The 56,929-nt window shown below is 71.5% G+C and carries 49 protein-coding genes and 1 pseudogene (2 of these 50 only partly in view); 21 read left to right on the forward strand and 29 right to left on the reverse strand.

Annotated elements, in window-relative coordinates; all coding sequences use genetic code 11:
• Positions 1-768: the 5' portion of an MFS transporter gene (locus ACVDFE_RS34800; RefSeq protein WP_458433447.1), read on the reverse strand. 423 nt of this gene lie to the left of the window's left edge; only the first 768 of its 1,191 coding nucleotides appear in the window; the start codon lies at positions 766-768; its stop codon lies beyond the left edge, outside the window.
• A gap of 48 nt (positions 769-816) precedes the next feature.
• Between ACVDFE_RS34800 and ACVDFE_RS34805 the strand changes: the two genes are divergently transcribed.
• From ACVDFE_RS34805 to ACVDFE_RS34820, 4 genes are all read left to right on the forward strand, one after another.
• On the forward strand, positions 817-1,260 hold the full coding sequence (locus tag ACVDFE_RS34805) for a helix-turn-helix domain-containing protein (protein WP_458433448.1): 444 nt from the start codon (positions 817-819) through the stop codon (positions 1,258-1,260).
• Positions 1,261-1,349: 89 nt separating this feature from the next.
• The gene (locus ACVDFE_RS34810; RefSeq protein WP_360398745.1) at positions 1,350-1,601 is read left to right on the forward strand and encodes a hypothetical protein; all 252 of its coding nucleotides are present in this window, start codon (positions 1,350-1,352) and stop codon (positions 1,599-1,601) included.
• On the forward strand, positions 1,594-1,863 hold the full coding sequence (locus tag ACVDFE_RS34815; RefSeq protein WP_458433449.1) for an SH3-like domain-containing protein: 270 nt from the start codon (positions 1,594-1,596) through the stop codon (positions 1,861-1,863). The genes ACVDFE_RS34810 and ACVDFE_RS34815 overlap by 8 nt, the downstream gene beginning before the upstream one ends.
• A complete protein-coding gene (locus ACVDFE_RS34820) occupies positions 1,856-2,446 on the forward strand; it encodes a nitrile hydratase subunit alpha (RefSeq protein ID WP_360398751.1) in 591 nt (196 codons plus the stop codon). Before ACVDFE_RS34815 ends, ACVDFE_RS34820 begins: the two co-directional genes overlap by 8 nt.
• Before the next feature lie 12 nt (positions 2,447-2,458).
• On the opposite strand, the gene ACVDFE_RS34825 is transcribed toward ACVDFE_RS34820, so the two are convergent.
• The 3 genes from ACVDFE_RS34825 to ACVDFE_RS34835 all read right to left on the reverse strand — a co-directional run bounded on the left by ACVDFE_RS34825 (position 2,459) and on the right by ACVDFE_RS34835 (position 5,306).
• Positions 2,459-3,007 (reverse strand): hypothetical protein, encoded by a 549-nt coding sequence (locus ACVDFE_RS34825; protein WP_360398754.1) that lies wholly within the window; start codon positions 3,005-3,007, stop codon positions 2,459-2,461.
• Between the two features lie 111 nt (positions 3,008-3,118).
• Positions 3,119-3,580, reverse strand: a complete 462-nt coding sequence (locus tag ACVDFE_RS34830; RefSeq protein ID WP_458433450.1) for a hypothetical protein — start codon at positions 3,578-3,580, stop codon at positions 3,119-3,121.
• Positions 3,581-3,638: 58 nt separating this feature from the next.
• The gene (locus ACVDFE_RS34835) at positions 3,639-5,306 is read right to left on the reverse strand and encodes a peroxidase family protein (RefSeq protein ID WP_458433451.1); all 1,668 of its coding nucleotides are present in this window, start codon (positions 5,304-5,306) and stop codon (positions 3,639-3,641) included.
• A 280-nt stretch (positions 5,307-5,586) separates the two neighbouring features.
• On the opposite strand from ACVDFE_RS34835, the gene ACVDFE_RS34840 reads away from it, so the two are divergent.
• Together ACVDFE_RS34840 and ACVDFE_RS34845 are read left to right on the forward strand one after the other, a co-directional pair.
• Positions 5,587-5,931: an STAS domain-containing protein gene (locus ACVDFE_RS34840; protein ID WP_360398763.1), complete on the forward strand. Its 345-nt coding sequence runs from the start codon at positions 5,587-5,589 to the stop codon at positions 5,929-5,931.
• A gap of 66 nt (positions 5,932-5,997) precedes the next feature.
• The gene (locus ACVDFE_RS34845) at positions 5,998-6,357 is read left to right on the forward strand and encodes an RNA-binding S4 domain-containing protein (RefSeq protein WP_458433452.1); all 360 of its coding nucleotides are present in this window, start codon (positions 5,998-6,000) and stop codon (positions 6,355-6,357) included.
• On the opposite strand, the gene ACVDFE_RS34850 is transcribed toward ACVDFE_RS34845, so the two are convergent.
• The 5 genes and pseudogenes from ACVDFE_RS34850 to ACVDFE_RS34870 form a co-directional block, all read right to left on the reverse strand.
• On the reverse strand, positions 6,346-7,224 hold the full coding sequence (locus ACVDFE_RS34850) for an NAD-dependent protein deacetylase (RefSeq protein ID WP_458433453.1): 879 nt from the start codon (positions 7,222-7,224) through the stop codon (positions 6,346-6,348). The two genes, ACVDFE_RS34845 and ACVDFE_RS34850, sit on opposite strands and share 12 nt — an antisense overlap.
• Before the next feature lies 1 nt (position 7,225).
• Complete coding sequence (locus ACVDFE_RS34855) at positions 7,226-8,923, reverse strand: cellulase family glycosylhydrolase (RefSeq protein ID WP_458433454.1); 1,698 nt, start codon at positions 8,921-8,923, stop codon at positions 7,226-7,228.
• Between the two features lie 163 nt (positions 8,924-9,086).
• Positions 9,087-9,945: pseudogene (gene bla / locus ACVDFE_RS34860) on the reverse strand (class A beta-lactamase).
• 94 nt (positions 9,946-10,039) lie between these two features.
• The gene (locus ACVDFE_RS34865; protein ID WP_458433455.1) at positions 10,040-10,870 is read right to left on the reverse strand and encodes a phosphatase PAP2 family protein; all 831 of its coding nucleotides are present in this window, start codon (positions 10,868-10,870) and stop codon (positions 10,040-10,042) included.
• 25 nt (positions 10,871-10,895) lie between these two features.
• Positions 10,896-11,558, reverse strand: coding sequence for a TetR/AcrR family transcriptional regulator (locus tag ACVDFE_RS34870; protein ID WP_360402159.1), 663 nt, complete (start codon positions 11,556-11,558; stop codon positions 10,896-10,898).
• A 73-nt stretch (positions 11,559-11,631) separates the two neighbouring features.
• Between ACVDFE_RS34870 and ACVDFE_RS34875 the strand changes: the two genes are divergently transcribed.
• On the forward strand, positions 11,632-12,189 hold the full coding sequence (locus ACVDFE_RS34875) for an ester cyclase (protein WP_458433456.1): 558 nt from the start codon (positions 11,632-11,634) through the stop codon (positions 12,187-12,189).
• 482 nt (positions 12,190-12,671) lie between these two features.
• Here ACVDFE_RS34875 and ACVDFE_RS34880 read toward each other — a convergent pair whose 3' ends face one another.
• The gene (locus ACVDFE_RS34880) at positions 12,672-13,277 is read right to left on the reverse strand and encodes a response regulator (protein WP_458433457.1); all 606 of its coding nucleotides are present in this window, start codon (positions 13,275-13,277) and stop codon (positions 12,672-12,674) included.
• On the reverse strand, positions 13,274-14,236 hold the full coding sequence (locus ACVDFE_RS34885; RefSeq protein WP_360402168.1) for a sensor histidine kinase: 963 nt from the start codon (positions 14,234-14,236) through the stop codon (positions 13,274-13,276). The genes ACVDFE_RS34880 and ACVDFE_RS34885 overlap by 4 nt, the downstream gene beginning before the upstream one ends.
• A 48-nt stretch (positions 14,237-14,284) precedes the next feature.
• Here ACVDFE_RS34885 and ACVDFE_RS34890 point away from each other — a divergent pair, with 48 nt between their 5' ends.
• Positions 14,285-14,836 (forward strand): GlcG/HbpS family heme-binding protein, encoded by a 552-nt coding sequence (locus tag ACVDFE_RS34890; protein WP_458433458.1) that lies wholly within the window; start codon positions 14,285-14,287, stop codon positions 14,834-14,836.
• 64 nt (positions 14,837-14,900) lie between these two features.
• On the opposite strand, the gene ACVDFE_RS34895 is transcribed toward ACVDFE_RS34890, so the two are convergent.
• Entirely contained in the window at positions 14,901-15,236 is a 336-nt protein-coding gene (locus ACVDFE_RS34895; protein WP_360401780.1) for a hypothetical protein, read from the reverse strand.
• Between the two features lie 119 nt (positions 15,237-15,355).
• Between ACVDFE_RS34895 and ACVDFE_RS34900 the strand changes: the two genes are divergently transcribed.
• Positions 15,356-16,207, forward strand: coding sequence for a class II glutamine amidotransferase (locus ACVDFE_RS34900; protein WP_360401777.1), 852 nt, complete (start codon positions 15,356-15,358; stop codon positions 16,205-16,207).
• Between the two features lie 196 nt (positions 16,208-16,403).
• Here ACVDFE_RS34900 and ACVDFE_RS34905 read toward each other — a convergent pair whose 3' ends face one another.
• Both ACVDFE_RS34905 and ACVDFE_RS34910 read right to left on the reverse strand, forming a co-directional pair.
• Entirely contained in the window at positions 16,404-17,324 is a 921-nt protein-coding gene (locus ACVDFE_RS34905; RefSeq protein WP_360401792.1) for a LysR family transcriptional regulator, read from the reverse strand.
• Positions 17,324-17,860 carry a LuxR C-terminal-related transcriptional regulator gene (locus ACVDFE_RS34910; RefSeq protein ID WP_360401774.1) on the reverse strand — a complete coding sequence of 179 codons (537 nt, stop codon included), beginning with the start codon at positions 17,858-17,860 and terminating at the stop codon, positions 17,324-17,326. The genes ACVDFE_RS34905 and ACVDFE_RS34910 overlap by 1 nt, the downstream gene beginning before the upstream one ends.
• Before the next feature lie 241 nt (positions 17,861-18,101).
• Here ACVDFE_RS34910 and ACVDFE_RS34915 point away from each other — a divergent pair, with 241 nt between their 5' ends.
• Entirely contained in the window at positions 18,102-21,902 is a 3,801-nt protein-coding gene (locus ACVDFE_RS34915) for a type I polyketide synthase (RefSeq protein WP_458433459.1), read from the forward strand.
• Here ACVDFE_RS34915 and ACVDFE_RS34920 read toward each other — a convergent pair.
• Together ACVDFE_RS34920 and ACVDFE_RS34925 are read right to left on the reverse strand one after the other, a co-directional pair.
• Positions 21,886-22,509 (reverse strand): TetR/AcrR family transcriptional regulator, encoded by a 624-nt coding sequence (locus ACVDFE_RS34920; RefSeq protein WP_360401768.1) that lies wholly within the window; start codon positions 22,507-22,509, stop codon positions 21,886-21,888. The genes ACVDFE_RS34915 and ACVDFE_RS34920 overlap by 17 nt on opposite strands.
• Positions 22,510-22,954: 445 nt before the next feature.
• Positions 22,955-24,646: an L-aspartate oxidase gene (locus ACVDFE_RS34925; protein ID WP_360401765.1), complete on the reverse strand. Its 1,692-nt coding sequence runs from the start codon at positions 24,644-24,646 to the stop codon at positions 22,955-22,957.
• 288 nt (positions 24,647-24,934) lie between these two features.
• Here ACVDFE_RS34925 and ACVDFE_RS34930 point away from each other — a divergent pair, with 288 nt between their 5' ends.
• Positions 24,935-25,525, forward strand: a complete 591-nt coding sequence (locus tag ACVDFE_RS34930; protein ID WP_458433460.1) for a phosphoribosylanthranilate isomerase — start codon at positions 24,935-24,937, stop codon at positions 25,523-25,525.
• A 10-nt stretch (positions 25,526-25,535) separates the two neighbouring features.
• Here ACVDFE_RS34930 and ACVDFE_RS34935 read toward each other — a convergent pair whose 3' ends face one another.
• Positions 25,536-25,898, reverse strand: a complete 363-nt coding sequence (locus ACVDFE_RS34935) for a DUF4406 domain-containing protein (RefSeq protein ID WP_458433461.1) — start codon at positions 25,896-25,898, stop codon at positions 25,536-25,538.
• Between the two features lie 48 nt (positions 25,899-25,946).
• Here ACVDFE_RS34935 and ACVDFE_RS34940 point away from each other — a divergent pair, with 48 nt between their 5' ends.
• Positions 25,947-26,687, forward strand: coding sequence for a DeoR/GlpR family DNA-binding transcription regulator (locus ACVDFE_RS34940; protein ID WP_458433462.1), 741 nt, complete (start codon positions 25,947-25,949; stop codon positions 26,685-26,687).
• On the opposite strand, the gene ACVDFE_RS34945 is transcribed toward ACVDFE_RS34940, so the two are convergent.
• Positions 26,674-27,315 (reverse strand): response regulator, encoded by a 642-nt coding sequence (locus tag ACVDFE_RS34945; RefSeq protein ID WP_458434448.1) that lies wholly within the window; start codon positions 27,313-27,315, stop codon positions 26,674-26,676. The two genes, ACVDFE_RS34940 and ACVDFE_RS34945, sit on opposite strands and share 14 nt — an antisense overlap.
• Positions 27,306-28,565, reverse strand: coding sequence for a histidine kinase (locus ACVDFE_RS34950; RefSeq protein WP_458433463.1), 1,260 nt, complete (start codon positions 28,563-28,565; stop codon positions 27,306-27,308). Before ACVDFE_RS34950 ends, ACVDFE_RS34945 begins: the two co-directional genes overlap by 10 nt.
• 85 nt (positions 28,566-28,650) lie before the next feature.
• On the opposite strand from ACVDFE_RS34950, the gene ACVDFE_RS34955 reads away from it, so the two are divergent.
• The 3 genes from ACVDFE_RS34955 (at position 28,651) to ACVDFE_RS34965 (ending at position 32,609) form a co-directional block, all read left to right on the forward strand.
• Positions 28,651-29,397, forward strand: coding sequence for an ABC transporter ATP-binding protein (locus ACVDFE_RS34955; protein ID WP_458433464.1), 747 nt, complete (start codon positions 28,651-28,653; stop codon positions 29,395-29,397).
• On the forward strand, positions 29,391-31,286 hold the full coding sequence (locus ACVDFE_RS34960; RefSeq protein ID WP_458433465.1) for an FtsX-like permease family protein: 1,896 nt from the start codon (positions 29,391-29,393) through the stop codon (positions 31,284-31,286). Before ACVDFE_RS34955 ends, ACVDFE_RS34960 begins: the two co-directional genes overlap by 7 nt.
• A 90-nt stretch (positions 31,287-31,376) precedes the next feature.
• Entirely contained in the window at positions 31,377-32,609 is a 1,233-nt protein-coding gene (locus ACVDFE_RS34965; protein WP_458433466.1) for a cytochrome P450, read from the forward strand.
• 3 nt (positions 32,610-32,612) lie between these two features.
• Here ACVDFE_RS34965 and ACVDFE_RS34970 read toward each other — a convergent pair whose 3' ends face one another.
• Genes ACVDFE_RS34970 through ACVDFE_RS34980 form a run of 3 tightly spaced genes read right to left on the reverse strand, consistent with a single transcriptional unit; the run spans position 32,613 to position 35,256 of the window.
• Positions 32,613-34,199, reverse strand: a complete 1,587-nt coding sequence (locus ACVDFE_RS34970; RefSeq protein WP_458433467.1) for a hypothetical protein — start codon at positions 34,197-34,199, stop codon at positions 32,613-32,615.
• 60 nt (positions 34,200-34,259) lie between these two features.
• On the reverse strand, positions 34,260-34,433 hold the full coding sequence (locus ACVDFE_RS34975) for a DUF397 domain-containing protein (RefSeq protein ID WP_458433468.1): 174 nt from the start codon (positions 34,431-34,433) through the stop codon (positions 34,260-34,262).
• Positions 34,408-35,256, reverse strand: a complete 849-nt coding sequence (locus ACVDFE_RS34980) for a helix-turn-helix domain-containing protein (RefSeq protein WP_360401738.1) — start codon at positions 35,254-35,256, stop codon at positions 34,408-34,410. Before ACVDFE_RS34980 ends, ACVDFE_RS34975 begins: the two co-directional genes overlap by 26 nt.
• 224 nt (positions 35,257-35,480) lie before the next feature.
• On the opposite strand from ACVDFE_RS34980, the gene ACVDFE_RS34985 reads away from it, so the two are divergent.
• Positions 35,481-36,143, forward strand: coding sequence for a hypothetical protein (locus tag ACVDFE_RS34985; RefSeq protein WP_360401735.1), 663 nt, complete (start codon positions 35,481-35,483; stop codon positions 36,141-36,143).
• Here the strand turns inward: ACVDFE_RS34985 and ACVDFE_RS34990 are convergent.
• Entirely contained in the window at positions 36,112-36,510 is a 399-nt protein-coding gene (locus tag ACVDFE_RS34990) for a hypothetical protein (protein ID WP_458433469.1), read from the reverse strand. The two genes, ACVDFE_RS34985 and ACVDFE_RS34990, sit on opposite strands and share 32 nt — an antisense overlap.
• Positions 36,507-38,165, reverse strand: coding sequence for a hypothetical protein (locus ACVDFE_RS34995; RefSeq protein ID WP_458433470.1), 1,659 nt, complete (start codon positions 38,163-38,165; stop codon positions 36,507-36,509). Before ACVDFE_RS34995 ends, ACVDFE_RS34990 begins: the two co-directional genes overlap by 4 nt.
• Positions 38,166-38,397: 232 nt before the next feature.
• Here ACVDFE_RS34995 and ACVDFE_RS35000 point away from each other — a divergent pair, with 232 nt between their 5' ends.
• Positions 38,398-41,634: a hypothetical protein gene (locus ACVDFE_RS35000; RefSeq protein ID WP_458433471.1), complete on the forward strand. Its 3,237-nt coding sequence runs from the start codon at positions 38,398-38,400 to the stop codon at positions 41,632-41,634.
• 24 nt (positions 41,635-41,658) lie between these two features.
• Here the strand turns inward: ACVDFE_RS35000 and ACVDFE_RS35005 are convergent, their stop codons facing one another.
• Entirely contained in the window at positions 41,659-45,822 is a 4,164-nt protein-coding gene (locus tag ACVDFE_RS35005; RefSeq protein ID WP_458433472.1) for an AAA domain-containing protein, read from the reverse strand.
• 35 nt (positions 45,823-45,857) lie between these two features.
• On the opposite strand from ACVDFE_RS35005, the gene ACVDFE_RS35010 reads away from it, so the two are divergent.
• Positions 45,858-46,211: a hypothetical protein gene (locus tag ACVDFE_RS35010; RefSeq protein WP_458433473.1), complete on the forward strand. Its 354-nt coding sequence runs from the start codon at positions 45,858-45,860 to the stop codon at positions 46,209-46,211.
• A gap of 759 nt (positions 46,212-46,970) precedes the next feature.
• Here the strand turns inward: ACVDFE_RS35010 and ACVDFE_RS35015 are convergent.
• The gene (locus ACVDFE_RS35015) at positions 46,971-47,291 is read right to left on the reverse strand and encodes a hypothetical protein (protein ID WP_458433474.1); all 321 of its coding nucleotides are present in this window, start codon (positions 47,289-47,291) and stop codon (positions 46,971-46,973) included.
• Positions 47,292-47,356: 65 nt separating this feature from the next.
• Positions 47,357-48,010, reverse strand: a complete 654-nt coding sequence (locus ACVDFE_RS35020; protein WP_458433475.1) for a Crp/Fnr family transcriptional regulator — start codon at positions 48,008-48,010, stop codon at positions 47,357-47,359.
• 126 nt (positions 48,011-48,136) lie between these two features.
• On the opposite strand from ACVDFE_RS35020, the gene ACVDFE_RS35025 reads away from it, so the two are divergent.
• Positions 48,137-50,248, forward strand: coding sequence for a VMAP-C domain-containing protein (locus tag ACVDFE_RS35025; protein ID WP_458433476.1), 2,112 nt, complete (start codon positions 48,137-48,139; stop codon positions 50,246-50,248).
• Positions 50,249-50,432: 184 nt separating this feature from the next.
• Here ACVDFE_RS35025 and ACVDFE_RS35030 read toward each other — a convergent pair whose 3' ends face one another.
• Positions 50,433-50,711, reverse strand: coding sequence for a hypothetical protein (locus ACVDFE_RS35030; RefSeq protein ID WP_458433477.1), 279 nt, complete (start codon positions 50,709-50,711; stop codon positions 50,433-50,435).
• Between the two features lie 50 nt (positions 50,712-50,761).
• Here ACVDFE_RS35030 and ACVDFE_RS35035 point away from each other — a divergent pair, with 50 nt between their 5' ends.
• Together ACVDFE_RS35035 and fxsT are read left to right on the forward strand one after the other, a co-directional pair.
• Positions 50,762-51,283: a hypothetical protein gene (locus ACVDFE_RS35035; RefSeq protein ID WP_458433478.1), complete on the forward strand. Its 522-nt coding sequence runs from the start codon at positions 50,762-50,764 to the stop codon at positions 51,281-51,283.
• A complete protein-coding gene (gene fxsT, locus ACVDFE_RS35040; RefSeq protein ID WP_458433479.1) occupies positions 51,280-55,500 on the forward strand; it encodes an FxSxx-COOH system tetratricopeptide repeat protein in 4,221 nt (1,406 codons plus the stop codon). Before ACVDFE_RS35035 ends, fxsT begins: the two co-directional genes overlap by 4 nt.
• Before the next feature lie 4 nt (positions 55,501-55,504).
• Here the strand turns inward: fxsT and ACVDFE_RS35045 are convergent, their stop codons facing one another.
• Positions 55,505-56,929, reverse strand: the 3' portion of a protein-coding gene (locus ACVDFE_RS35045; protein WP_458433480.1) for an HEXXH motif domain-containing protein. It continues 279 nt past the right edge of the window; the window shows 1,425 of its 1,704 coding nt (coding positions 280-1,704); its start codon lies beyond the right edge, outside the window; the stop codon is at positions 55,505-55,507.

Raw genomic sequence — 56,929 nt, forward strand, 5'->3', positions numbered from 1 at the left:
CCCGGCGAGGAACCCGATCCCCAGCGCCGACAACACCACCCCGACCTGCGCCGCACCTCCCAGCTCCCGCACCCCGAACGGCACCAGCACCGCCGACAACGACGCGTTCGCCGCGAGGAACACCCCGCTCAACGGCAACAGCACCCGCGCCACCGGCACCCCGGCGAGCACCCTGATCCCCTCCCGCAGCCCAGGCTTCGCCACCCCTGCCACCGACCGCGCCCTCGTCAGCGCGATCGCACCCGCCGACACCAGGTAACTGGCGACGTCGACGACCACCAACGCCTCGAACCCGGCCCACACCAGCAACACCCCACCCAACGGCGGCCCCGCCAACCGCACGACGCCGTCGGTGGCGGCGTTCCACGAGTTGGCACTCGTCAGCCGCTCCCCCACCCCGACCACCGCCGGCACGAAGGCCTGCGCCGCAGGCCGAAAGGCCACCGCCCCGGCACTTTCCACGACCACCGCCACGTAGATCGCGGCCGGCGTGCCCACCACCATCCCCGCAACCGCACCGGCCCGCACAAGATCGGCCACGACCATGACCCGCCGCCGATCCCACCGGTCGACCGCCACTCCGGCCCACATGCCGAGCAGCAACGCCGGCAGGTGCTCCGCCGCCAACGCCAGCCCGGTCGCGACCACCGACCCGGTCACCGCGTACACGTGCGCCGGCACCGCCACCACCAACAGCCACGACCCGAGCAGGCTCACCGCACGCCCACCCCACAACAGCCGGAAATCCCGAAGCCCCCAGGCGCTCATACTCACAAGATAGAGACAGCCCTGGAGTGTTCTGTCAAGATAGGCAGTGTGAACGCTTCTTCCGCGGACTCGTCGGACTCTCCGGGCTCTCTGGGCTCAACCCTGCGCGCCCTTCGCCAGGCCACCGGCCGCACGGTCGCGTCGGTGGCCGCCGACGCCGGCCTCTCGGTGCCCTACATCGCGAACCTGGAGAACGACCGCGGCAACCCCACAGCCGGCGCGCTGACCCGGCTGGCCACGGCGCTGGGCACCACGCTGCGGATCGAGTTCGGCGCCCCGGCCCGGGCAGCTCCGGGGCCGGCCGCGCTGCCGCCGTCACTGGTCCGGCTGCGGCGCACCGAGCGGTTCCGGCGGGCGGTGGCCGAGCTCGACGCCGATCCGGGTGACGTGATCACGGCGTTGGCGGGGCTTGCGCGGGTGGTGGACGGCGGTGAGCAGGACTGGTGGCGGGTGCTGGATGCGCTGGTGCTGATTGCGCGCCATCCGGCGTGAGCGGGTGTCACCTCACGCGACACAGCTCCCACTTCCCCAACACAGCCCCAACAGCGCAGAATCGCCCCCAAGCCCAGGAGGGAGCACAGATGCCGAGGCTCAACGACGTCGGCGGCCAGACCACGTTCGGCCCCGTCGAGGAGGAACTGGACGAACCGCCGTTCCACCACGACTGGGAGGCCCACGTGCTCGCCATGAACCGGTCGCTGATCGGGCGCGGCATCTACAACCTCGACGAGTTCCGGGACGCGGTCGAGCGGACGATGTCGCACGAGTCGTCCTACTACGAGAACTGGTTCCGGGCGATCGGGACGTTGCTGCGGGAGAAGGGCCATGTCTGAGCGGTACGGGATGGGCGCGCGCGTCCGCACGTCCACAGTGGACCCGGACCACCACACGCGGCTGCCGCACTACGCGCGCGGCAAGCGGGGGACGGTGGTCGGCAGTGAAGGTGCGCACCCGTTGGCCGATGACCGGGCGCGGGGGTTGGACGTGCCGCCGCAGCCGGTGTACGCGGTGCGGTTCACGGCGCGGGAGTTGTTCGGGCACGGCGATCACACGGTGACGCTGTCCTTGTGGGAGGACTACCTCAGCGATGACTGACCATCACGACGACGCCCCGATCGCGGCGCAGGTGCGCGAGCTCGAAGCGCTGCTGGAGGAGAAGGGGTTGCTGGACGCGCGGGAGCTCGACCGCGCGTTGGAGGCGTTCACGGCGAACGCCTCGCCGGCCAACGGGTTCCGGGTGGTCGCCAGGGCGTGGGTCGACGAGGACTTCAAGGCGAGGCTGCTCGACGACGCCAACGCCGCCCTGCCGGCGATCGGCCTGTCCATGAGCAGTGGTCTTCAGGTGCAGGCGCTCAAGGTCGTCGAGAACACGCCGGACGTGCACAACGTGGTCGTCTGCACGCTGTGCTCGTGCTACCCGATCGCGCTGCTCGGGCCGTCGCCCACCTGGTACAAGAGCCCGGCCTACCGCTCGCGAGTCGTCACGCACCCGCGTGAGGTGCTCGCGCAGTTCGGGTTCGTCCCGCCCGACGACGTCGAGATCCGGGTGTGGGACGCGACCGCCGAGACGCGGTACCTCGTGCTGCCTCGGCGCCCTGCGGGTACCGAGCACCTCGGCGAGGACGAACTGCGGGCGCTGGTCACGCGCAACGGCCTGATCGGCACCGCAGCCGTCTGAAGCAGTCAGGGACTAGTGCGACACGGGCTCGACGCAGCTGCCCTCACCGGTGGTGCCCTGCACGAACAACCGGATCACGCCCGCCGACAGGTCGCCGTTCAGGCACGTGACCCGTTGTCCCGCCCTCGTCTCCATCGAGAAGAACACCAGCGTCGGCCGCTGTTCGACGTGGGGCCGGTGCTCGGCGAGCGCCTTGCGGACGGGAGCGGCGGACAGGTCTCCGGCTGCGCAGATCGGTTCGAGTGCCGGGAGGACCCGTTTGATCAGGTCGCGGCCGGCCTGCACCCCGTCGGCGGGCAGCGACTTGCGCTGCTTCCACCTGTTGTTCTCCGCGTTGTGCGGTGCGACGTCGGGGCCGACACCCGCGGTCGGCCCGTCGAGGGGCGCGGCGGGCGGCTGCTCGACGACCGGTTCCGGGATCTGCTCCTCGACCTTGCACGGCCCGGTCACCGCCACGGTCAGGCCGGGCGGGTCCGGCGGTGGTGTCGGCACGACCTCCACCGTCGGCGCGCACGCGGCGCAGCACAGCAGTCCGACCAGTGCCCCCAGCACTTTGCCCATGACCGCAGACTCTTGCACAAAACGCCGGCGCGCGCGTCCGATCGCCGCAAAGCAGTCCCCCGGCCCGCAACGCGAGGAGCCGCCCGGCCCCTGCGGCCGAGCGGCTCCGCGTCACCGCACCCGCGAGTGCGATGAGGCGATGACCACCGCGGCGGCGATGGTCACCAGGTTCTTGAGGACGTACTGGGCCTCGAACGTCGGCTGCACCGGTCCCGCCCACATCTCCGCGGGGAAGAGCACCAGCGGTGTCGACACCACGACGACGTGACCGACGAGCAGTGCCGCGCTCACGAGGGGAACGCGGAAGCTCAGCAGCACCAGCGCGATCGCGATCTCCGTGAGGGCGGCCGTCACCCTCGCGAGGTCCCCGTGGACGATCCCGAACGTCAGTGCGGACACCGTGCGTTCAACGAGGTCCTGTGCGGGACTGCCACCGGGGAAGAGCTTCAGCACGCCGAACCAGAGGTACACGATCCCCAGTCCGATGCGCAGCAGCGGTGTGCCGGCCTCACCCGCGAACCGGGTGAGCCTTTCCTCCGCGCTGTGCCGGCGGGTCATTCCTGGACGCAACATCGATCTCCCTCTCCTGTCTGGCTGCCACCACCCGGCCAGACAGGAGGAACGAGGGGGATCAGGCGCCGGACGGCCCGGCGACCGGGTCGCCCAGCGGGTTCAGCAGGTCCACCTTGCCCTCGAACGCGAACAGCAGCAGGTCGACCATCCGGAACGTCGAGCTGTCCGGTCCGAGCGTGGGCCGCCAGTACGGCGAGCGCACGATCGAGATCCGGCTGCCCTCGATGGCCCGGTGGAACACCTCGGCGGTGATGCGGCCTCCGACGGGTCCCAGCCGCCCGCTGTTCAGCTCCGCCTCGCGCAGCACGTAGAACCACAGCGGCGTCGCCTCGACGAGCTCCGCCTTCTGCTCGTCGGTCAGCGCGTCGAGCGACACGCCTCCCGGTCCGCCGGTCAGGAGCTGCTCGGCGGTGAGCGGTTCGACGCCCATGAGCCCGGCCATCTGCTGGCCGCTCGCGAGGTCCATCATGCCGGCGCGGGTCAGGTTCCGGAACGCGAGGTTGCGCTCGACGTCCCGGAACTGCGTGCCGCGGCCGCCGAACGTGCCCGCCGGCAGTGCGGTGAGCGGGTTGACCAGCAGCGTGTCGATCTCCTTCGCGACGTTGCCGCCACCGATCTCCGCGGGCGGCACCAGGTCGTCGCGTCCGGCCTCGGCGAAGTCGTAGAGCCGCCGGAAGTCCGCGATCCAGTTGCTGGGCAACGTGAAGATCGGGCCCCGGTTGACGTCGTCGAGGTCGGCGGGCGTCTGCGAGCTCGGGTCGAAGTTGCCCGCCACGCCGGTGAACGTGAACAGCGCGAACAGCGTCGCGATCCCGCCGGGACCGGTCGAGTTGAACACCCGGTTCCACTGGTAGGCGCCGCGGATCATGCTGTGCCCCAGCCGGTACGACGCGACCGAGAACTCGATCGGCATCGTCGGCGTGTTGTCGCGGCCGTGGCAGCGGCCGGGCACCTCGAAGAACCGGCGGCCGTTGGTGAAGACGTCGTCCACGATCGCCGGGTCGACGATGCGCGGCAGGAAGTCCGTCTTCAGCATGTACTGGTAGTGCCGCACCACCAGCTCCTTGGCCGCGCGGAACAACCGCTCCCCGGTCAGGCCGGTGAGCGCGAGCTCGTCGACCACCCGGTTGTGGAAGCGGATGAACGCCAGGTGCGTCTGCGCCACCACCAGGTTCTCGTCGTTGCGCGCGTCCGGGATCAGCGGCAGCCGCCGGTCCGCCGCCGTGCCCGCGTCCCCGCCGCGGCGCGGCAGGTCGAAGCCCTCGAACGGCACGTTGGTGCCCTCGTCCGGGAACGGCACCGGCGTCGTGGTGCCGACCTTGAGCTTCACCCCGTCCTCGGCGTAGAACACCCGGTCGTCGCGGTCACGCGGCCCCCGCCCGTAGACCGAGTCGAGGTCGAGCGCTGGCGAGCGGCCCTGCAACAGCTCGTCCAGGTTGACCTCGCTGCCCAGCTGCGCCTCGGTGCGGTCCATCGTGAGGTCGTGGTCCACGAACTGCCCGAGGTAGGTGAACCCCGCCGGCACGGCCGGGTCCTCCGAGTCGGGCTGCGCCACGGCCGGGCCGGGCGCCATCGCGGTCGCGAGCGCCACCCGCAGCTCCTCGCTCGTCCCGGTGCCCTTGGGCCCCAGGCGCGAGAACCGGAACCGCCGCAGCTCCTCCGTCGTGGAGGGCCGGCGGGTGGTGGCCTCGCCGTTCTCGCCGAATTCCAGCACACCTTCGCCCACGACGAAGAAACTGTCGCGCGAATGCCTTTTCATGTGTCCCCCTGTGTTCCCCTGATCCAGGCGACCTGTTCTCCCCAACAAGCACCTGCCCCAACGCCAGTCTCCAGACGGTGGAAAACACCGTCGAAGCTTTCGAGGAAAACCAAAATGTCGTCACGCAGCGGATACGAGGCGGTCGGAATGATTTTTTTCGAAAAGATCTTCAGACGCCGCGCCGGGCGACCTGGAATCTTTTCAGTGAATGGGGATTGGGAGCCCGCGGCACGGGGTACCCACCAGAATGCTCTCTGTCACGACCACGGCGTCGTCCGGTGTCTCCACGCTGCTCACGGTGGCCGGGGTGCTCGACAAGAACGGCGCGGAACGCCTGCTGTCCCGGCTCGACCGGCTCCTCGACCAGGGGCACCGGCGGCTGGTGCTGGACCTCGGCGGCGTCGAGTTCTGCGACTCCAGCGGGGTGAGCGCGCTCGTCCGCGGGCACGCGCGGGCGTCCTCGGCGGCGGGCGGGCTGCGGATCTCGGAGGCCTCGCCGCAGGTGCTGAAGGTGCTGGAGATCTCCGGTCTGGCGCGGATGTTCGGACTTCAGTCCACTGTGGACGAACAGGCGGCGGCCGTCCGGTCCTGACCGCCCGGCTGGCGGGCCGGGAGCGGACCGCGCACATCGGATCGGCCGGGATGCCATGATGGCGGGGTGGAGTCCACGCGCATCGACCGCTGGCTGTGGGCGGTCCGGCTGACGAAGACCCGTCCCGACGCCGCCGCCGCGTGCCGTGGCGGGCACGTGCGCATCAACGACAAGCCGGCCAAGCCCTCCACGGTCGTCGTGCCCGGTGACGAGGTGCGGGCCCGCGTGGGCGACCGGACGAAGATCGTCGAGGTCGTGCGGGTGATCCAGAAACGGGTCGGTGCCGCGGATGCCTCGACGTGCTTCATCGACCGCACGCCGCCTCCGCCGAAGGACGTGCCGGTGGTGGCGCAGCGCGAACGCGGTGCCGGGCGGCCGACGAAGCGCGAACGCCGGGTGCTCGACCGCTTCCGGTCACAGGGCTAGGCGCTCCACCGCGTCGGCGAGCTCGGTGAGCGCTGAGCCCAGCGGCAGGTCGACCCGCACGGTGGCGTACCGGTCGCCGCGGGTCTCGCCGCGGTTGATGATCGCGACCGGCAGCCCGGCCTCGGCTGCGCGGCGGACGAACCGCAGGCCCGACATCACGGTCAGCGAGGAACCCAGCACCAGCAACGACTTCGCGCCGGCGACGAGGTCGTAGCACTGCTCGACGCGCGGGCGCGGGACGTTCTCGCCGAAGAACACGACGTCCGGCTTGAGCACACCGCCGCACGCCGGGCAGTCGACGACCGCGAAGCCGCGCACCTGCTCCTCGGGCAGGAACACGTCGCCGTCGGGGTTGATCTCGGTCGTGGTGGCGGCGAAGTCCGGGTTCGCCTCGCGCAGCCGCCGGTCGAGCTCGGCGCGCGGCGACAGCAGGCCGCAGCCCAGGCAGACCACCCGGTCCAGGCCGCCGTGCAGCTCGACGACGTCGCGGGTGCCCGCCGCCTGGTGCAGGCCGTCGACGTTCTGGGTGATCACGCCGGACAGCCGCTCGTCCAGCCGGGTCACGGCGTGGTGGCCCGCGTTGGGGTGGGCGCGGGCGATGGTGCGCCAGCCGACGTGGCTGCGCGCCCAGTAGCGCTGGCGGCCCGCGGCGCTGGTGGTGAACTCCTCGTAGGTCATCGGGGTGTGCCGGCGCAGGGAGCCGCCCTCGCCGCGGTAGTCGGGGATGCCGGACTCGGTCGACAGGCCCGCGCCGCTGAGCACCAGGACCCCGCCGCGTTCGACGAGACCCACGACCTCGGTGAGGTCGGAGGTGCGCGGCAACGGAGGGCCCGAAGGCGACCAGGTCAGCGTGGGCCGTGTCCGCACGTCACCAGCTTACGTGCCACTGGCGGAGCTCGGCCTCCGCTGCGGCCACGTTGCCCGCCGACGGGGCCGTGACCAGTGCGAACTGCCGTCCGGGGCCGCCGGTGAGGAGCAGCTCGTCCCCGTTCACCGCGGCGTTCGCGGAGCTGACCACGAGCGGCGAGCGCAGCGACTCCGGCAGGTGCACCTCCGTCGGTGCGGGGCCGCCGGTCGAGTCCCAGACCAGGACCGCGAACGGCGCCGAGCCGACCAGCGCGCGCACGGCGGGCAACGGGATCTGCTGCCAGGTCTGGTGCACGCGGTCCTCGTAGGTGAACGCGAGCGTGGTGCCCGCGACGGCCTGCGGGTAGACGCGGTCCACGACCGCGCGGTCGACGGTGAACACCGGGGTGCCGGCCGCGTCGAGCCTGATCGCCGAGAAGTGCTCGTCGTTCATGGCGTCGCCCTCGGTCTTGACCTTGTCCGGGTTGTCGTTCATCAGCTCGTGGTGGCGGTCGTAGCCGGTGTCCCAGTGCCACTGGCTGCCCGAGACCACGGTGCCGCGCGGCGCCGACCACCACTGCGCGCCCGCCGCGGTGGAGTCGAGGGCCTGGTACATCGCCTTGAGCACCGAGGCGTTCTTGTCGGAGGTGAAGCCGGCGACCGGGTGCCCGAACTCCGACACGATGGCCGTGGTGCCGAGAGCCTGCGCGCGGGAGCGGATGGTGTTGAACGCCGAAACGTACTGACCGTCCGACGCCTTGCCGGGCATGAGGACGCCGGACTGCGCTTTGCCGTCGTAGAAGTGCGAGTTGAACACGAACCGCTCACCGAGGGCGGGCACGAGCGTGAGACCGCCGGGTTCGGCGAAGAAGTCGACGTTCTGGTTCCAGAACACGAGCGGTTCGACGAACGCCGCCTTGTGCGCCCAGCCCTCGGCGTCCATCTCCGCGCGGAACCGCCGGTAGAACGGCATCAGGAGGTCGCGCTCCCACGTCTGCGAGGTCTGGCCCTGGTCGTACCGGCCGGCGTACGGCTCGTTGAGCGGGTCGACGCCGGCGACGAGCTTGAACTCGGCGGCGGGCAACGCTTCCCGCACGTGTCGCAGCGCCTCGCCCGCGGCTGCGATGAACGAGTCCTGCACGCCGTTGCGGTTGTGCCAGAAGTCGTGGGTGGCGGCGGTGACCGCGGTGTTGTTCTTCATGTTCTGCCCCCAGTGGAAGCAGAGGCCGCACGACTCCTGCGGGTACCCGCTCGCGGCCCACGCCGGTGCGCCGTCGCCGGTGTACCAGCTGCCGGGGTTGAACAGGTACCGCGAGTACAGGTCCTGGTGGAAGTCGAGGTAGACCCGGAGGCCCTGGCCGGTGAACGCGCGCAGCTGCTCGGTCATCCGCTGCAGGTAGCCGTGGTCGATCCGGCCGCGCTGCGGTTCGACCCACGCCCAGGTGAGCAGGAACCGCACGGCGTTCGCCCCGGTCAGCCGCTTCATCAGCTCGGCGGACCGGCGCGCGTCCGCGGTGGTGGCGAACGGCAGGCCGCGGTGCTCGGCGAGCTTGGCCGTGCCGGAGACGTTGAAGCCGCGCAACACCACCTCGCGGCCGTGCTCGTCGCGCAGGACCCCGCCGGAGACGCGCAGCTCGGTGCCGTCGAACGACTCCGCGCGCACGGGCGTGACCAGGGAGGAGAACAGGAACAGCACAGCCAGGAGAACCGATCGCCGCATCGCCGCCGCCTTTGCCGAACATGAACGAGGTTCATGTTGGACCGTAGCGGATGCGGTCGGACCGGACCAGCGGCCGATCAGCCCTCTGAGCAGCACTCTGAGCAGCGGGGTGGCGCGGAACGAACGGCTCCGCGCCACCCCGGCTGCACCGAAACGTCGCCGATCAGCTGAACGCGTCCGCGACCAGCCCCGCCACCTGGGCCACCAGCGGCTCGTCCGCCCCGGCCTTCGGGTCCTCCGGCTTGGTGACCAGCACGGCGATCACGATCGGCGCGCGGCCGGGCGGCCAGGCGATGCCGACGTCGTTGGTGGTGCCGTAGCTGCCGGTGCCGGTCTTGTCGCCGAGCCGCCACTCACCGGGCAGGCCGGCCCGGATGCGGTTGGCGCCGGTGGTGTTGGCGAGCAGCCAGTCGGTCAGCTGGCGGGCGTCCGGCCGTTCGAGCGCGTGGCCGACGGTCAGGCGGGCGTAGGACTGGCCGATCGCCCGCGGCGAGGTCGTGTCGAGCTCCTGCCACGGTTCGGCGGAGTTGCAGCTCGGGCTCCCAGCGGTCCAGGCGCGTGACCGGGTCGCCGATCGAACGGCAGAACCGGGTGACGGCGCTCGGGCCGCCCAGCTCGCGCAGCAGGAGGTTGGCCGCGGCGTTGTCGCTGTAGGTGATGGTGGCCTCGCACAGGGCCCTGACGGTCATGCCGTTCGCGAGGTTCTCCGGCTTGCCGGTGATGGGCCCGTAGCCGGACTTCTCGACCTCCGCGGAGGTGTAGCGGACGACCTTCCCGAGCAGCGCGCCGTCCTGGTCGCGCCGCAGCACCGCCCCCGCGACGAGCGTCTTGAACACCGAGCAGATCGGGAAGCGCTCGTTCGACCGGTGCAGGACCGTCCTGCCGGTTCCCGTGTCGCTCGCGAAGACGCCCAGCCGGGCACCGTGCTGCCGTTCCAGGTCCCGCAGCCGGCCGGTGATCGGTGAGGCCTGCGCCTGCGCGGGCACCGCGACGGCCAGTGCGGCCCCCGCCCCCAACGCCAGCGCTACCCGACGGTTGACTCCCAACGCATTGTCCCCTTTCCACGTAACCCCTCGCCCACCAGGACGCGCTGGAGATCAACTGGTTGCCCGGCGGTCAGCAGACGCGCCGCCAGCAGGCCAGGAACGTGAGCGCCGCCGCGACCGACCCGGCCGACGCGAGCGACCCCGCGCCCAGGTAGATCACCCACTCGTCCGCGCCGAGCCCCTCCCTGGCCAGCGGTACCGCCCACAGGAACACGCCGAGCACGAGCGACACCAGGCCGCCCAGCGCCCAGAACACGACCAGCACCACGCGTGGTTTCTTGCTGGGCCCCTCGTACCGTTCGAGCGCTCCCCTTCTGGCGAGCCACCAGGACGCCAGCGCCGCGACCGCCAGCGCGATGGCGTCCGCGGCCAGCGTGTCGCTGAGCCGGTGCCACTTCGCGACCAGCGTGTACTGCCCGATGCCGACCGCCCACGGCAGGACGAAGAACAGCATCACGCCCCGCCACCGGTACGGCACCACGATCACCGCCGCGAACAGCACCGTCATGGCGATCGTCGTGTGCCCGCTGGGCAGGCTGTTGTGCGCGTAGTCGCCGGTGACCTGCACCAGCGCCGGCCGCGGCAGCACGAACCGCTTGAGCACCTGCACCACGGCCTGCCCGGCGACGATCACCCCGACGGCGGCGACGGCCAGGTCCCAGCGCTTGCGCAGGACCCCGACGAGCGCCACGGCCACGACGGCCGCCGCGAGCGAGTAGACGGTGATGTCCCCCAGCGCCTGCCAGGCGGCGTCCGTTTCGGACACGTCGTCCTGGTCGGCGCCGCGCAGGGCGGCGTTCTCGATGGTCTGACCGGCTCTGGTCAGCACGGCGAGCACGTAGACGACCGCCGCCACCACGAAACCTGAGACCGCCACCACCGGCCAGCGTCGAGAGTTCACGCGCAGGAGTCTGCTGCTGTTCTGATCAACTCGCCTGTCGAAGATCGGCGATGCGGTCGAGCACGGCCGTGACGGCGAGCATCACGCCGTAGTCGAACTCGGCGCGCCGGTCGAACCGCGCGAGCTGCGGGGCGAGCGCCGCCACGGCGGGCAGACCGGAGCCGGCGAGCACCTCCGCGCGGGAGCCGTCCGGGTCGCCGAACGCCGGGGCCGCTGCCACCTCGCGCAGCAGGGTGCCGACCAGCGTCGCGAGCAGCATCCGCAGCAGGTGGACGGCCTCCGCGGCCGGTGCGCCTGCGTCGAGCAGCACGGTCAGCACCGCGTCCACCGGGGCGAGGCCCTCCAGCGAGCCGAGCTGGCGGGTCAGCACGAGGGGCGCGGCCTGCGGGTGCTCCAGGGCCCGCGTGCGGAAGCTGTCGGCGATGGCGTGCAGGTCGTGGCGGGGGTCGCCGGTGCGTGCGGGCAGTGCGAGACCGGCCAGCAGGTGCTCGGCGACCGCGTCGAGGAGGTCGTCCTTGCCGGCCACGTGGTTGTAGAGGCTCTTCGGGTCGACCCCGAGGACGCGCGCGACCGACCGCATGCCCACGGCCGCCGTCCCCTCCGCGTCCAGGACCTGCAACGTCGCCGCCACGACCGCCGCGCGCGACAGCACGGCGGCGCCCTTGGGCGGCCTGCCCCGACGGGTCATGCCCACCACCCCTTGCTCGAACCCACGCCGTGGACCTACTTTAACCCACACCGTGGGTAAATGGAGGAGAGACATGCGATCGCGGTTCGACATGCCCGGTGAAGAGGTCCTGAAGGCGCGCGAGAAGCTCGTGCTCGACCACTTCCACGACGAGGTGGTGCACGACTGGGACGCGACCCTCTCGACGTTCCCGCACCCGCACTACGAGCTCATCGCGCAGATGGTCGTGCACGACGGCGACGAGGACGTGCGGCGGTACTACGCCGACACGCGCACGGCGTTCCCCGACCAGGACCACGAGCTGATCGCGTTGCGGCACAGCCACGACGCGGTGATCGTCGAGTTCTGGCTGCTGGGCACGCACCTCGGGCCGCTGGGCAAGATCCCGCCGACGGGCGGGAGGCACCGCACGCGCATGACGGCGTACTTCGTGTTCGACGAGGACGAGAACCTGGTCACCGAACGCGTCTACTTCGACCAGCTGACCGTCCTCAAACAGGTGATCAGCGGCATCGACCGGCGCTCACCGCGCGGGCTCGCGAAGCTGCTCAAGGTGGTAAGGGGCATGCTCGCGATGTCCGGCGGCAAACCCGACCCGCGCCTCACCGCCACCACCCCACCCGCACTCTGACCACCTGCTTCTGCCGGCATCTGCAAGTACCGAGCCTTTTCCACCTTGTTTCCGCTGGTGGTGAAGTGTGACGGGCGAGGCTGCCGCACGCGGGCTCGAGTCGGTGGTGGTGGGTCGTGGCGATCGGGAGCCATCGTTTCCGTGGCGTTCACGACCTTGATGGTCGCGCTCTCACGGGCGACCGCCGGCCGGTTGGCGGTAGTTAGGGTGATCTGACGACGTTGTCATCCTCCTGTAACTACAACCAACTCAGTGCGGTGGCAGCGTGAGAACGTTTCCGCACGCAGACGACGCGCAGCGCTTTCGCGACAGCGCCCCGACCCGCTAAAACAGGTTGGAAAAGGCTCACTACCAACAGCGCCTCCGCCCTCTGCGGTGCCCAGGCCAGGTTCGGTCAGCGGCGAACAGGTTGGTGGTAGTCAGCGGCGATTTGATCATGAGTTGGTGGTACTTGCAGATGCCTGGGCAAACAGGGGTGGAGGCTAGAGGCGGATCAGTTTGCGTTCCACGGCGGTCGTCACGGCCGCCGTGCGCGTCTCCACGCCGAGCTTGTCGAAGATCCGCACCAGGTGGGTCTTCACGGTGGCCTCGCTGATGAACAACGCCCTGGCGATCTCCCGGTTCGACAGGCCCTTGGCCAGGTGCTCCAGGATCTGCACCTCACGGCGGCTGAGCTTCGGCGCCGGACGGCGGACCTGGCTCAGCAGCCGTTGCGCGATGTCGGGCGACAGCACGGTCTGGCCGCTCGCCGCGGTGCGCACGGCGGCGGCGAGGTCCTCTGGCGCGCAGTCCTTGAGCAGGTAGCCGATCGCGCCGGCCTCAACAGCGCGCACGATGTCGGCGTCCGAGTCGTAGGTCGTGAGCACCACGACCTGCGGCGGCGACGGCAGCGCGCGAATCCTCGTGGTGGCCTCGACACCGTCGATGCCCTTGCCCAGCTGGAGGTCCATCAGCACGACCTCCACAGTGGACGCGAGCTCGACGGCACGTTCACCGGTCGGTGCCTCCACCACCTCGAAGTCGCGCGACAGCAGTCCGACCAGTCCGAACCGGACCACCGGGTGGTCGTCGACCACCAGCACCCTCACGGCGTCGGCACCGTCACGGCCACGGCGGTTCCCTCCCCCGGCGCGCTCTCCACGGACACCGTGCCACCCAGCTCGGTGATGCGCCCGCGGATCGAGGCCAGGCCGTAGCCGCGGCCCTCCACCGGCACGACCGCGGCCGGGTCGAACCCGCGGCCGTCGTCCACCACGTCCAGCGTCACCGCGTCCCCCAGGTACGACAGCGTGATCGCCACCCGCGCGGCACGGGCGTGCTCGGCGGCGTTGGCCACGGCACCCTGCGCGACCCGCAGCAGCGCCACCTCGGTCTGCACGCTCAACGGGTACGGCTCACCGTCGACCTCGACGTGCGGGCACAGCCGGTGCAGCGCGTCGACCAGCGTGCCGCGGATCGGCGCGAGGTCGCGGACGAACCGGCGCGCCTCGGCGAGGCTGTCCCTGGCGACGGTGGCCGCGCGGTCGTGCTCTCCCAGCTCCAGCAGCAGGGTGATGCTGGAGAACCCCTGCGCCAGCGTGTCGTGGATCTCGCGGGCGACCCGCTGGCGTTCCTGCAGCGCCCCCGCCTCGCGCAGCAGCCGCGCCCGGTCGAAGAACACCGCCGCCGTCAGCACCGCCACCCCGATCGGCCCGAGCACGAGGCTGAGGTCGAACGCCGCCGCCAGCCGGATCTGCGCCAGCACCACCGCGCACGTCAGCACGCCCGCGATCGGCAGCGCGACCCGCGGCCGCAGCTGCCGCAGGCACTGGAAGAACAGCGGGATCGCGCACCACCCGAAGCTCGGCGCGACCCACACGAGCACCAGCCACACCGCGAGCACGACCGGCAACGCCCGCGTCCACCGCACCCCCGCCGGGTACGCGAGCCCCAGCGCCGCGGTCAGGCCGAGCACCAGCACGCCGGCGCCGTGGTACGTCGCGTACCGCGCCGCCGACGCCGTCAACAGCACGTAGAAGCCCGCGTGCATCGCCCGGTGCAGCCACACGTCGGCGACTGTAGGCGAGCGGTGCCGGTGCGCGGGTCAACCGATGGGTTGAACGCCGGTTCAACCGTCACCACCAGGTTCCCGCTGCTCCCGTTCGCGATCGTGGAGCACATGGACATCAAGAAGATCGCAGTCGCCACCCTCGTCGTGCTGACCGTCGGCGGCGGCTACGCGGCCGCCGACCAGCGCACCACGACCCGCACCGAGAAGGTGCTGACCATCGACGCCGCCGTCCGCGCCGCCCAGGCCACCCTCGACGCGGCCGAGAAGGAGAACCAGCGGGTCACGGTCGCCGTCGTCGACCGCGGCGGCGACCTGGTCGTGCTGCTCGCGGGCGACGGTGCCGGCCCGCAGACCGAGGAGTCAGCGCGGCGCAAGGCGTTCACCGCGGTGTCGTTCGGCGCGCCGACCTCGGAGCTCGCCGGTCGCGTGACCGGGCAGGGCGCGACGCTGCGGGACATCCCGGGGACGCTGTTCCTGGGCGGCGGGGTGCCGGTGGCCGTGGACGGCACGCCGGTCGCGGGCATCGGGGTCGGCGGGGCGCCCAGCGGTGACCTGGACGAGAAGTTCGCACGGGCGGGACTTGCGACGCTGCGCTGACAGGGGGCGTCAGGGGTGCTGGCGGGGCCGCCAGTCCCGGCGCGTGCCGTGCCGAGCGGCCCGGTCAGTCCTGGTGTTCCCGTGCGTGGCGGGCCACGTGCCGCCCCGGTTCCGGCCGCTTCGCCATCAGCAGCACCACGACGGCGGTGATGAGCCCGAGCGTGGCCAGCACGGCGGCCACGGCGCGGGCACCGGGGTGGTCGAGGACCAGCGTGCAGATCGTCAGCGCCAGCACCACGGCGGCGATCGGGCCGATGACGGCGATGTGGCCGGCGGGCTCGGTGCGGTCCTCGCGCTGGTCCAGCGGGGCGAGCGGCGGGAGCTGGGCGACGGGCTCGAAGGGCGCCATCGTCTCGACCGTCTCGAAGTGCCCGCGGGAGGGCAGGTGAGGAGGCGTCACGTACGCACCTTTGGTCGGGGGCCGAAAACCATCGTGCCCGACGCGGGCACGCCGGGGCAAACCTCGCACCGGCACCCGGCGCCGTGGTCCCATGTGCGGCGGAACGACAGGAGGTCGACATGTGCCGGTGGCTCGCCTACTCCGGTTCACCGGTGTTGCTGGAGGACATCCTCTACCGGCCGGAGAACTCGCTCGTCATGCAGAGCAAGCACGCCCGGCTCGGCGCGACGGCGGTGAACGGCGACGGGTTCGGCATCGGCTGGTACGGCGCGGTCACCGGCACGCCGGGGCTGTTCCTCAGCACCGAGCCGGCGTGGAACGACCGCAACCTGCGCGAGCTGGCGGCGCAGATCACCGCGGACCGGGTGTTCGCGCACGTCCGGGCGTCGACGGGGGCCGCGGTGCAGCGCACGAACTGTCACCCGTTCCGGTACAAGAACTGGCTGTGGATGCACAACGGGCTCATCGCGAAGTTCCCGCTGGTGCGCCGCGAGCTCGCGCTGGCCGTGACGCCGGAGCTGTACCCGCTGATCGAGGGGTCGACGGACTCGGAGGTCATGTTCTACCTGGCCGTCGGGTTCGGCCTGGAGCAGGACCCGACGGGCGCGGTGGCGCGGATGGTGGCGTTCGTCGAGGACGTCGGCCACCGCAACGGGGTCGAGTTCCCGGTCCAGATGACGGTCGCGACCACGGACGGCACGACCACGTGGGCGTTCCGCTACTCCAGCCGCGGCAGGTCGCGCAGCCTCTTCCACAGCGCGGACCTGTCGACGTTGCGCGACCAGTACCCGGACAACCCGGCGTTGCACGACCTCGCGGACGGGTCGCGGCTGATCGTGTCCGAACCGCTGGGCGACCTGCGCGGGGCGTGGCTGGAGGTGCCGGAGTCGACGTGCGTCGTCGTCCGGGCCGGGGTGGAGGAGTTCTTCCCGTTCCGGCCGGAGGCCTCGGCGCTGGTGCCGCGCGGCTGAGCCGGAGCAGGACCGCGCCGAGACCGTCAGTCACGCGACAACGGCTGCGCGCACAGACGTCCTGCCGTCCCACCACCGCCGGCCCAGCGGTGAGCGCACGTGTCACCGCCGGGCCCGCCGGTCACCCGATCAGAAATCCCTGTTCCTCGATCGCACGGTCATACGACCACCGTTCCTCCTGTTCTCGAACGAACGATCAGCAGCGCTGCACGGTCGCGAGCGCCGCCGCCGCACCGAGTGCCCTGAGCACCGCCGCGAGGTGCGGTGCTTCTTCACTTCCCCGTCGCACGGCCGCGAACACGTGCCGGGTGGGTTGTTCCGCGTCGAGCACCCTGATCACCACGTCCTCGGGCGGTGCAGCGGTGATCAGCCGGGGCACCAGAGCGAGGCCCAGCCCGAGTCCCACCGCACCCAGCGTCGTGTCCCAGTCGGCGATCTCGTGCACGATCTCCGGCGTGAACCCGGCGGTGACGCACGCGGCGAACGAGATGTCGCGGCACGTGCCGGGGGTGGGGAAGATCCACGCCTCGCCGGACAGGTCCGCCAGCCGCACCACCGGCGCGTCCGCCAGCGGGTGGCCCACCGGCAGCGCCACGTCGAACCGCTCGGCGAACAGCGCGAGCCGGTGGAACCGCCGGTCGGTCGCCGCCGGGCTCTCCTTGGACTCCACGCTCAGCACGACGTCGACGTCCCCGCGCACCAGCTGGTCGAACGAGTGCGGCGGATCGGACTCCACCAGCCGCACCACCACCCCGGGCAGGGTGTCGCGCAGCTCGCGCACCGCGGGCAGCACGAGCCCGGACAACGTGGCCGCGAACCCCGCGACCCGCACCTCGGCCACCGAGCCCTCCGAGTAGGCCGCGAGGTCGGCCTGCACCCGTTCCAGCTCGGCGAAGATCTCGTTGGCGCGCCTGAGCAGCACGCGGGCGGCGTCGGTGAGGCGCACCCGGCGGCCCGCGGGCTCGACCAGCCGGACCCCCGCCTCCTTCGACAGCGACACGAGCTGCTGGGACACGGCCGACGGCGTGAGGTGCAACGCCTGGGCCACCGCGGCGACGGTGCCCCGCTCGTCGAGTTCGCGCAGCATCCGCAGCTTGCGGACGTCCAGGTCTGCCATCACGCGGCCAGCGCGCCGGCTAGCTGGGCCCTGCGGTGGATCCCGAGCTTGCGGTAGATGCTCGTGATGTGCAGCTCCACCGCGCGGACCGACACCCGGAACCTGGAAGCGATCTCACGGTTGGTCCGGCCGTCCACGATGAGCGTGGCGATGCGCTGCTCGTGCGCTGTCAGCGCGCGGCTCCCCATCGAGGATCCGGATGGGCGGGAAGCCATAGGAATTCCCGATTGCTGCGGCTCCGCCTCCTTTCCGGACGGACCGGGAAGGCCGTCGAGGAACCCGCGCCATTCACGAATCCTGATACCGCGCAACAACTTTCCGCGAACGTACGGATCGGCGGCCACCAAACGGCGGACAGTGACGTCGTCCTCGGCCTCGCACAGCAGCAACCCACCGGACTCGTCGGCGTACGGGCCGCCCCCCAGCAGGACCCCGCGCCCCGCCAGCTCTTCCCAGTACCGCCGGTGAGCGGGCCGAACGCCGGCTAACCGCTCGTGTTCCGGCCCGAACACCATCTCGACGACAAAGCGCGCCATGCCGATCCCCCCTGCCGAAGCGTTGACCGCACCAGTGAGTACGTCAGTACAAACTTGAACGCAAGACCTAGTTTGAGTGTAGGTGCCCCGGTTCCATCCTGCGAGACCGAGCTTCACCGCATTGCCCGAGTACACCGGCAATTGCGTACTTTCACTACCAGGAGGCGCGACGCAGCGGCTAAACTTGACTCCGGGTACATAGTTGTACTGGGAACCACTTTGAACCCAACTCGGGGGAAACTTGACACGCCGCAACGCCTCCAGCACCTCGGGAACCACTACCGGACCCGGTGCTCGGACCGGATCGGCGGGTGCCCCTGCACGGGACCGCGCGGTCGCCGTCGCCGGGATGGCCTGCCGCTTACCCGGCGCCGGGTCGGTCGGTGCCTTCTGGGACCTGCTGCTCGGCAACACCGACGCGATCACCGAGATCCCGCGCGACCGGTTCGACGTCGACGACCACTACTCACCGGAACCCGCTCCGGGTAGGACGATCTCGCGCCACGGCGGGTTCCTCGCAGATGTCCGCGGTTTCGACGCGGAGTTCTTCGGCATCTCCCCGCGCGAGGCCCGCGCCATGGACCCGCAGCAACGCCTGCTGCTGGAGGTCGCCTGGGAGGCCCTGGAGGACGCCGGAATCCGGCCGTCCGGGCTCGCCGGGCGCCGGGTCGGCGTCTTCGTCGGGCAGGCGACCGCCGAGTACGGCAAGGCCAGCCGCAGTGCCGGCAACCACGACGTGCGCCACGCGGCCGGCGGTGAGCTGCGCGCGGTGACGTCCGGCCGGCTGTCCTACGCGCTGGACCTGCGCGGGCCGTCGATCACGGTCGACACGGCCTGCTCGTCCTCGCTGGTGGCCGTGCACAACGCCCGGCAGGCGCTGCTCGCGGGCGAGTGCGACCTCGCGGTCGCGGCCGGGGTCAACGTGATCCTGCTGCCCGACGACGCGATCGCCTACTCGCAGGCCGCGATGCTCGCACCCGACGGCCGGTGCAAGTTCGGGTCGGTGAACGCGAACGGCTTCGTGCGCAGCGAGGGCGTCGGCGCGGTCGTGCTGGAACGCCACGCCGACGCCGTCGAGCACGGCGACCGGGTGCGTGCCCTGCTGCTCGGGAGCGCGATCAGCAACGACGGCAGGGGCAGCGGCCTGCTGCTGCAACCGGCGGTGCGCGGTCAGGTCGAGATGCTCCAGGCGGCGTACCGCGACGCCGGCCTCGATCCGTCCACTGTGGACTACATCGAGGCGCACGGCACCGGCACGAGCGTCGGCGACCGGGTCGAGCTGACGGCGCTGGCCGAGGTCGCGGGCACCGGCAGGGAGCACCCGCTGCTGCTGGGGTCGGTGAAGAGCAACATCGGCCACACCGAGGCCACCGCGGGCATCGCCGGGCTGATCAAGGCCGTGCTGGTCGCCGAGCACCGGACCGTGCCCGCCTCGCTGCACGCGCAGGTGCAGGCCGAGCAGCTCACCGGTGCCCCGATGCGGGTCGTCACCCGCAACCAGCCGCTGACCGCCGAGCACCCGGTGGTCGGCGTCAGCTCCTTCGGCATCTCCGGCACCAACGTGCACGCGGTGCTGACCTCGCCACCGCCGGGGGAGCCCGCGGCGGAACCCGACGGCCGTCCCCGCGTGCTCACGCTGTCCGCGAAGAGCGGGGCCGCGTTGCGCGAGTCCGCGCAGGCGCACCTGGCGCACCTGCGGGAGACCGACGCGGTGCGGGACGTCTGCCACACCGCGTCCGTGCGGCGCGACCACCACGAGCACCGGCTCGCGGTCTCCGGCGTGAGCACCGCCGAGCTGCTGGCCGGGCTGCGGGCGTTCCTCGCGGGCGCCGAGGCGAAGGGCGCGGTGGCGGGCCGGGCGGCCGACCGGCCGAAGGTCGTGTTCCTGTTCCCCGGCCAGGGGTCGCAGTGGCGCGGCATGGGCCGGGAGCTGCACGCGGTCTCCCCCGCGTTCCGGGAGGCGCTGCTGGAGTGCGACGCGGCCGTGCGCGAGGAGGCCGGCTGGTCGGTCGTGGACGTGCTGCTCGGCGACGCGCCGTGGCCGGAGGCGCTGTCGGTGCTGCAACCCGTGCTGTGGGCGGTGCAGGTGGCGCTGGCAGCGCACTGGCGGTCGTGGGGCGTCGAACCGGACGTCGTGGTGGGGCACAGCATGGGCGAGGTGGCCGCGGCCCAGGTGTCCGGCGCGCTCACGGTGCGCGCCGCGGCGGCGGTGATCTGCCGGCGCAGCGCGGCGATGCAGGAGACCGCGGGCAGCGGCGCGATGCTGTGGGCCGAGCTGTCAGCCGAACGCGCGGAGGGCCTGGTCGACCGGTACCGCGGCGAGGTGTGCGTGGCGGCGGACAACTCGCCCGGCACGTGCGTGCTGGCCGGGCCCGCGGAGTTGATGGCGGGTGTGGCGGAGGACCTGGACGCGTTCGGCATCGCCTGCCGGCCGGTGCGCGACGTCGACGTGGCGTCGCATTCGCCGTTGATGGACAAGGTCGCGACGGCGCTGCGCGAGCAGCTGGAGGACCTGCGCCCGAACGCACCGCAGGTCGACTTCCGGTCCACCGTGGAGCACGGCAGGCGCGAGCTCGACGCCGCGTACTGGGCGGACAACGTGCGGCGCACGGTGCGGCTCAACGACACCGTGCGCCGGGTGCTCGCCGACGCCCGCACCGCCGTGGTGCTGGAGGTCAGCCCGCACCCGGTGCTGCTGACCGCCGTCGCGGAGATCGGGGAGGCGGCGGGCTGGACCGGCACGGGCGTGCCGACGCTGCTGCGCGACGAGCCCGAGCTGCGCGCGGTCACGGCGGCGCTGGGCGCGCTGCACGTCGCGGGCGTGCCGGTCGACTGGGCGAGCCGCCAGGGCGACGGCCGGTGCGTGCCGCTGCCCGCCTACCCGTGGCAGCACCAGGACTACTGGTTCGAGTCGTTCACCGCCGACACCGAGGTCGTCCGCGAGGTCGACGTGGCCTCCCTCGGCGTGGCGGAGGCGTTGCGGGGCCTGCGGTTCCGCGGTCTCACACCGCTGCCGGCGGCCGTGCTGTTCGAGGCCGTGCTGTCGGTCGTGCGCGGCACCGGCACCACGCACACGTTGCGCAACATCCGCTTCCACGAGCTGTGCACGGTCGATCCCGACGCGCTGCCGTCCCTGACGGTCACGGTGCGGCCGGAACGCGGTGGCGTGCGGGCGTTCACCGTGCACACCGACGAGGGCGTGCGGTGCGTGAGCGGTGAGGTGGAACGCGGGGGCGCGGTCGCCTCGTCCGGGCTGGACTGGGCGCTGGCGCGGTGCCGGGAGTACGTGCGCGACAGCGACTTCCGCGACCTCGCCGCCCGGCAGGGGTACGAGTTCGAGGGGCCGTTCCGCACGCTGCGGCAGGCGTGGCGCGGGCAGGACGCGGCGGTCGCCAGGTTCACGCCGGGAACGGCGGCGGGGCCGGTGGTGCTGGAGACCGGCATGCAGGCCGTGCTGCTGGCACTGGGCACCGCGGTCGTGCCGCTGGGCGTCGAACGGGTGCGGGTCACCGGCCGGGCGAGCGGCGAGTTCTGGGCGGTCGCCCGCAAGCGGCGCGGCAAGCCGGTCGTCGACGTGCGGTTGTTCGACGCCGAGCACGAGTGCTTCGCCGAGCTGAGCGGCGTCACCGTGCGCACCGGCACCGCCGGGCCGTTCGCGGGGCTGGTGAACGGTGTGGCGGGCCTGCTGCGCACGGCCCGCACCCGGCGGCCGCGACCCGAGCCGGCCCGGGAACCGGTCCCGGTCGCCGCCACCGTCCCCGCCGTCCCGGCCGTCCCCGCCGTCCCCGCCGTCGCGGACGAACCGGCCGGGCAGACGGTGGACGCGGTGCTGGAGCACGTGGCGGCGGTGCTGGGCACGACACCGGACCGGGTGGACACCCGGCGGGCGTTGCGCGACCTGGGCCTCGACTCCCTGATGGCCGCGCAGCTCGCCGCACGCCTGAAGAAGGCGTTCGGGCGGACCGTGCCCGCCGCCCTGCTGCTGGGGCCGGAGGAGGTGGGCGCGCTCGCCGACCGCCTGCTGGCTAGCGGTCCGGCCTGACCAGCACGCCGTGCATCAGCACCCGCAGGGTCGTGACGAGCTCGTTCGCCAGCGTCGTCGGCTGCTTGCCGCGGCCGACGTACCGGTAGAGCGTGCCCAGGTAGACGTCCCGCAGCATGTTGCCGACGAGGATCGGGTCGACGTGGTCCCCCACGTCACCCGCGTCCTTGCCGGCGCTGACGATCTCGGCGAACAACGGCGTCGCGTACGGCTCCTCGAAGATGGGGTGGCCGCACCGCACCCAGGCCGCGAGCATGACCTGCGTGGTGCGCCACTCCAGCTTGTTGATCCGCGCGAGCGCGCGCATGCAGTTCTCCAGCGAGGACAGCACGTCGTTGCCGCCGCCCGCGATGGCACCGAGCTCCGCCCGCAGCGTCTCCCTGCGCCGCGTGCCCCACGCGGCGATGACCTCCTCCTTCTTCTCGAAGTAGTTGAAGAAGGTGCCCCGCGCGACATCGGCCCGTTCGGTGATGTCCTCGATCGAGGTCTCGTCGTAGCCCTGCTCGGTGAACAGGTCGAGCGCCGCCGTGTACAGCCGCTCGTACATGGCCCGCTTGTGCCGCTCACGCCTCCCGACGGCCTGAGTCGGCTCCGCGGGCTCGGCCACGCGTCGCGTCCCCGCCATACGTGAACCCCCGTCTAAGTGTGTACCGCAGTACAGGCTAGCGGTACGCCGCGCCCGGAAGTACCGCCCGATGGTGCGATCACACTCTGCTACGAATGCGTGCTCCAGTGGTGGATGCCGGTACCGCGAGTGTCGCAATGCCGCCCAACGTACGCACCGCCAGGAGTGTGTTGCCACCACGTCCGGCGCCTTTCCCGGTCACCTGTGCTCGGCGACCAGGTGAACGCAGAAGATCACGCGCACCGCCGTGAGCGCCAGGGGCGGTGTCCCGCCAGGGCCGTCGCGCCTCTCGCGGTGGAACGGGTCTCGGGGTCGTCCACCGGTTCCGTGCTCGCTGGAACGAGCCTCTTCGTCCTCTTCACACTTTTCGCCGTCGAGGTGGCCGTGCCCGGACCGGGCGAGAGCCCCCGCTCCCGCCCGGTGGCGATCACTCCACCAGCTTGCCCGCCGTGTCGACCTCGCGCATCAGCGCCGCGATCTCCTCGGGCACCGGCGGGATCTCCTCCCGCTCCACCCGTCCCGGCCCCGACCACACCAGGTTGACCTGCAACGCGGGGTCGAGCTCCGGGTGGTCGGACCGGTTGTGGCAGCCGCGGGTCTCCCGGCGTTCCAGCGCGCACTCCAGGGTCGCGCGGGCCGCCAGCGCCGAGGCCTTGAGGTCGAACGCGTGCGCCAGGTCCTGGTGGCCGGCGAGGTCCGGGTGCACGCCGACCTGCTCGATGCGCGCCTCCAGCTCGTCGAGCTCCGCCAACCCCTTGCGCAGCCCGGCTTCGTCGCGCACCACGCCCGCGTGCTCGGTCATCGTGTTGCGCAGCGACCGTTGCAACGCGCGGACGTTCTCCGGGCCGTCGGCGGCCAGCAGCGCGTCCACCTCGGCCCGTGCCTCGGCCAGTGCGGCGTGCGAACGGTGTTGTGCCGTCAGGGAAGCCGAGTACTCGGCGGCGGCCTCGCCGACGATCCGGCCGTAGACCAGCAGCTCGATGAGCGAGTTGCCACCCAGCCGGTTCGCGCCGTGCAGACCGCTCGACGCCTCACCGATGGCGAACAGGCCGTCCACACCGGTCGAGTGGTCCGACGGCGACACCCACACCCCGCCCATGGAGTAGTGGGCGGTCGGCGCGATCTCGACCGGTTCGCGGGTGATGTCCTTCATCTGCAGCTCCAGCAACGTCTGGTAGACGCGCGGGAGGCGCCGCATGATCTGCTCGCGCGGCAGGTGGGACACGTCGAGCCACACACCGCCGTTCGGGGTGCCGCGGCCCTCCTTGATCTCCGTGTACGCGGCGAGCGCCACCCGGTCGCGGGTGGACAGTTCCCTCCGGGCCGGGTCGTAGCGGTCCATGAACCGCTCGCCCAGCGCGTTCGTGAGGATTCCGCCCTCGCCGCGCGCCGCCTCGGACACCAGCGTGCCGGCCGCGTTCTCCGGTTCCAGCAGGCCGGACGGGTGGAACTGCACGAGCTCGGGGTCGCGGATGCGGCCGCCGGCGAGCACGGCCAGCCGGAACGAGTCGCCGGTGTTCTCGTCACGGCGCGACGACGTGCGCCGCCAGATGCGGGTGTGGCCACCGGCGGCGAGGATCACGACGTCGGCGTGGAAGACGTACCGCGTGCCGTCGGTCAGGTCGAACCCGTAGGCGCCGAAGACCACGTTGTCCCGCACCAGGATGCGGGTGACGTAACACGAGTCGAGGACGGGGACGCCCAGCTGCGCGGCCCGGTTGACGAGCGTGCGCTGGATCTCCAGCCCGGTGTAGTCGCCGGCGAACGACGTGCGCCGGAACGTGTGCGCGCCGAAGAACCGCTGCGAGATGCGCCCGTCGTCCTCGCGCGCGAACGGCATGCCCCAGCGTTCCAGGTCGGCGATGCCGCGCGGGGCCTGTTCGGCGACGACCCGGACGATCTCCGGGTTGGCGAGCAGGTAGCTCTCCTTGACGGTGTCCGCTGCGTGCTGCTGCCAGGTGTCGGCCTCGTCCATCGTGCCGAGCGCCGCGTTGATGCCGCCCGCGGCGAGCGCGGTGTGCGCGTCGGACTTCGGCCGCTTCCCGACGACCGTCACGTCCACGCCGCGTTCGGCGAGCTCGATGGCGGCGCGCAGCCCCGCGCCCCCGGTTCCGATCACCAACACCGATGTGGCGACTTGCTTTTCTGTCATCACGGCCTCCGTTGCCCGTTGGTTCCATTAACCAGGACCGGACAGCGCATGCGCTTGTGACTGTTAGCCGCGCGACACCGCGAGCCGCGTCACGTGTGCCGCCCTGAGCAGCTCGCCAACTCAACATCAACAGGCACTTCTCCACTGCCAACAGCGCCGCCGGCCGTTCGTGGTCCGGCCGGTGGCGGGGTGAGTTGGTGGTACTTGCAGATGCCTGAGCAACAGGGGGCGAGAGCATAGGATTGGGGTGTGTTCGTGAAGCTCTGTGGTCTGCGCACCGAAGCCGATGTCGACGTCGCGGTCGCGACGGGGGCCGACGCGGTCGGGTTCGTGCTGACCGCCAGCCCCCGCCGCATCGACGTGGACCTGGCCCGCCGTCTGGTGGCCGCGGTGCCGGACCACGTGCTGACCGTGGCCGTCGTGCGCGGCATCCCCGCCGGCGAGGCGGGTGAGCTGGCTCTGCGGACCGGCGTGCGCGCGTTGCAGCTGCACGGCGACTACCCGAAGGAGTCGTTCGACGAGCTGAGCGGCCACCCGTTCACGCTCGTGCGGGCGACCGCACTGGGCCCGGACACGGACGTGCGCACCGGCGCGTTCGGCGAGCAGCTGCTGCTGATCGACTCCCCGGTCGCGGGCTCCGGCGAGCAGTGGGACGTCACCCGCCTCGCGGACCGCCGCCCGGAGGGCACCTGGGTGCTGGCGGGCGGCCTGTCGCCGGAGACCGTCGCCGACGCGGTCGCGGTGGCACGGCCGTGGGGTGTGGACGTGTCGAGCGGCATCGAGTCCAGCCGCGGGGTCAAGGACCACGGCCGCATGCGCGAGTTCGTCGCCGCCGCCCGCGCCTGAACGCGGCGCGTCAGGCCGCGCGGTAGCCGGGGATGTCCTCGACCCGGTGGTAGACCGGCAGACCGCGTTCCCGGGCGATCCGCACGTCCTGGTCGGCGCCGGTCGACGCACCGGGCAGCCGCAGCACCGCGTCGCACTTCTCGAGCAGGCGCTGCGCCGTCGGGTACATGATCCCCTCGGCCACCGGATCGGCCGGGGAGCTGCCGCCCGCGCCGCGCAGCACCGGCAGCGCCACCCATTCACCGATCATCGGCACGTGGCCGCTGCGGAAGATCGGCCACGCGGCCTCCTCCAGGCGTTCGAGGTTGCGCGCCATCAGGTCCGGATCGTCCCCGGTGCCGGAGCGGTAGGGGCCGGCGATCAGGATCAGCATGCCCCGACCATAATGTGCAAGACTCGGCAAAAACAAGGAGAAACGTGCATGCTTGCCGCTCAACGCCGTGACCTGCTGCTCGAACGCCTGCGCACCGACGGCCGGATCGTCGCCAAGGAACTCGCCGCGGAGGTCGGCCTGTCCGAGGACACGATCCGCCGCGACCTGCGCGACCTCGCGGCGGCCGGGCTGTGCCAGCGCGTCTACGGCGGCGCGTTGCCCGCCTCGCCCGCGGTCGCCGACTACACCGCGCGGCAGGAGGTGTCGGTGCCCGGCAAGCAGCGGGTCGCCGCGGCGGCAGCGGCGCTGGTCGAACCGGGCAGCACCGTGATCATCGACGGTGGCACGACCGCACTGGCCGTCGTGCGGGCGTTGCCGTCGGACTTGCGCGCCACGGTCGTCACGCACAGCCCGACGGTCGCGAGTGCGTTGGAGCACCACGAGAACGTGGACGTCTACGTGATCGGTGGCCGGCTGTTCAAGCATTCGATGGTCGCGTGCGGCGCCGCCGCGGTGGAGGCCGCCCAGGGCGTGCACGCCGACCTGTTCCTGCTGGGCGTCACCGGTGTGCACCCGGAGGCAGGGCTGACGACCGGGGACGCGGACGAGGCGGCGATGAAACGCGCGCTGGCCCACCGGGCGGCGGACACCTACGTGCTGGCGAGCGCGGAGAAGATCGGTGCGGCGTCGCGGTTCTCGGTGCTGCCGCTGGAGGAGGTCGCCGGGGTCGTCACCGACGCGGACGACGACGTCGTGCGCGCCCTGCCCGTGCCGGTCATCCGCTCCTGACGGTGCGCAGGTAGGTCAGCACGGCCATGACCCGCCGGTTGACGTCGTCGTCCGGCGGCAGGCCGAGCTTCGCGAGGATGTTGCCGACGTGCTTGCCCACCCCGGCGTCCGACAACGTGAGCCGGCGGGCGATGGCGGCGTTGGAGTGCCCTTCGGCGAGCAGCCCGAGCACCTCGGTCTCGCGGGCGGACAGCGCCGCGAGCGGGGAGCGCCGGACGAGTCCGCGCACCACCTCGGGGTCGATGACCGTGCCGCCCGCGACGACGTGCCGCAGCTTCGCGACGAACTCCTCGACGTCGGCCACCCGGTCCTTGAGCAGGTAGCCGACGCGGTCGCCGCTGTCGATGAGGTCGGCGGCGTGCCGGTGCTCGACGTACTGGCTGAGCACCACGACCGGCAGCCCGGGGTGGTCGCGGCGCAACGCGAGCGCGGCCCGCAGTCCCTCGTCGGTGAAGTCCGGCGGCATGCGGATGTCGGTCAGCACCAGGTCCGGGCCGTGCTCGGTCACGGCGGCCCGCAGCGCCTCCGCGTCCCCGACCGCCGCCACCACCTCGAACCCGAACCGGCCCAGCAGACCGGTGAGCCCTTCGCGCAGCAGCACGCCGTCCTCGGCGAGGACTACTCGGATCGGCACGGGATCTCCACGCGCAGTCGGGTCGGGCCACCGGTCGGGCTGGACAGCAGCATTCTCCCGCCCACCACCGCGACCCGGTCGGCCAGCCCGGTCAGACCGGTGCCGCCGGCCGGGTCGGCACCGCCGTGCCCGTTGTCGACGACCTCGACGACGAGCGCGGACCCCTCCTGCCGTGCCTGGACTTGCGCCTCGGTCGCCTGCGCGTGCTTGGCCACGTTCGTGAGCGCTTCGGACACCACGAAGTACGCCGCCGACTCGACGGCTGCGGGCAGGCGGGTGAGGTCCGCGCTGACGGTGACGGGCAGCGGCATCCGGTCGGCGAGGTCGTCCAGCGCGGCTGCCAGGCCGTGGTCGGTGAGCACCTGCGGGTGGATGTCGCGGATGAGCTCGCGCAGCTCCGCCATCAGCTCCTTGGCCTGCTCGTGCGCCGCCGCGACGTTCTCGTTGCCCGGCAGGTCGACGCGGGCCAGCCCGAGCTGGATCGTGAGGCTGACCAGCCGCTGCTGCGCGCCGTCGTGCAGGTCGCGTTCGATGCGGCGCCGCTCGGCCTCGAACGCGTCGACCAGCCGTGCCCGCGAGGCCGACACCTCGACCAGCTCGGCACGCAGGTCGCCGCGACCGCCGAGCAGCTCCCGCGCCAGCTGGGCCTGCACACCGGTGATCCCGGCCGCGAGGTAGGTGAGCGCCACCAGCCCGGCCAGCCCGACCGCGGTGCACGCCCACGCCTCCGCGGCCGTGCCGACCTCCCAGAACAGCACGGCCACCGGCCCGTCCACGACCAGGGCCGGCATCAGCGCGAACGCCACCACCAGCAGGAACAGCACGAAGAAGGCCGAGGACACCACCGGCACGACCGTCGCCAGCAGGCACGTGTGGGCGACCTCCCGCCACATCGCCGCCTCGCCGTAGCGGTGCAGGCCCGCCGCGCGGTCGCCGGTCGTGATCGGCCTGGTGTCGACGAGCCGCACCCGCGCCCGTTCCACCTTCGCGAGCTGCGTCGCCAGCACCGGGACAACGGTCGCGGCCAGCACGCCGAGCGCCGCCGACAACACCGCGGCGGGACTCGGCCCCTTGGTCGCGATCGGTTGCCACAGCAGCACGACGAGCGCGAGCGGTGCGCCCGCGACCAACGCCACCGGCAGGTTCGTGACCAGGTACCACAGCGACCGCCACGGCCAGCCGCCCAGCAGGAACCCGCGGCCGGTCACCGCGTCGAGCACCGTCACCGGCGCGCCCTCCCCCATGCGTCCAGGGTAGGCCCAGCCCTACCTCGATCCGGGCGCTGGACGTAGTGCAGGGACCCGGCCCCGCACGGTTGGCTCTGTCACCGTGAGCTACGGGGGAACCACACCGTTCGCGGTCGAGCTGCGCGCGGTGACCAAGCAGTACGGGGCCAAGTCCGCCACGGTGCGCGCGCTCGACGGGGTCAGCCTCGGCTTCCCGTCCGGCACCTGGACGGCGGTCATGGGGCCGTCCGGGTCGGGCAAGTCGACGCTGCTGCACTGCGCCACCGGCCTGGACCGCGTGACGACCGGCCAGGTGCTGCTGACCGGCGCCGACATCACCAGGGCACCGGAGGCGTACCTGACGACGTTGCGGCGCCGGTCGATCGGCTTCGTCTTCCAGCACTTCAACCTGGTCGCCTCGCTGACGGCCGCGCAGAACGTGGCGCTGCCGTTGAAGCTCGCCGGCTCCCGTGCGTCCACACAGGACATCGCGGAGGCGCTGGGCCGGGTCGGTCTCGCCGACCGGCAGCACCACCGCCCGCGCGAGCTGTCCGGCGGTCAGCAGCAGCGCGTCGCCATCGCCCGCGCGATGATCACCCGCCCGGCCGTGCTGTTCGCCGACGAACCCACCGGCGCACTGGACTCGCGGTCCGCGCGCACGGTGCTGGGCCTGCTGAAGGACCTCGTCACCGCCGGTCAGACGATCATCATGGTCACCCACGACCCCGCCGCCGCGGCCTCGGCCGACTCGGTCGTCTTCCTCTCCGACGGCCGGGTGGTCGACCGGCTCGACCGGCCCACCACCCACGCGGTGGCGGAACGCCTGGCGCGCCTGGAGGAGTCGTGCTGACCCTGTCGCTGAGCACGTTGCGCGAACGCTGGCCGTTGTTCGTCGGCGCCGTGCTGACCGTGGCGCTGGGCGTCGCGCTCGTGCAGGCGGCCCTGCTGGTCATGGCCGCCACCGGGCGCGGCTGGGTGCCGCCGGGCGTCACCGAGGAGGAGGCGCTGCGGATCAACGAGGGGTACGTCGGCGCCGCCACGCTGCTCGGGATGACCGTGCCGCTCGCCGCGTTCCTCGCGGTGTTCATCGTCGGGTCGACGTTCGCGTTCACCGTCGCCCAGCGCAGCCGCGACCTCGCACTGCTGAGCGTGCTGGGAGCGAACCGGCGTCAGCTGCGCCGCCTGCTGCTGTGCGAGGCGTTGTTCCTCGGCGTCTTCGGCACGCTGGTCGGCGTCGTCCTCGCGTTCCCCGCCACGCTGGCGCAGTCGGCCGTGCTGCACGGCTTCGGCTTCCTGCCCGACGGCTTCGAGGCGCCGTTCGGCCCGTGGGTGCTGGGCGCGTCGGTGCCGATCGGCGTGGGCGTGGCGGTCCTCGGCGTGCTGTCGGCGTCCCGCGGCGCCGCGCGGGTCCAGCCGCTCGACGCCTTGCGCGACACCGGTTCCGCAGCACGGGTGATGACGCCGGGAAGGTGGGTCACCGGCCTGCTGTGCGCTGCCGCCACGGCCGGGTTCATCGCGCTGACCCGCTCCGGCGACCTGCTGGTGGCGCTCGGAATGTCGTTGCTGATCTCGATGACCGGCTCAGTCGCCCTGAGCAGGCTGAGCCCGCTGCTGGTGCCCCTGGTGGGCCGGCTGTTCATCCTTCCCGGAAGCACTCTCGCCGAGCTGGCACGGGCGAACCTGCGCGACGGCGTCCGCCGCAGCGCCTCGACCGCCGCACCGCTGATCGTCCTCGTCGCGCTGGTCCTGGGCATCGACGGTTCCCTCGGGTCGCTGGCGAAGCTCACCGGCGTCGAACAGGAGCGGTCCGTCCGCGCCGACCTGGTCGTCGACTCGACCGGCGCCCAGTCCGCCCGCCTCGCCGCACTCCCCGGCGTCGCCGTGGCCGCCCCGCAGACCCTCCTCCCGGTGTCGATCACGGCCCTGAGCGCCGAGTCCCCCGACGACCCGCCCCGCCCGCAGACCTACGACGACCTCGTGTTCGCCGTCGACCCGGTGACCTACCTGGAGACCCACGTGGCCCAGCCCCGCTCCGGCGACCTCGCCGCACTGACCGGCCCGACGGTCGCCGGCGGTTCCGCGGTGTGGGGCGACCGACTGGTCGGTGAGACGGTCACCCTGCGGCACAACGGCCAGGAGACCACCCTTCGCTTCGTCGCACGCCTGCCGGAGACCCTGGCGCTGGGCGAGGAGTTCCTGGTCTCCCGCGACGCAATCCCGGCGGACCTGCTCGCCACCTCCCCCACGCAGACGTTCCTGCGCCTCACCCCCGGCACCGACCCCGCCACCGTCCGCTCCGCCATCGCCGCCGGGGACCTCGGCACCGTCCGCACCGTCGCCGAGTGGGCCGGCGCCGCCGCGAAGGCCCAGCAGAGCGGCAACCTCGTCATCATGGCCGTCCTCATGGGACTGTCCGGTCTGTACGCGGCCATCGCCGCCGTCAACGCCGTGGTCATCGCCGGTGCCGAACGCCGCGCCGAGTTCGCGGTCCTGCGCCTGTCCGGCCTCACCCGCCGGCAGGTCACCACGGCCGCGTTGATCGAGTCGACCGTGGTCACCGTGGTCGGTCTGCTGCTCGGTGCCCTGGTGGCGGCGGGGGCGTTGATCGGGGTGGCCGGTGGGACGGGTGGCGTCGTGGCCGTGCCGTGGGGGTTGTTCGGCGTGCTCTCGGCGGGCGCGCTGGTGGTCACCGCGGTCGCTTGCGCGCTCACGACCTGGAAGGTCTCCTCAACCTCGTGAACCAGCGCCTACCCTGGGCGTCGTTCCCGTGCGAAGGAGGCGACCATCAAAACGGTCATCCGCTGGGGCTTGAACCACGGCGTGCCGAGGGTGGCGTTGCGCCTGGCCGCGCGCAAGGGCGACCTCCAGGGCCGCATCACGGTCGAGGCGAACAACGGCAACGACCTCACGGGGTTGTTCGACGAGATCAGGGCACACGGCCCCTTGGCGCCCACCGGCATCGGACACGTCACGACCAGCCACGCCGCCGTGCGCGAGGTGCTGGGCAGTGACGCCTTCCAGGCCAGCCGCCCCCGTTACGGCAACGGTGTGCTGGGCAGGATCGCGGACTGGGCGGCCACCGACGTGCTGCACCCGGTGCAGCCGCCGTCGTTGCTGGTCACCGAGCCGCCCGCGCACACCCGCTACCGCAAGCTCGTCACGCGCGTGTTCACCGTGCGCGCGGTCGAGCAGCTGCGGCACCGCACGCAGGAGATCGCGGACCAGCTCCTCGACGGCCTCGACCCGAGTGACCCGGTGGACCTGATCCAGACCTACTGCGGCCTGCTGCCGGTCACGGTGATCTCCGAGATCCTCGGCGTGCCGCAGGAAGACCGCGCGAGGGTGCTGGCGTTCGGCGCCTCCGCGGCACCGAGCCTCGACCTGGGCCTGTCGTGGCGGGTGTTCCGCGACGTCGAGACGACGCTGGCCGAGTTCGACGCCTGGCTCAGCCGCCACATCGACGCCCTGCGCGCCAGGCCCGGCACCGACCTGCTCAGCCGCCTGGTCACCGCGAGCGACGACGGCGTGGGCCTCACCGAACGCGAGCTCAAGTCCACGGCGGGCCTGGTGCTGGCGGCGGGGTTCGAGACGACGGTGAACCTGCTCGGCAACGGCATCTCGCTGCTGGCCAGGCACCCCGGGCAGCTGGAGGTGCTGCGCGCGCGGCCGGAGCTGTGGGCGAACACCGTCGACGAGGTGCTGCGCCACGACCCGCCGGTGCTGCTGACCGGCCGGACCTGCGTGAAGGACACCGAGGTCCTCGGCGTGCCGGTCCGCCGCGGGCAGCTCGTCGCGACCGTGCTGGCCGGTGCGAACCGCGACCCGGACGTGTTCACCGACCCGCACACCTTCGACGTGACCCGCGCCAACGCGCGCGACCACGTGTCGTTCGGAGCGGGCCGCCACTACTGCCTCGGGGCGGCGCTCGCGCGGATGGAGGGCGAGATCGGGCTGCGGGCGATGTTCCGGCGGTTCCCGGGGCTGCGGCTGGAGCAGGGCGCCGGTCGGCGACCGACGCGCATCCTGCGCGGGTTCGAACGACTGCCGGTCAGCCTGGGCTGAGCGTCACGAGACCAGGGACAGACCGGGGCGCACCCCGGCCACCGGCTCGGCGGGCACCGCGGCCGGCACCACGACCTCGTCCCCGCCGATCTCCCGCGTGATCCACGCCCCCGACTCGACCATCACCTTCAACGTCCGCACGTCGAGCGCCTGGATGCGCCCCAGGTACCACTCGTCGGAGGCCAGCGAGCCCATCCGGTCGCCCATGCGCGCCTTGACGTCCTTGACGCGCTGGAAGAGTTCGGCGACCAGCGGCTCGCGGTCGAACGGGCCGGTCAGGCCGTCGCGGATGCGGTCCTCGATGCCGCGCGGCACGCCGTCGGCGTCGGGCATCAGCATCGTGGTCCAGGCGCGGGACTTCTCGCGGTACTGGAGCTGCTGCATGATCCCCTCGTGCTGGGCGAAGTCGGCGGCGCGGAAACCGCGGCCCTTCCAGCGCTGGAACAGGTTCACCGCGAGCGACTGGGCGCTCTTCAGGCCCGTGTTGAGGCCGCGGCCGGGCCAGAAGTGCAGGGAGTTGGCGGCGTCGCCGAGCAGGAAGCCGTACGTGGACGGCGAGAGCTGCGCGGTGAACTTCGACATCTGCTGCATGCCCAGGGTGAACGACGTGATGCCCACGACGTCGGCCACGCCGGCGCCGAAGAACCGCAGGCCGTCAAGAATCCGGGGCCACAGGTAGGAGAGCTTGTCCACGGACGGCTTGAACACCGAGCGGTGCCGGTCGCACACGAAGCGACCGCCCTCGGGGCGCATCGTGCAGCCGAACCTGCCGATGCACGCGATGGGGCCGTTGGCGCCCAGCGCGACGATCTCCGAGGCCTCCTCCGCGGTGAGGCGCATGTTGATGAAGCCGCCGCCCATCGAGTTGAACAGGAACCGGTTCTGCGCCACCGTCAACGGCACGGTGTGCTCGTCGGGCACCTTCGACGACACCACGCGGATGCCCAGCACGCGCTCGTCCAGCGGCGAACCGTCCACACTGAACAGTTCGCGTGACGGCGTGCCGAAGTGCGGCTTCAGGGCCTCGCGGGTCGCGGAACGGGCGCCGTCGGCGATGGCGAGCACGTGCAGGCCGTCCCACTTCGAGGGAACGGTGTAGGCCTGCGGCAGCAGCTCGATGCCGAGGTCCTGGGCCAGGTCCAGCAGCGCGTCCTCGATCCAGCGGATCTTGATGTTGCGCGGACGGCCCTTCGACGCGGGTGAGTCGGGGCCGAGCGGCCACATCTCGGAGAAGCGGCCGTCGGCGAACAACCGCTGCCGCACCTCGGCGGGCAGGGCGGCCCAGACGTTGCTCTGCAGCGTCACGACCTGCTCGCGGCGGTTGTTGCCGTCGGAGGCGTCCTTCCACACGACGCGGCCCGCGTGGCGCTTCCAGCGGCGGTCGTGCACGCGCAGCGAGACCTGGTCGCCGAGCATCGTCTTCAGCGAGCACGCGAACGCCAGCCCGACCGGGCCGCCGCCCGCGACGTCGACGCGCATCGGGGCGGTGCGCCGCGGCAGGCGCACGAGCTGTGCGCCCTGACGCGGCAGCATCACCGTCGGGCCGGCCGTCTGGCCGAACAGGACCGTCTTCTCGTCGTCGCGTGCCATCGAACCGCTCCCCCTGCTCACCTGGTGACGGCGATGACACGTGGTGAGACGGGGAACGGTTCAACGAGTTTCGAGAAAGTTCTTCCACGCGCCGGGAGCGAACGTCAGGACGGCGCCCCCCGGGTTCTTCGAGTCGCGCACGAGGGCGTCGCCGGACAGCGCGACCTCGACGCAGTTGCCATCCTCGGTACCGTCGCTGTAGCTGCTCTTACGCCAACGGCGTTCCTCGGTCATCGAAGTCCCCTCGCGGTCGGCCGACGTACTCCGCCAGCTTGCTCCGCGATTGTTCCTCATCCAAGGCGACCTCAGCCAAACGGTCGAACAGCAACCGGGTGCGCACGATCGCCGCCGGGTCCTGCACGAACACCTTCGCCAGATCCGTCTCGGTGAACGCGACCGGCATGGCCTTGTCGTACTCCCACAGCACGCACCCCGACGACGTCACCGCCGCACCGGCCGGCACGATCCTGATCATTCGCACGGCGAACAGCAGCTGGAGGTACTGCTCCTCCATGACCTGACCGTTCCCCACCTGCAATTCCAGCGCATGCTCATGGATGTAGAACAAGCAAGTCGGCCGATCGTGTCGCCGCAGCAACGACTGGCGGTCCGTCCGCACCTGCACCAGGGCCGGAATCCGCTCCTCCGGGACGAACCCGGTCATCCGGTACAGCCCGTCGGCGTACTCCGGCGTCTGGACGAGTCCGGGCACTGACCGCATGTCGTAGCTGGTGATCGTCGTGGCTGTCGTTTCCGCCAGCGCGAGCGTGCGCATGTTGTCGGAGACCTGCACGACGTACTCGTCGAACGCGGTTCGGTAGCGCCGTTTGAAGTCCTCGAAGAAGTCGACGTCCTTGCCGCACATCGTCAGGTACTGCACGAGGTCGATCTCGCTGGCGCGGTACTTGCCGTGCTCGATGGTGGACACCTTGCTGGGGTCCCAGCCGAGCCGGACGGCGAGCGCGGCGCCGCTCAGGTTCGTGGAGGTCTCCCGCAACCGGCGCAGCTCGTCGCCCAGGTCGCGGCTGTACGCCGTGGATGGTGTGGTGGTGGCCATAGGCTGACGCTAGGGGTTGCTCGAAGAGCACGTACCGGCTCATTCGGGTGAAAATGATCAGCGGCCGATGTTGTGCGGTGGACCGGCTGCGAACGGCCGTGACCGCAGCGTCACGTGGCCATCGTCACGACAGCGCCATTCGGACGAACTTGGGCCTTCACGGGTAACTCCGGCTCGGTCGCCGAACGATAGCCAGGCGTCCCCCGCTGCCGAAAGTGGTGCCCATGGAGCCGGACCTCGACGGCCTGTTCGAGATCGCCGTTGACGCCCTTGACGAACCCGAACGCGGCCAGGTGCTGGCCTGGCTCGCGGGCGCCGTCATCGGATCAGGACACACCCAACGTCTCGCGCGCGGCGCGCGTGACGTCGTCCTGCTGCTGCCCGACCGCCTGGTGGTGGTGCGGCCAGACCCGTTCCAGTCGTGGTCGTACCCGCGCGAGCTGGTGGTGAGCGCGCTGTTCGCGGCCGACCACGCCCAGTTCGAGGTGGCCGACGACCAGGTGGAGGTCGACTGGGAGTTCTGGATCGACAAGCAGCTCACCGCGTCCGCGCCGTTCATCGAGGCGGTCGAGGCGTGGCTGGTGCAGGAGAAACCGCCGGGCAAGGGCGGACTCGCGCTCGGTCTGCTGATCATGACCCTGGTCGTCGGCGGCCTGTACTTCGCGGGCGGTGCCTCCGGGCCGTCCGACGGGCCGCTGAACGCGCGGTCGACGTGCAACGAGTTCCTGTTCGCCGGTGCCGACCAGCAGCTCGCGATCCTGACGAAGCTGTTCAAGGACGCGGGCAAGGAGGACGACGCGAAGAACCCCGAGGTGCTGCGCGAGTCCGGGCACCGCTGCGAGCAGAACGGCACGGCTACCTTGGACTCGCTCGTCGGCAACCGCTGACCACCGCGGCCGCCACCAGCACACCGGCCGCGATGAACCCGTTGTAGTTGTACACGCGCAGGGAGTCGTAGTCGTCCTGGGTGAGGAACGCCGTCCCCTGCTCCGCGGGGTGGTCCAGCCACAGGAACACGAGCAGCCCCGCGCACCCGGCCAGCACGACGGCGTCCCGCCGCCACCCGGCCACCACCGCCGCGACGACCACCACGGCGACCAGCTCGTACCGGGTGCAGAGCCGCAGCTCGTCGAGCAGCGGCAGCAGCCACCCCGGGTCCTGCCCGAACGGCACGGCGACCGGTTCGGCGAACCGGTCGGCCAGGCCGATGGCGACCGCGAGCACCGCGGCCACCACCGCGACGACCCTGCTCATCCGCCGGTCCGGTGCGGCAGCAGGCCCGGCCGTGGCGCGTCCCGCGCCAAGCCCGGCAACAGGCTCCAGTACTCGTCGTCGTTGTCGGCGCAGTCCACGCGGAGCGTCCGCGTGTACGCCGGACACGTCCCATCCGGTTGCCGTGTCAGGTGCGAGGCCAGCGCGAGCATGCCCAGCGAGTGGTCCGAACGCGGCATGTAGCGGTCGCCGATCGACGCCCCGGCCATCGCGATCAGCACGAACATCCCCGCCAGCGCGGCGATCCGCAGCGAACGCGCACCGAGCCACGGTCGCAGCTTCGGCAGGCCCTCCAGGCGTTGCACGCCGAAGTACAGCGCGAAACCGCACAGCAGCAACATCGTGTAGAGCAGCTCGGCGGTGCTGCGCGGGTAGAGCTGCACGGCGTCGCGTTCGTACATCGTCGAGGCGTAGTAGAACCGGACCAGCCACGCGCCGGCGAAGAGGCTCGTCAGCAGGATCACGGCGGTCCGGTTGCGCCCCACCGCGATCGCCGCGGCCACACCGACGAGCGCGATGATCGTGAACACGCCCACGCCGCCCAGCTCACCGGGCGGCGGCCACGGACCCGGTTCCGCGCCGGGCATGTCGCCGCGGGTCATCGCGATGTAGGTCGGTTCGGTGTGGACGTCGAAGTAGAAGTAGCGGTCCGTCATGCCGCTCGACGAGGACAGGATGGTGGACAGGTGGAGGTATGACACCGCGACGAACGTCACCGTCGTCACCGCCAGCAGCGTGAGACCGCGCCACAGGCCCGTGCGCCACGGGAACACCACCAGTGCCGCCACGACCGCACCGGGTGCCGACCACACGAACCAGCCCGAGTAGACGAGGAACACCACACCGACCACGGCGCCGACCCCGATGCCGCGCACCACGAGCGCGCGGTACGTGAACTGGTCGGCCCTGCGCAGGCGGTGCAGCAGGAACAACATCACCGGCACCAGCACGACGAGCATCAGGTTCGCGTAGACCTTGTACGGCTCGATGAGCACCATGCCCGGCACCACGCCCAGCACCAGCGCCCACATCGGCCGCAGCACCAGCCGCCAGGCCAGGTACGCGACCGGGCCGAACAGCGCGGTCCCGGTGATCTGCAGCACCTTGAGCGCGTGCTCGGGCGTGCTGCCGGTGAGCTCGCTGAACCACGCCATCGCGTGGATGAAGCCCGGTGGGTAGGTGTACGGCATCCCACCGGTCTCGATCAGCGACCGCGCCCACCCGACCACCACGCCCGCGTCGCCGTAGACCGCGAACAGGCCGAAGGTGGTGCCGCGCAACGCGACCACCACCGCACCCGCCACCAGCGCGCTGAACAACCCCGCCGCGGCGGCGGCAGCGAGCCGTTCGACGACGTGCGCGTACCGCTTCCGCGCGGCGACGACCACCGCGACGAGCACGGCCAGCGCGATCACCGCGAACCCCAGCTGCAGACCCGCCAGACCGCTGACCTGGCCCACCCGGTCCACCGGGTCGACCTCCACCCCGCGCGCCCACAGCAGCAGCACCCCGGCCGCACCGAGCGAGGTGAGCACCTCGCCGCCGATCAGCGACCACCTCCGCCGTCTCCACGTCCGGACCGGGTCGGCGTCGACCAGGTCGGGCACCGCGGACGGCACTAGCTCAAGAGACAACATCCCCCACGTCACTTCCTCGCCTGAGCGCTGTGCAGCGCTTCCCCCAGAAGGAAGAGAACGGGCCAACCCCAGGTACACCGACCGCACCGTCACAGGAGTTCCCAGGCTCCCGGCGCGGTCAGGCGGTGCCACGCTCCTCCGGTCCGAGGGTAGCCGCTGTGGCAGCACGCGTGCGCACGCCCTGGGCAAATCCGGTCGCGCCGGGTCGGTGGCGACCGGAGAATCACCCGCTGTGACCACTACCGCCGCCGCCCTGCTCACCGCGATCGACCCGCTGCCCGCACCCGCGCGGCAACGGCACATCGCCACGACCGCGCTCTCGCTGGCCGGCACCGCCGAGCTCGACGCCGTGCTGCGGGACCTGGCGGGGCGGGGCACGTTCGAGCGGCGGCTGGCGGTGCAGCTGGCGGCCATCGCGGGGCACCGCGAGCACGTCCGGCGGGAGCTCGCGGCACCGCAGACGGCGGTGCAGTGGACGGCGCTGCGGGCGGCGGTCCGGCTGGGCCTGCCCGCGGAGGTGTTCCTCGAACGCCTGCCGGAGATGGCGGCCGCGACCCGGCGGCGGCTCTACCGGCTGGTGCGCCGGGAGCAGGCGACGGCGCTGGCCGACGCGCTGCTGCCGGTCGTGTGGGAGCGGCACGGCGACGACGAGGCCGCGGCGCTGCTCGTGGCCTGCTCGGCGCCGCCGTTGCGGGAGCTGGAGCACGCGGCGGCGAACTGGTCGGCGATCGGCAAGCGGCACCCGGCGGCGTTGCTCGACCTGGTCGAGGCGGAGCTGGCCGCGGCACCGGTGTCGGCGTGGAAGCAGATCTGGTCCCACCGCGAGGTCGCCGTGCGCAGTGCGGCGGAAAAGCTGCCCATGCGCGTGCTGGACCTGGTCGAACGGGTGGCGCCGCACGTGTGGTCGGTGCGGCTGCCGTCGGTGCTGGCCCGCGTCGCGCCGGAGCGGGTCGCCGGTCTGCTCGCCCAGGACTCCGCGCACCAGCCCGCCAGCGGCCGTTTCTGGCGGCGCCTCGCCGGTGTCGACGAGCGGGCGCTGGTCGCCGTCGCACGCCGGCTGCACCCCTCCGGGCTGCGGCACCTGCTGCACGCGCTGCCGCCGTCGCGCCGGGCGTCCGTCTACGAGGGAGCCGTGGGCGAGCGGCCGGACGTGCCGTTCGCGGTGCTGGACGAGCTGCCGGTGGCCGACCGCGCGGTGCAGGCACGACGGTTGCTCGGGCTGCGGCGGGTCGCGGACTCGCCGTCCCAGCGGCTGGCGGTGACCGCGCGGCTGCCGTGGGAGGAGGCGCGGGAACCGTTGCTGGCGGCCACGAAGCGCGCCACGGCGGACGAACGCGCCGAGGCCTACCCGCTCTACGTCCAGGCCGCGGCGGCGAGCAAGGACCCCGACGCGTTCGCCGCGATGCTCGCGACCCTCACCCGGCTGCCGAACGAGCAGGACCCGGTGCGCGCCCCGGCGCTCCTGGCGCTGGCGAAGGTGCCGGCGTGGCTGTTCCGCGCGTCCGAGGCACCGTTGCTGGCCAAGCTGCTCCTCGACGCGACCCGTGCGCGGGACAGCTCGTGGAGCACCTGGCACGCGGTGCAGGAGCTCGCGACCGCACTGGTCCGGCAGGGCGCCGTGACGAGCGAGCCGGTGCTCGTGGAGACCGGCCTCGACGGCCTGAACCTGGTGGGAGAGCACAACTCCCACGTCCACCTGCCGGGCCTGCACCGGTCGCTGCCGCGCGGCGCCGAGCACCAGGTGTTCGCGGCCCTGCGGCCCAGGATGACCGCCGACGCGGGACGCGACCAGTACTCGCTCGTGCTCGCGCTGGCGGCGGGCCTCGAGCGCAGGGCGTGGCACCTGCCCGAACTGCAGGACCTCGTCGGACGGGCGCGGTTCGCGGCGCAGGAAAACGTTGCGCGCCAGGCGATCGTCCTGTGGCTGGCACCGACGGCCACCCGTGACGACCGGGTCGGGCAGGTGCTGTCCGACGACATCTCGTCGATCGTGCTCGGCGAGGTCCAGCGGGCCGTGTCGACGCGGCGCACGGACCTCCTCGACCTGGTGGTCGGCCGGCGCGTGCGCGGCCGGTTCTGGAACTCCGACGTCACCTTCGTCCCGCACTACACCCGGTGCTTCCACCTCTGGATGCCCCGGCAGATCGCGGAGCACGCGGCCCAGCTCGCGTCGATCGCGCGGTCGACCGGCCACGCGGTCCTCGCGCGGGTGAACGCCACCACCGCGCTCGGCCAGGTGCCCGGCACCGCCGCGACCCTGCGCACCCTGTTGCGCGACAACGAGGTCCGGGTGGCCGAGGCGGCGCTGAGCGCACTGGCGTGGACCGACGAACCGGCCGACGTGCTCCCGGACCTGCTGGCGCTGGCCGACACCGACCGCGCCCGCGTCGCCGTGTACGCCGCAACCCGTTGCGCACGCTTCACCCCACCCACCCGCTTGCGCGCGCTGCTCGCACCGGTGTTGCGCGGCAAGAAGGTGACGTCGCGCAAGGAGGCCGTCCGTCTGCTCGCCGAACACCAGGTGCCCGGCACACTCCCCGAGCTGGCGGCGATCTGGCCGGACACCCACCGCGACATCAAGCGCGCCATCGTCTCGGCGTGCCGCTACTTCCTCGACGACGAGGCCGCCTGGGACCTGCTGTCGGCAGCGGCCGAAGGCGAGGCCCCCGTGGCGCTGTCGGTGCTGGACCTGCCACCGCAGGACGTCGCCGACCGCCACCGCACCCGTTACGCGTCACTGGTCCGCGCGATCGCCGTGCGCCCCGAACCGGAAGCCGCCCGGCGGGCACTGGCCACCCTGCCGCTGTGGTCGCGCTGGGACACCGGCGGCACGGACCTGCTCGCCGACCTCACCACCGACCTCACCCGCACCGCGACCTGGCAGCAGGCCCTCACCGCCCTGGTCGCCGCCTGCGAGGACGACCTCACCCCGTTGCGCACGGCAGTGACCCGCCTGCTGTCCACACTGGACACCCACAACGCCGAACCGGACCGCGACCTCCCCGCACGCCAACGCATCCGCGCAGTCGTCCGCCTCCTCGCCGACGACCGCACCTCCCCCACCCACCGCGCCTTCGAACGCCTGCTGGCCCACGACCTGGCCACCCGCATGCCGCGCGAAGCGATCCGCCTGGCCGCGAGCGCCGTCGACTGGCAGGTCGACGACGTCCTCGACCAGGTGCTGTTCACCGCCTCCCTGGCCACCCGCCCGACGCTCGCACTGGACGCCCGCACCGAACTTCAGCGCTGGCTGCGCCACAACGCCGCCAAGACCACCCCCGCACAGCTCCGCACCCTGGCCACCGCCCTGCTCGCCCCGGCGCCCTTGGTGGCCCTCGGTTTCGCCGACGTGGCCGGCGAAACCGAGGGCTGGCCGGAGTTCTGGCGCACCCTGCTGCGTGAGCTGCGCGCCCACCCCGACCCGGACGTCCGGGAGGCGGCCCTGGCACTGGTCACAACCCGCGAGTAGCCACTCTGCCGTGACTGCCCGGGTTCAGGACCGCTGCGCGCGCACAGCGGTCAGCCGGCTCCTGACGTTGTCGGTGAGCCGCTTCAACCCGAGCAGTTCGAGCACGGCGCGCTGCAACGCCTCCTCGCCGAGCTCGCCGTCGCGCGCGACGACGTGGTCGAACAGGGCAGCCAGCTCGGCGGGGGGCACCTCGTCGAGCGAACGCGGCCCCAGCTGTCGCGTGCACACCTCCGGTTGCCCTGGCAACCGGTACGTGCGCGGCTTGACACCGCTTTCGCCGAGCGGGTTGTCCTCGATCAGCTCTCCCGTGCGCACCGCCTGGGCGATCGCCTTGTTCAGCTCGGCCGCCACCGTCTTCGTGACCCGGACCGCACCGGAAGCGCGGACGTAGGCGGTGTGCAGACGACTGCCGAGGACCGGTCCCTCCGCTTCGACGAGCCGGACAACACCGCTGACCACGTCCTGCCGGGACGCGTCGCCGACCTGGACGACGGTGCCTTCGAACTGCCCGTAGTCGGCGAGGAGGAACGGCGCCTCGGGAACGACCTGCTGGACCTGTTCCACAACGGCCGGCTGAACATGCTCCACTTCGGGCTGAACAGGTTCCCGCACCACCGGTTCGGCGACCACGACCGCCGCAGGTGGCGCCACCGCGTCCACCGGTGAGGCCACCGCGACCGCCGGTGGGGCCACCGCGACGGGCGGGAGGTCGTCCTCCTTCGTCCAGCCGGACGGGTGGACGTCCAGCTGCTGCAACGCCTCCCACAGCCGGGCCAGCACGGCCGGCCGGTCCACGTAGAACTCGGACTCGCGGATGCGGAAGAACGTCCAGCCGCACCGCTCCAGGTCGCGTTGCCGGGCGAGGTCGCGCTCGTAGGCGTCGGGTCCGTGCCACGCGTCGCCGTCGCACTCGACCGCCAGCCGCGCCTTGGCACCGACGACCACGAGGTCGATGCGGTACCCCTCGGCCGGGAACTGCGGCACGACGCTGTACCCGCGGTCGACGAGGCGGTTGAACACCCGCTGCTCGAACAGCGAGTCGAACGGCGCGACCCTGCGGTCGTCGGGCACGACCGACCGCCGCTCGTCACCGGCGCCGCCGGCGCGCCCGGACAGGGCGTAGCAGTAGTCCAGCAGCTGGAACCGCATGTCGTCCGGGTTGCCGAGGTCGGACAGGCGCAGCGAGTGGAACACCCACATCTGGTCCTTGGCCCGCGACGCGGCCACGTTGTAGCGCTGGACGTACATGTCCTGCGTCAGCGAGGAGATCCGCACACCGGGCTCCGGTGCCTTCACCATCGACAGGAACATCACGTCGCGCTCGGAGCCCTGGAAGTCGGCCGAGTCGCCGCACCGCAGATCGCGGGCCTTCCACTCCTCCGGCGGAATCCGCTCCAGCAGGCGCTTCTCGATCCGCTTCGCCTGAGCGCGGCCGAGCAGCGACACGACACCGAACGTCAGGCCGTCGTACCGCGGGTCGGCGATGCACTTCTCGATCTGGTCGACGACGGCGTCGGCCTCGGCGGGGTTGACCTTGTCGGTCACCCCGCGCTCGTGGCCGTTGGCCAGGAACACCGGTTTGATCGGTTCCAGCCGGTCCGCTCCGTACTGGCGCACCGGCACCAGCCGGATGCCGTCCGGCTCGTACGCGACCCGGTTGGAGAACCCGATGATCTCGGGCACGCACCGCCGGTGCTCGACGAGGGTGATCATGCCCTCGAACCGCATCTTCGCCTCGTCGAAGAGGCTGCGCCTGGGCTCCTGCCACGAGGCGCGGTGCGGGTCGTCCCAGAGGTACTGCTCGGCGAGGTCGCGCAGCTGCTGCTGGTCGGTGCCGACGGCCGACGGCGAGACCTGCTTGTCGTCGCCGATCACCACGATCTTCGGTGCGAGGTACTGCAGGAACGTGGCTTCGAGCCCGGCCTGCGAAGCCTCGTCCACGACGACCACGTCGAACATGTCCGGTTGAACGCGGAACTGCTCGGCGATCCGGTAGACCGGCATGATCCACACCGGTACCGCCGGCCGGCAGCGTCCCATGGCCGCCCTGATGTCGGCCCGGCGCTGGTTCGCGTAGACACCGGTGCCCTTGCCCAGCAGCTTGACCAGCTGCGCGTACTGGAGCAGGTCTGCGCGCGCCTTGCCGGACAACCGCTGCGGGGACACGGCGTGGCCCCACGCCCGTTCCGCCGCCAGCTGTTCGACCCGGCGGCGCACCTGCTCCTCGACGTCCAGCACCTCGGTCTGGAGGGCGTTCACGTCCTCGTCGCCGCGGTTGAGGACCCACGCCCTCGCGACGGCCCACGACCAGGCGGCGTCCCACTCCGACAGCTTCTCCACCCACGCTGGGTCGCGCGGATCGATCGAGACGGCCTGATGCACCCGCGGCAGCGACCGGGCGAGCACGCCCGCGACCTCGTCACGACGACGCGTCAGCCCGGCGACCTCGGTCAGCCGCACCAGCCGGTGGTGGGCGACGGCGTACGACTCGTGGTCACGTGCCTCCGCTGCCTGGGCGAGGTGTTTCACGCACGGTGCCGCGTCGGCCCACTGCGCGACGTCGGAGACGGTCCGCACGACCTCCAGCAGCGGCAGCGTCGCGGCGGTTCGCGCATCCGAGGCGGCAGCCGCGTCGACGAGTCGCGCGTAGGTCTGGACAGCACCGAGGTCGGTCCAGTTCGGCCGCGGCAGGCCCAGCCCCGCGAGACCGCGTTCCTCCGCTTCGAGCGCCTCTCCCAACGCGAGCACGCGGCGCAGCTGTTCCAGCTCGGTCACGTGCCACTGGAGGCGTTCGCTCAACGTGTCCTCGGCGGGCACGTGCACCGAGTCGGGCCATGCCCGGTCGAGCGCTTCCAGCACACGGCTGGCGTCGGCCCACATGAGGAACACGTCGAGGTGTGCCGCGCTGGTGGGCGGCACACCGTTGACCCGCACCGCCTGGAACAACGGCTGCGCCTGCTTCACGGCCCTGGGCGCGAAGGCACCGGTCTTGGGCGAGCCGTCCGGGTTGACCTTGAGCGTGCCGCCGTCCCCGACGTGCGCGCGGAGCGAACCGGCCAGCGCCACGAGCGCACCCATGTCGGCCACGCCGACCCGCACGTCGGTGAGCGGACCCAACCGGTCGACCAGGGGGCGGACGCGGTCGACCAGCTGGGAGACCTGGTGTCCGCGCGACCTCCAGAGGTTGGCGCGCCCCGACAGCACCTCCGCCAGCGCGTCGTTCATCCACGCCTCGCGCCGCCGGGACAGGTCCTCGGCCTCGCGCGCGAACCCGTTGAGCCGCTGCCGGAGCACGGTCCGGGTGGCCTGGTCGAGCTTCCGGACGCCGTCGAACGCGTCGTGCCGCGTGAGGTTGCCGTGGCCTTCCTCCGCCGCGATCGCCCGCTGTTCGGCGGACACCAGGCCGAAGAACTCCTCCGGGGTGGGCATTGCGGCGAGGTCCAGCAGCTTGAGCCGCGACTCCGGCTCGTCCGCGTTCAGCGCGTCGTCCACGAGACTGCGGTGCCACGCCACGACATCGCTCGCCGGCAGGGGTGACGGGGACTCTTCGCCGACCTCCGCGAGGTCCGCCAGCCAGCCGAACCGCTCCCGCTCGGACTCCAGCCGCTGCGCGATGGCGGCCAGCGTGCCGCGGTAACCCGCGACGTCGTGTTCGGTGACCTCCTTCGTGCGGGCGTCGAGAAGTTGCCGGTACAGGCCGGCTCGGCGCAGGCGGAGCGCCTCGATCGCCGCGGTGTGCTCGTCGACCGCCCGCCGAGCCGCTTCGGCGTCGTACTCGCTGGCGACGTGGCTGATCCGCTCGACGGCGACCTTCAGGTCCGCCAGGTCGGAACGCGAGGAACCCACGACGGAGACGGCAAGGGGTGCGATGGCCTCGGGGAGCTTCGCCCGCACCTCCTTCAACGCGCGGTCGGTGTGCGCGGTCACGAGCACACGCTTCCCCTGGGCGAGCAGGTGCGAGAGGAGCGCGGCGACGGTGTGCGTCTTGCCCGTTCCCGGCGGGCCCTGGACGAGCACCTGGGCCTTCGCGTCGACCTGGGTCAGCACGCGCAGCTGGCGGTCGTTGACCGGAAGCGGGAGGAACGGCTCGGTGTCGAGCTCGACCAGCGCACCGGCCTCCGGTGAGCTGCACGGAGGCCGGCCGGTGGTCGGGGTCGACGAGCGGCAGCAGCCCGTCCGGCACGACACCGGACTCACCGATCTGACCGGCCACCGAGTCGAGGATGTCGACGATCCCCTGCCGCGACCGCCGGCGCAGGATCACCGCGGGGGCGAACGCCGCCACCGCGTGCGCACCGGGCTTCTGCGGCTCGTCCTCGTCGAGGTACGTGGCTTCGGCGTCGAGGGCGTGCACCAGCCGGCGCAGGACCCCGCCCACCTCCTCGCGGCACAGCACCGCCGCGGTGACCTCGCCGGCCTCGTTCCTGATCTGCACGACGTGCTGGGGGTTGGCCACCCGGCCGGGATCGACCATGTCGAGCTCGACGTTCAGCCCCTCGGCGGTCTCCGCGTGGTGGAGGGTGAGCCGGCCGGTCTCGTCGTCGAAGCGGATCACCGCGGGCACCGTGGCGAGGTGACGGCGCACGGCGTGGTGACCCCGAGGTGCCCACGACAAGCACCCGACGCCGATCACCAGCTCGAGCTCCTCGGCGTGCCCGGCCGCGGTCACGTAGGCGGTGAACAGCTCGTTGTAGACGTCGCGCGCCGGCCGGTCGTTCTTCTCCTGCTCGGCCCAGGTGGTCCAGAGGGCCGCCCAGTCGGCGTGTGCCTCCCGGATGCCCGGCGCGTCGTCCAGGGTGGTGTGCCGCGGTTCCTCGCCGATCTCCTCGCGCAACCGGGGTGCCGCACCGGGGTCGTCCCACTCCCCGTCCAGCCAGGGCCTCAGCTCGTCGTCCGGCTCAGGCGGGTCCTGGTGCGCGACGCGGTCGACGGTGAGCAGGGCACCCCCGGCCTCGAACTCCGCGTCGTGGTGCGCCGAGCGCACAGCGGGGTGCTCGGGCAACCGCCCGAACCACAGCACCGAGTCGTAGCTGTCGGTCGTGCGCGCTGGGTTGGACTTCAGCTGCTGACTGCGGGCGAGGAACTGGAACAGCCGCACCGCCCGGTCAACCGTCCTGTCCTGCTGACCTGGTGCGGCCCCACCGTTAGCCACGCCGTTCCCCTTCCTCGCCACCGAACAGACGAAGTGCACATCGTCGATCAGGAGCGAGGTGATACAGCCGAAACCACACCGTTACGAAACGGGTTCCACCCGCGGCTCGCAAAACCGGTGCACAGCAACGACTTCTGGCCCTGCGGACCGGTGTGGCCGCGCCCCCGCCGCGGCCACACCGGTCTCAGAGCCGCACCAGGTGCGACACCCGCACCGGCTCGCGGTCCTCGGCGGGCAGCTCCTCCGGCAGCCACGCCCGCAGCGCCCGGCCGAACTTCAGCAGCGTCCGCCAGCTGTCCCACAACGCGAGGAGCATCCCCGCCAGCACCACCGACGCCGCGACGGCGAGCACGCCGTCGTCCCGGATCAGCACCACCACCGCGACGACCGCCCACAGCTCCACGACCGTGTACACGATCAGCAGCAGAACCTGCTCGGTGTGCTTGCGACGGGCCCGCAACACCTGCGTGCGGGAGTCGGGGTCGGGCAGTGACTGGCGCTTCATGACGACTCCTGGACTCGATGAACTCGTGCCACCGAGCAAACCGCCGACGCGCGGAGAAGTCTGCGTCAGATGCCGCACAGGGTGCGCAATTCTTCCTCGCGAAGAATTCTTATGCCATTGCGCCGAGTGGTGATGATTCCCTCGTCGCGGAGAACTTTCAAGGTCCTGACGAGCGTCTCGCGGGACATTCCCACAATGCCCGCGAGCTCGCGCTGGCTGAGCGGGACGGTCGCGATCATGTCGTCCGCCTCCCTGTGCGCGAGGTTGAGCAGCACCGCGCCGACGCGGTACAGCGACGGGCCGGTGCGCAGGTCCTGCTGGTCGCTCATGGCGCGTTGGCGCGACACCACGACGCGCAGCAGCGCCCACGCGATGGCAGGGCGCGCGTGGCACAGGTCCTCGAGGGCCTGGCCTCTGATCATCAAGCCGCACACGCGGTCCACGGCGACCATCGCGGCCGTGCGGCTGCCCCCGTCGATCGCGGAGAACTCGCCGACGATCTCACCGGGACCGCGGACGGCCAGCACGCTCTCCTCACCCGTGATGGCGAATCGGCTCACCTTCACCCGTCCGCGGGACACGACCAACACGTTGCGCGACTGGTCACCCTGATGGCAGATCACCGAACCGGAGGCAAATTCGACTTCCGTCGCCACCCTCTGCAACGCTGCGCGATCAGCAGTGGACAGCACGCCCCAAAAAGAACGATCGATCCCCATCAGCCCATCATTCCGGCAACTGCTCTGCACTCGATGCCCCGATTGATCTAAATTAAAGCCAGACCAAGGCAATACAGTGATCACGTCCGGATAATGAATGGCCACCTATGTCGGTTGGGAGCCCCCGTGGAGCAGACACCACGCGCCGAGCCACGGGCGGTCTTGGCCGTGGACATGGAGCGGTTCGGCGATCGGAGCCGGACCGACCTCCACCGGCGTGTGGCGCACGATGGTCTGTACAAGGCGTTGTACACCGCGTTGAGCGAGAGCAGCATCGATGAGCCCAGCTGGTACAAGGAAGATCGCGGCGATGGGGCGATGTTCCTGTTCACACCGGACGTGCCGAAGAAGCGCCTCCCCGACCTGCTGCTGAACCGGCTGATCGCGAACCTGCTGCGCCACAACGCGACCGTCACCAAGGAGGCGCAGATCCGGTTGCGGATCTCGCTGCACTACGGCGAGGTCACGATCAACCCCGAAGGGGTGGTGGGCGACTGCGTCAACCTGGCGTTCCGGCTGCTCGAGGCCGCTCAGCTCAAGGAGGAGCTCGCTGAGTCGTCCAGCGTGCTCGCGGTGATCGTGTCGGAGCCGTTCTACCAGGAAGTGCTGCGCAACGAACCCGCGGCGGAGCCGAGCGCGTACCGGCAGATCAACGTCGCGGTGAAGGAGACGACCACCTCGGCCTGGATGCGACTGTCCGCCGAGTCGGTGCAAGTAGCGCCCCAACCGTCGGCAACGACCACGCCAGCCGAGGTCAAAGATCACCCGATCGTGGGGGACGGTGACCAGATCGGCCTGCTCGCCGAGCTCATCACCCGAATGCCGCTGATGGCCGGCTTGGACGACCGCCGGCTGTGCCTGGAACTGGTGAACACGTCCCTGGAGCCCGAACCGCTGAGCGTCACCGAGTTCCCCGACGTCCGGCGGCACGTCTTCGCGATCGTGCTGGCCTGCGCGCACCGGCCCCGTGCCGTGCGAGCACTGTTGCGGGCGCTGCGCCACCTGCAACCGGATGCGCCGGAGCTGGAACGGATCAGCGAGGTGGTCAGCGGCATGGCGCCGTTGGACCTCTTCTCCGACGACGACCGCAGGACGCTCACCGAGCTGCTGCGCGGCACCGACTTCCCCCGGCTGGCCGAGTGCTACCGCGCAGCCGCGGGCAGCCAGGCCGCGCCGCTGCCGTCCGGTCGGCAGGACGCGGTCGACGTGCTGACCCGCCTCGAACGGATGAACGCCCGGCCCGATGGCCTGCCGCCGGCGTTGGTGCTGCTCGAACACCTCGCGCTGCACGCGGGCGACGTGCTGTCCCAGCGGCTCTGGCGGTTCTCGGAAGACCAGGCGAAGGACATGGGGCTGCACGCCGAGCAGATCGCGTTGCGCGGGTCGATCTCCACCGAGACCACGGACGCGGTGGCGCCCGCCGAGGCGGCGCTGGTGCTGCGCCTGCAACCGCACGGTGTGCTGCCCGACCAGTACCTGCTCTCGGAGTGGCGGCAGACTCAGGCGCACTGGTCACCTCAGCGCGGCGGCGACCACCCCGGCAGTCTCGCCGAGCTGCGCGTGCGCGCCGGTGAGCTGGTCGCGGGTGCCGAGGGCTGGGCGGAGAACGCGAGCTCCATCTCCATCGAGTTCATCCTGCCCAAAGAACTGCTCAACCTGCCCGTCGACCAGTGGCTCGTCCCGTCCGACGAGATCACCATGCCCATCGGCATCGACTACCCGGTCACCCTGCGGTCACTGGAACGCAGCAGGGACAAGGAGAAACGCCGGCGGTGGAGGCGGCGATACGCACAACTGCAAGCACACCTCCAAGCAGGGGACAGCCCCATCGACGACGCAGTGCACCGCAGCCAGCTCGACGGACCACGACATCGGCACCTGCAGAAGCTCGCCGCGAAGCTCGCGCTCGCCGAGGACGTCGTGCTGCTCGTGCTCGCCGATCCGCCGGCCCGGCCCGACAGCGCCGGCCGGCAGGAGGTCGCGATCGCCTTCAAGAGCGGTGTGCCGGCGTTGCTCTGGCACCGGGAGGACTGCGCGAGCAAGGCGTTCCAGACCGCCGTCGACGACCTCCTGGCCGACGGTGGTCTCAGCAAGCTGCCGGAGAACGTGAAGAAGCTGCGCGGTCAGGCCCTGTACTCCGACGACTGCGACACGCACCCCGGCTCACACATCAGCATCCTGCTCGACGACCCGAACCGCCAGGTCGAGCCCCTGCCGCAGGAGGTGACGGCGCCGTGAACAGCGATGCGCTCTGGCACATCTACACCGGAACCGGACAACCGCGCACCGACGTCGACCTGCGCACCGACCTGCCGGAACCACCGCCGTGGCGGTCGTTCCGCGGCGGTCCCCCGCTGTCCGCACCGGACGGCGACGAGCACGACGCCACGAGGCGGATCGGTGCTCCCGGTGCCGACACGACCTACCCCGCTGACCGGCACGAGATCGACATGGTCAACGCCGCGCTGTTGCTGCGCAGGCCGTTGCTCGTCACCGGCGGTCCCGGAACGGGCAAGACGTCGCTGGCGTTCCGGGTGGCGCGCGAGCTGTCGCTGGGCCCGGTCCTGACGTGGCCGATCACGTCCAGCAGCAAGCTGCGGCAGGACGGGTTGTACGAGTACGACGCGATCGGGCGCGTGCATGCCAACAGCGCCAGGGAAAGCGGCGTCACCGACGAGCCGACCGACATCGGCAACTTCATCCACCTGGGACCCCTGGGCACCGCTCTGCTGCCCTGGGAAGCTCCCGCGGGTGCTGGTGATCGACGAGATCGACAAGGCCGACCTGTCGTTGCCCAACGACCTGCTCGCCACGCTGGAGGACGGCGAGTACCTGGTGCGGGAGCTCGCCAGGGTCGCCCGGCGGACGCCGAAGGTCGTCGTGCACACGGCGGATCCGGGCGGCAGCGCGGAGATCGTCGAGGGACGCGTGGTGTGCCGCGCGTTCCCGTTCATCGTCTTCACCAGCAACCGGGAACGCGAGTTCCCGCCCGCGTTCCTGCGCCGCACCCTCCGCCTGGAGATGCAGCCGCCGACCGAGGAACAGCTCGCGAGCATGGTCGCGGCGCACTTCAGCGACGCGTCCAGCACCTCGGCAGCGTTGATCAGGAAGTTTCTGCTCCGCAGCGAGTCCGAGGGCGGTCTGGCCATCGACCAGCTCCTCAACACCGTCCAGCTCGCCACGACGTCGACCGGCCTCACCTCCGACCGCGCGTCCTGGGAACGGCTGCGCGACGCCCTGTGGCACCGCCTCTCCACGACGGGGTTCGAATGAGCGCCGAGGAGCGGGACCTCACCGCGCGGGACATAGCGGATGCGCTGTGGCTCGCCAGTCACGTGTGGCGCGTGAGCGGAGAAGCTGCGGAATCCTCCACCATCGCAACGGAACCGGCCGTGCACCACAAAGCCGTCCCCGTGCTGCTGCCGCCGCCCGCACGCCCGCCGGACGTCGAACGGGAGTCGCGGCCCGTCCCGCCACCGCTCGACGTTCCCGAGGTGGAACGGTCCGAACAGGACACTTCGCGGTTCGTCACCGCGGCCGTGGAGGCCGGTGCGATCCCGCCCGCCACCGAACCCCTGCAGCAGAGCCGTGCCATCTCCCGCGCCCTGCGTCCGCTGGCCGCTCTCGTGCCTTCGGAGCGCGAGGTGGAGATCGACGAGGACGCCACCGCCGTGCGGGTCGCGGAGACCGGCATGTGGCTGCCGGCGTTCCGCCCCACCCTGGTTCACCCGTTCGAGGTCGTCCTCGTCGTCGACACGGCGTCTCTGGAGATCTGGCACCGGGAGATCGCCGACTTCCGCGCCGTTCTCGAGACGCAGGGCGCCTTCCAGGACGTGCGGTTGTTCTTCGCGGACTTCAGCGTGGAGAGCGCGATCGAGCTGGTGCTGCGCGGCGGTGCTCCCGACGGCCCCGTGCGCAGCCCGGCGGAGCTGCTCGACCCGACCGGTCGCCGCCTCGTGCTCGTGATGACCGACGGCGTCGGCCGGGCGTGGCACACCGGTGCCGCCGACCGCGTCATCGGCTACTGGGGCCGTTCGGTGCACGTGAGCTGCATCCACCTCCTCCCCCACGACCTCTGGAGCTGGACCGGCATCACGACCACCCGCGTACAGCTGCACCTGCCGGCCGCGGGCGCACCCAACAGCCGCATCCGCTACCGCCTCGCCGACCCGTCCGACGAACGCCCGCCCGACACGGCGCTGCCGGTGCCGGTCCTCGAACTGCGCCCGGACTGGCTGGACCACTGGACGCGGCTGGTGACCTCGACCGGCCCTCCCGTCCGCCTGACGACGTTCTTCGCCGATCCCGGCGCCAAGGAGAGCAGCGTCGAGGCCGACCCCCTGCTCGACCTGAGCCCGGCCGAACGCGTCAGCCGGTTCCGCACCTGCGCGTCCCCACCGGCGTTCTCCCTCGCCGGACTGCTCGCCGCCACCCCGGTGCCGTTGCAGCTGCCGGTCATGACGGTGGTGCGCAAGACCGTGCGGCCGGACACGACGCTCTCGCACCTCGCGGAGGTGCTGCTCGGCGGTCTCATCGAGCGCGAAACCGATTCATCCGGTACTTATGAGTTCCGTGACGGACTTCGCCAGGAATTGTTGTCGACCTGCTCGCGAGCGGACACCGCGCGCGTTCTGCGGACGGTGGCCGACTTCCTGGGTCCGAATGCCGAGGCCACCCGCGGTCTCAAGGAGGCGCTCGACGACCCAGGGGCGGACATTTCGGCCGCGACACCCGAATCACTGCCCCACCTGCGCTTGCAGCACATCATCTTCCGCGCCATGTCCGGGCCTTACGCACGGCGTTCGGCCCGCATCAAAAACGTCATCAACGAATTGACCCCGGCCGAAGATAATCCGGTGGCAAGTGAGACCATACCGCGCGTGCGCGAGAATGACGAACCACCGTCACCCATATTGATTAACAATACACCTTCCCCAGGAGGGACAGTAGTGACGCTACGCGACGATACCTCGTCCACACTCCTGGGGCGACAAGAAGACGTTCCAAGGGCTTGGTCAGCTCCCCAGCGGAATTTCAACTTCACCGGCCGCACCCAGATGCTCGCCGACCTCCATTCGCGGCTCACGTCCGGCGACAGCAACCTGACCGCGGTTCTGCCCGAGGCGCTGTACGGCATGGGTGGCATCGGGAAGTCGCAGGTAGCGATCGAGTACGCCTACCTGCACGCCGACGACTACGACATCGTGTGGTGGATCCCGTCCGAGGACCCGACCCACATCCGGTCGGTTTACATCGCACTGGCGGAAAAACTCGGAATTCCCAACACCGGCGCCGTCAACACGGTCATCGAATCCGTCCGCGAAGCATTGCGCCGCGGTCACCCCTATCGCCGCTGGTTGCTCGTCTTCGACAACGCAGAAAGTCCAGAAAAAGTTCGACCATTCTTTCCCACCGGCGGTTCAGGACACATCTTGGTGACATCGCGCAACACGCAGTGGTCCAGCGTCGCCCCGACCCTGCAGGTCGACCTGTTCAGCCGGGTGGAAAGCAGGCAACTGCTGCAGCGCCGCAACCACGGTCTCAGCGACACCGACGCCGAGCAGATCGCCGAGGTGCTCGGCGACCTGCCCCTGGCCATCGAGCAGGCCGCGTCCTGGCTGCGGGAGACCGGGATGACCGCGCAGGAATACCTGGACCTGTTCGCACAAAAGCGCGCACAACTGCTCGAAGCGGGCCTTCCGCACGATTACCACGTGCCGGTCGCCGCGGCGTGGAACGTGTCGCTGGACCGGCTCGGCGAAGAGAACCCCGCCGCTCTCCAGCTGCTCCAGGTCTGTTCGTTCTTCGCCCCCGAACCGATCAGCCGCAGCCTCTTCATCGAACTGCAGGGCATTCCGGTCCCGACCGAACTGGGTGAGGCCCTGCGCGACCCGTTGCTGCTCGCCAAGGCGATGCGGCAGATCAACCGGTACAGCCTCGCGCAGATCGACCAGAGCAAGTCCACGATCGTGCTCCACCGGCTCGTGCAGGCCGCGTTGCACGACCGCATGACACCGCAGGAACGCTCCCAGATGGGTCACGCCGCGCACGTGCTGCTCGCGACCGACGACCCCCGTGGCCCCGGCAACGAGAAGAACTGGCCCAAGTACCTCGAGCTGCTGCCCCACGTCCGTGCCTCCAGGATGCACGAATGCGACGACCCGTGGGTCCGGCGCACAGCCCTGCACAGCGCGGTCTTCCTCTCCGCGTGGGGTGACGACCAGAGCGGGTTGGGCTACTGCCGTGAGCTCTTCGAGTACTGGAAGCAGCGGTTCGGCGAGGACAAGCCGGACACGCTCAACACGGCCAAGCAGATCGGCATCTGCCTCAGGGCGCTCGGCCGCTACGAGGACGCGCTCGCGGTCGACAGGCGCGCGTACGAGGTAGCGCAGGAACACCTCGGCAACGAATCCGAGAACACCCTCATCCTCGCCAACATGGTGGCTCAGGACGTGCGAGCGCTGGGCGAGTTCACCAAGGCGTGGGAGCTCAGCGACAACGCCTACCGGATCGCAAAACGCATTTACGGCGACGAGGACGGTCAGACCTTGGCGGTCGCCGAGAACCTCGGGATCGCGCTCCGCCTCATCGGGAAGTTCGCCGAAGCCCGCGACATCGACCGGTCGACCTGGGAGATGCGCGCGCGGCTGCTCGGCGACGAGCACCGGTTCACACTGTCCACTCTCAACAGCCTCTGCCTCGACATCCGCGAGTGCGGCGAGTACGTCGAGGCCAGGGGCATGCTGGAGACGGCGGTGACGAAGCACCGCCGGCTCTTCGGCGACGACCACCCGGACACGCTGCGGGCCATCAAGAACCTCGCCGTCACGCGGCGCAAGGCCGGCGACCACACCGGGGCGCTGCACCTCTCCGAGGAGGTGCTGCAGCGGTACACGAAGCGGTACGGCGAGCGCTATCCCGGTTCGCTGGCAGCCTCGATGAACCTAGCCGTCGACCTGCGGCAGACCGGTGCGCTGGCCGAGTCCCGCGACCTCGGCGAGCACGTGGTCCACGCCTACGTCGACACCCTCGGCGAGGGCCACCCGTACGTCCTGGCGGCGAAGACCAACCTGGCCGTGGCGCTGCGTTTGTCGGGTGACGTCGACCGGGCCTCCGCGCTGAACGAGGAGGCGTTCGGCAGCATGCAGGACGCCCTCGGCTACGACCACCCGTTCACCCTGGTGTGCGCCACCAACAGGGCGAGCGACCACGCGGCGTCCGACGACTTCGAGAAGTCCTACACCCTCAACCAGAGGGTGCTGGAACGTTCGACCCGCGCGCTGGGTGAGAACCACCCCTCGACGCTGGCGTGCCTGGCGAACATCGTGCTCGACCTCCGCGGCCTCGGCCGCACGGCGGACGCCGAGTCGCTGCAGATCGACGTGATCACCAGGTTCCAGCGCGTGCTCGGCAAGAACCACCCGGCGACCATCGCCGCAGCCAGCAGCACCCGCGCGGACTGCGACCTCGAAGCCCTGCCGACCGGTTGAGCGCTCACTCCCCGGCCCACGCGGCGACCGCGCGTGGGTCGGGGACGTTTCCGGTGCGGCGCAGCACTTCGGCGTGCAGGGCCAGAACGATCTCCGGCACCCTCAGCACGGCACCCGCGGCCGGGTCGGAGAGCCCGAGTCCGATCCACGCCGGCACGTCCTCCGGCCGCTCGACGATGTCGGCGGCGTAGAGCCGCGCGGCCGCCTCCTGGTCGCCTTCCACGTGGAGCAGATCCGCTGCGGTGGCAGCGGAGACGGTGACCGCGTGCGCGGCGAACTCCGCGGGTTCCCGCAGGCGGAGCCGGCGCAGCTCCGTGCGCGCCAGCGGTGCCGTCGCGCGTGGCACCAGCGTCGGTTGCGGAACCGGTCCCTCCGGCCGCGGTTTCCCGACGAGCCAGGCGTCAGCGAGTCTTCTGACCACATCGGCGTCCGGCACGAGGTGCCGGGCGCGCCACGTGGCCTGGTGGTCTTGAGCAGCAAGGCGTGCCTCACGCCACGGCAGTGCGCTGACCCGGATTCGGCTCCACTGCGCCAGTCTCGCGGCCATGACCGTGGCGAACCTGCGTCCGAGCTTGGTCAGCTCACGGCACTCGCGGAGGAAGCGGGCCGCGTGCGTGGTCTGGCTGCACCAGTAAGCGAACTCGAAGTCCGCTCGCTCCGATGCGGTGACCACTCGGCGTTCCCGCCAGAAGTCGACGACGCCCAAGAACGCGTAGACGCCCTGGAGAAGTCCGCTGACCGGCCGCGGATCATCACGCCAAGGCGCATAACAACGGGCAGGTCCGCCGATGGCGCACAACGGTTCCATGGTCGCGAGCGCGGCGAGCTTGGTGTGTTGCACCTCGTGCGCGAGCACTTCCGCGAACGCAGCCGGGTCCGGTGGCTCCGACATCAGCACGGCACCGCAGGCGTCGGCCGACGAACCGCTGTAGAGCCTCGCGTTCACCTCCGGCACCGGCACGATGGTGCTCACCAGGGCGGCAAGGGCGTTCGCGTGCCCGGCGCCCAGCAACGTCCACGCCTCGGCGAGCCCGCCGGCCCACCGCGCCACGTCGCTGTCGGCCAGGCGCTGCGGCTCCGCGAGCGCGCGGAAGTCGCGGTGCGGCTCGACGTCGTCGAGCAAGGGGGTGAAGACGCCGGCGCCGATCCGCCGCACCGGCGACCAGTTCTCGTCCTCCGGCACGTGAACCGTGCGGTCACCACAGGTCAGCGAGAGCCGGCCCGACCGGTTGTCCGCCCGCGCCACGTCCCACAGGCGCAGTCCCGGCAGGGTCGCGATCCCCAGGGAGGGCAACGAGACGAGGCCCCGGCTCACCGGTACGTCGAGGGAGAAGTCGATGCCGCAGCGATGTGCCGCGGCCACGGCGACACACCTGAGGTGGCCGACGCCCACCCACAGCGGCTCCGCCGGCTCCAGGGTCCCGCGCAG

Source organism: Lentzea chajnantorensis (assembly GCF_054300775.1).

What these genes read in the sequence shown, in the direction of transcription:
- ACVDFE_RS34810 (WP_360398745.1), top strand. Translation starts at nt 1,350, where the DNA reads ATGCCGAGGCTCAACGACGTCGGCGGCCAGACCACGTTCGGCCCCGTC.
- ACVDFE_RS34815 (WP_458433449.1), top strand. Translation starts at nt 1,594, where the DNA reads ATGTCTGAGCGGTACGGGATGGGCGCGCGCGTCCGCACGTCCACAGTG.
- ACVDFE_RS34820 (WP_360398751.1), top strand. Translation starts at nt 1,856, where the DNA reads ATGACTGACCATCACGACGACGCCCCGATCGCGGCGCAGGTGCGCGAG.
- ACVDFE_RS34825 (WP_360398754.1), bottom strand. Translation starts at nt 3,007, where the DNA reads ATGGGCAAAGTGCTGGGGGCACTGGTCGGACTGCTGTGCTGCGCCGCG.
- ACVDFE_RS34830 (WP_458433450.1), bottom strand. Translation starts at nt 3,580, where the DNA reads ATGTTGCGTCCAGGAATGACCCGCCGGCACAGCGCGGAGGAAAGGCTC.
- ACVDFE_RS34840 (WP_360398763.1), top strand. Translation starts at nt 5,587, where the DNA reads ATGCTCTCTGTCACGACCACGGCGTCGTCCGGTGTCTCCACGCTGCTC.
- ACVDFE_RS34855 (WP_458433454.1), bottom strand. Translation starts at nt 8,923, where the DNA reads ATGCGGCGATCGGTTCTCCTGGCTGTGCTGTTCCTGTTCTCCTCCCTG.
- ACVDFE_RS34870 (WP_360402159.1), bottom strand. Translation starts at nt 11,558, where the DNA reads ATGACCCGTCGGGGCAGGCCGCCCAAGGGCGCCGCCGTGCTGTCGCGC.
- ACVDFE_RS34875 (WP_458433456.1), top strand. Translation starts at nt 11,632, where the DNA reads ATGCGATCGCGGTTCGACATGCCCGGTGAAGAGGTCCTGAAGGCGCGC.
- ACVDFE_RS34900 (WP_360401777.1), top strand. Translation starts at nt 15,356, where the DNA reads ATGTGCCGGTGGCTCGCCTACTCCGGTTCACCGGTGTTGCTGGAGGAC.
- ACVDFE_RS34905 (WP_360401792.1), bottom strand. Translation starts at nt 17,324, where the DNA reads ATGGCAGACCTGGACGTCCGCAAGCTGCGGATGCTGCGCGAACTCGAC.
- ACVDFE_RS34910 (WP_360401774.1), bottom strand. Translation starts at nt 17,860, where the DNA reads ATGGCGCGCTTTGTCGTCGAGATGGTGTTCGGGCCGGAACACGAGCGG.
- ACVDFE_RS34935 (WP_458433461.1), bottom strand. Translation starts at nt 25,898, where the DNA reads ATGCTGATCCTGATCGCCGGCCCCTACCGCTCCGGCACCGGGGACGAT.
- ACVDFE_RS34940 (WP_458433462.1), top strand. Translation starts at nt 25,947, where the DNA reads ATGCTTGCCGCTCAACGCCGTGACCTGCTGCTCGAACGCCTGCGCACC.
- ACVDFE_RS34950 (WP_458433463.1), bottom strand. Translation starts at nt 28,565, where the DNA reads ATGGGGGAGGGCGCGCCGGTGACGGTGCTCGACGCGGTGACCGGCCGC.
- ACVDFE_RS34970 (WP_458433467.1), bottom strand. Translation starts at nt 34,199, where the DNA reads ATGGCACGCGACGACGAGAAGACGGTCCTGTTCGGCCAGACGGCCGGC.
- ACVDFE_RS34975 (WP_458433468.1), bottom strand. Translation starts at nt 34,433, where the DNA reads ATGACCGAGGAACGCCGTTGGCGTAAGAGCAGCTACAGCGACGGTACC.
- ACVDFE_RS34980 (WP_360401738.1), bottom strand. Translation starts at nt 35,256, where the DNA reads ATGGCCACCACCACACCATCCACGGCGTACAGCCGCGACCTGGGCGAC.
- ACVDFE_RS34985 (WP_360401735.1), top strand. Translation starts at nt 35,481, where the DNA reads ATGGAGCCGGACCTCGACGGCCTGTTCGAGATCGCCGTTGACGCCCTT.
- ACVDFE_RS34990 (WP_458433469.1), bottom strand. Translation starts at nt 36,510, where the DNA reads ATGAGCAGGGTCGTCGCGGTGGTGGCCGCGGTGCTCGCGGTCGCCATC.
- ACVDFE_RS34995 (WP_458433470.1), bottom strand. Translation starts at nt 38,165, where the DNA reads ATGTTGTCTCTTGAGCTAGTGCCGTCCGCGGTGCCCGACCTGGTCGAC.
- ACVDFE_RS35010 (WP_458433473.1), top strand. Translation starts at nt 45,858, where the DNA reads ATGTCGACGATCCCCTGCCGCGACCGCCGGCGCAGGATCACCGCGGGG.
- ACVDFE_RS35015 (WP_458433474.1), bottom strand. Translation starts at nt 47,291, where the DNA reads ATGAAGCGCCAGTCACTGCCCGACCCCGACTCCCGCACGCAGGTGTTG.
- ACVDFE_RS35020 (WP_458433475.1), bottom strand. Translation starts at nt 48,010, where the DNA reads ATGGGGATCGATCGTTCTTTTTGGGGCGTGCTGTCCACTGCTGATCGC.
- ACVDFE_RS35030 (WP_458433477.1), bottom strand. Translation starts at nt 50,711, where the DNA reads ATGAAGTTGCCGATGTCGGTCGGCTCGTCGGTGACGCCGCTTTCCCTG.
- fxsT (WP_458433479.1), top strand. Translation starts at nt 51,280, where the DNA reads ATGAGCGCCGAGGAGCGGGACCTCACCGCGCGGGACATAGCGGATGCG.